The following is a 43,623-nucleotide window of genomic DNA, read 5'->3' on the forward strand; positions in this document are numbered from 1 at the left end:
GCACCGCTGTCATGAGGAAGGCGATCGCGACCCCGTACCCGGTCTGGAAGTCCTGGAACACGACGCGGTAGGCGAGAACCACGAGCGAGGTCGTCTCCCCGACGGGTCCACCTCCCGTGAGCAGGTAGATCGTCGGGAAATCGTTGACGCAGAAGATCGTCATCAGGATCCAGCTGATGTAGGTCGACGGGGCGATCAACGGGAGGGTGATGCGCGTGAACTGCTGGATCGAGGAGGCCCCGTCGACACGGGCGGCTTCGTACACCGTCGAGTCCACGCCCGTGAGGGCGGCACTCGACATGAGCATCATGAACGGGAAGCTGATCCACACCTTGAACACGCAGACGGTGATGGCGGCCATGGTGGGGTCGGCGAGGAAGAGCACGTTCTCGAAACCCAGGGCGGACGCCAGGACCGGGACGGGGCTGGACGAGGTCGCCACCAGCCAGTTCCACGAGGTGGACGAGACCACGACCGGGACGACCCAGGGGAGCAGCAACAGCACTTTGAAGACCCTCGCGCCCGGGACGCTGCCGCGCAGGAGGAGCGCGATGCCCAGGCCGATGGCCCAGCTGCCGAAGACGCCGACCGCTGTGAACAGCAGGGTGAACCGGGCGGCCCGCCAGAAAACCGGATCCTGGAACGCTCGCGCGAAGTTGTCCAGACCGACGTAGGGACCGGCCTGCAGGAGGTTGCCGTCCCGCAGGGACTGCACGGCGGCGTACACCAGGGGAAAGCCGTTCAGCAGCAGCAGCAGGACCACGGACGGGGCCACGAGTGCCACCATCGTGGACCGTCCCCGCGAGCGTGGTCGGCGGTTCAGGCTACCGGTGTCGCGTTCCCGTCGGGCTGCGCTGCGCACGGCCGGCGCGGGTTCGGGTGACGGTCGAGTCGTCATGGCGTTGGCCTTCCTGGGGTGCGGGCGCCTGCGCGGACGGACGTCACACGACCGATTCGATGGCCGCCTGCATGGCCTCGAGGTTGGCCCGGGGATCTGTCTGTCCCTGGATCGCCCTCTGGGCGAACGTGATGAGGTCCTGCCCGCCGTCCACGGCGTTCAACTCGGCGAAGACCTCCTCCCCACGGGCGGCGAGGGTCTTGCCCACCGGTTGCCACTCGTTCGCGGCCCTGACCTTGTTGGCGTCGCTCTGGTACTCGGGTGTGTCGACGATGCTCTGCCGGACCGGGATCGACTCGATCACCCCTTCCGTCCAGTACGTCGACATGTTGTCCAGGTACCACCGCAGGAACGCCTCCGACGCTTCTTCGGACGGCGTGTTCTGGTACATCATCAGGTTGTTGATGTAGTAGAGGGTTCCCTTGTCGCCGTTCGGGCTGGCCAGAGGGCTGATGACCTGCAGGTCGTCGCCGGACTCACCCAGACCGGACGCCAGGCTGGGGACGGTGATGCCCATGCCGACCCGCCGGTTCTGCCAGTCGTCGTCCAGGTTCCCGGTGGTGTAGGCGACCGCTCTGGGGTTGATGATGCCCTCGGCCGCCATCTGGTTGAAGAACTCCAGGCTCTCGATGTTCCGGTCGGTGACGCAATCGGGTTCCCCCTGCTCGTTGAAGAAGCCCCCACCGTTGTTGATCATGAAGCTGACGACGCCCTGACTGCCGATGTTGGCCCCGGCCCCGGTGGCGGTCCCGTAACCGGCCACCCCGATCCGCTGCAGTGCCCGGCCGGCTTCGAGGAAGCTCGCCCAGTCGGTGGGGACCTCCGTCCCGGCCTCTTCCAGGAGCGAGCGGCGGACGGTGAGCACCCGGATGTCGATCTGCCAGGGGACGGCGGCGTACCCGGAGCCGGTCTGCATCGCGTCCATCGTGCCCGGGAGGAAGTCGTCGTACGTCCCGTTCTCCCGCAGGGTGCCGATCAGGTCGTCGGCGTAGTGGATGGCTCCCTGCTGGGCGAACTGGAACGCCTGGAAACCTCCCCCCGAACTCACGGCGGGCCCGGTGTCGGACGCGATGGCCGACGAGAACGTCTGGTAGTAGTTCGCCCACTGGAGGCCCTGGTACTGCGCGCCGGCGAGGCCGGACGGCGCGGGGTAGCTGTTCACCAGGTCCTCGGCGGTCCGGGTGTACTGCGTGCCGCCCCACGGCATGTCCCAGAACGTGAGGTCCTCCGTCGAGCCGGCCTCCGAGCTGCTGGAGCTGCAGGCGGACAGGACGGGTACGGAGGCTGCGGCGGCGAGTCCGAAGACGTCACGACGACGGAGGCCGGGGCGGTGGTCGGTACGTGGGTTCACGGTGTTCTCCTCGATGTCGGGACCGGCGCGATCCGCTGGTGGCCGCCGCAGCGCGTGCTGGGCGCTCGCCCATCGAGAGCGGGCGACTCGAACGGCGGTGTTCGGAGTTCGGTGTTCTGGTGTCGGAGTTCAGGGTTCGTGTCGTGGGACCGTCACGGAGCCGGGGGACGAGGCGCGAATCCTCCGCGAAGCCGGCCAGGTCGGTCGACCTCCCACCGGTCCGGACGAGGTCGTGCAGGTGCCTCCACGCCGCGCGGTGGGACGTCTCGTAGCGGGTGGGCAGTCGCGTGGCCCCTGCTGGACCGGAGACGACCACCTCACCCGGTGCGGCGGTGGTGGGCCAGGGGAGTGCGAGGACGACGGCCGTGGTGCGTCCGAGGATCCTCAACCGGGTCCCGGGGCGGATCGAGCGCGTGGTGATGGCCGTCAGGGCCGCGTGCGCTCCGCTGACCAGGCGAGCAGTTCCATCGTATCCGTGGTCGTTCCACCTGACGACCCCCAGTTCGACCGCGGGGCCCACGGCTGCGCGCACCAGGGCCAGTTGTCCCAGCAGGACCTGGGCGAGGTCGACACCGACCGGCACGTCGACTCGTGCCTCCAGCAGGCTGTCCGCGTCGTCGTGGGTGGCGAACGCAGGTGCGGCGAGGGCGACCGCGGGGTTGTAGGTCCAGGTCGAGTCGAGCACGACGGGGACGCCGGTCGCGTCCGCCCGCCGGCGCAGGGACGAGACGTCGGCCGGTGCGGGGTCGACCACGAGGAGTCCACGTGCGCCGGACCCGACGGCCCGTTCGGCGTGCTCGGTCCAGCCCGGTCTCCCGGCGACAGCCACGAGGTCCCCCGCGTCCGGGACCCGGTGCAGCGACAGGGGCAGGGAGGCGACGACGTGGGCGATCTCTCCGGCGGTGTCGTCCGCGGGGGACCAGGACACGGTCAGCGGGCCGGTCACGCCGGTGCTCCGGCGCGCGATCCGGTCGATCCGTCGACGAGCGCCGCGGCGCGGTCCGCGATGTCGAGGGCGAAGGCGAGGTCGTCGATCAGACCCCTCACGTCCAGCGGGTCGGCAGTGCCGCGGACCAGGTCGGCCACGAAGCGCCACTCCGCTTCGTACCCGTTGGCGGGGTGGGGGCCCAGGACCTCGGAGCGGTCGGCGGACCGCAGGACGGCGGTGGCCGAACCGGCCGGGACGTATGAGGGGGTGAAGTCCACGCGCAAGGAGAGGTCGTCCCCGATGGCTTCGAAGGTCCACCCCGGTTCCCAGCTGTCGGTGTGGGAGCCGTGGAGCTGGATGTCGCGACCCCCGACCCGCAGGTCGATCAGGTACCCGTGCGGGGCCGGGACGTGGCAGGACAGGACCTCGACGTCCGCCTGGTCGGGGCAGAAGGCCCGGACCAGGGGCAGGTCGTGGACGGCCAGGCCCATGACCTCCCCGCGCACGATCTCCGCGGCGACCTCGGGGTCGTGGCGGTCGCGGGCGACCCGGGCCGGTCGGGAGGCCACCTCGGTGGAGAAGTCCTCGAAACGGGGGTTGGGCGGGAGCACGATGCTGCTGCGGATGGTGTGGGCCGTCTCGACGAGGTCCCCCCACCGGGCGGTGGCCGCCAGCCACCCCGGGTCGAAGGTGTGCATGGCGCCGACGACGATCGGGACCCCGGTCTCGGCCGATGCCGCCGTGATGTCCCCGGCCTGGCCCAGGTCCACGGCGAGGGGTTTCTCGCACAGCACGGCGCGCTTGCCCGCTCGGCAGGCGGCGACCACCTGCTCGGCGTGGAACCGGTGGGGACTGCAGACCAGGACCACCTCGGCGCGTTCGTCCGCCAGCACGGCCTCGACGCTGGTGGTCCACGCCGCGCCGACGCGGCGGGCGACGGACTCGGCGAGCCGGGCGTCGACGTCCATCACGTGGACGACCTCGAAGGTGTCGCCCAGCGCGGCCAGGGTCGGCAGGTGGATGGCCTGGGTCACGGGTCCGGCCCCCAGGATCCCCACGCCGTGGGTCGGTGGGCTCACGGGTTCCTCCCGGGGGGGCCGGTCGTCGCGCGGGGCCGGAGCGCCGGGTCCGCGAGGTCGGGTCGGTGTCGGGCCGTTGAGGTCTGCGGGGTGCTGAGCACTGGTGAACCTCCCGTTCCACTCGTGTTGCTTAACGGTGACACGTGTTGAAGAAACCGGCAACCCCCTTCCCCGACCGATCGGCCGGCGGCCGGGGTGAGACCACCGCTGTCGGGTCGACGCCCTCGCCCGAGAGCTCGGCCGGCCCTGTCCAGGCCACCGTCGGCGCGCAGTGGCATCATCGATCCGGCCCGGCCGTGGAACGCGGTGCGGCGCACGACGGACCAGCCCAGGGGGAGCGGAGCGGTGTGAGCGGTCACTCCTCTGTCGCACCGCTGGTCGTGGTCGGGGCCGTCCACCGGGAGTACGTGCTGACGGTGCCCACCGCACCCGCACCGGGGGAGACGGTCCTGGCGAACGGGATGCGTCAGCACCCCGGCGGTGGCGGGGTGCGCCAGGCGGTGGCGGCCTCCCGCGTGCTCGGGGGAGGCGTCGTCCTCCTTGGGTGCGTCGGGGACGACGCCTCCGGTGAGCTGCTGCTGCAGGAACTGCGCGCCGAAGGCGTCGACACCTCCGAGATCGAGATCGTTGGCTGGATGGCGACCGGGGTCGTCGTCGTGCAGGCCGTCGCCGGTGGTGGGAACGCGACCACCGTCGTCCCCGGAGCCAACTCCGAGGTGCCCGCCGCGCGGGTGGGGTCCGCCCTGGGGCGTCGTTGCGACGCCGCGTCCGTCGTCGTCGTGCAGGCCGACCTGCGTGCCGAGGTCGTGAGCGAGGCCCTGAGGGCCGCCGTGGCGGTGGGGGCGCGGTGCGTCCTGGACCTGGGGTCCCGGCTGCAGCTCGACCCGGACGAGCTGGCGTGCGGTGACCCACTGGTGGTGGACGAGGGAGGAGCCGCCTCGGTCCTCGGGCGCCCGGTCTCCGGGGTGGTCCAGGCGATGGACGCGGCCCGTGAGCTGCAGCGGTTCGCCCGGTCGTCGGTGGTGAGCGTCCAGGGGTACGGCGCCTGCTGGGCCGGCGGGGACGGCGAGGGGCGCGTGCCCGTCACCGGGGAACCGTCCACCCGGACCGGTGCGGGCACCGGCGCCTTGGCCGGAGTCCTGGCAGCGCGTCTGGCGGGCGGGGCCTCACTAGGATCAGCGGTCCAGGACGGGGTTCGAGCCGACGTCCTGCCGTCAGGGAGCACGGAGGAGCAGTCCCCCGTCCCGTGGCGGTCGAGGCGGGGGATGACGCGCCCGGAGGGGTGATCCTCCCCGGGTCCAGGTCTGATCGGAGTTCGAGGTGGCAGTCACCCGTGCTGACGTGGCACGACGGGCGGGGGTCTCACCGGCCGTCGTCAGCTACGTCGTCAACGGTGGACCGCGATCGGTGTCGGCCACGACCCGTTCCCGTGTCGAGGAAGCGATCGCGACCCTCGACTACCGGCCGAACGCGGTGGCCTCCGCCCTGCGGGGAGGCACGACGAAGTCGGTGGGCCTGCTCCTGCCCGGTCTGGTGAATCCGTACTTCACGGAACTGGCGCACGAGGTGGAGCGGGAGCTGTTCGTCCGCGGGAACACCTTGTCGATCGGGATGACCGACGACGACCCCGTCCGGGAGCGCGCCTACATCCGCTCGTTCGTCAGCCGGCGTTTCGACGGCCTGCTGGTGGTGTCCCCGCGGGGGGTCGGCGCGGTGACCGAGAGCCAGCTCGGGTCGACTCCGGTGGTCCTGCTGGACCCCAGCGCGGAGCAACCGGGGTGTTCGTCCGTGCACGTGAACCACACGGAGGGCACGGCGCGCGCCACCGAGCACCTGCAGGGTCACGGCCACACCTCGATCGGCGTCGTGGCCGGGCCGCCGGCGACGCAGGTGACGGACCAGCGCATCGCCGGCTGGCGCCGGCAGCAGCAGAGCGCGGGTCTGGAGCACGGCTTCGACCTCCTCGCCCACGCGGACTTCTCGTCCTGGGGAGGGCTGACGGCGGCCCGGAACCTGCTGGGACACCACGGACGGCGAGATTCCCGCGATCGTCGCCCACCGACCGCCCTGGTCGTCTCGTCGGACGTGCAGGCCATGGGTGTCCTGGAAGCGTGCCGGACGCTGGGGTTGGCGGTGCCCGGCGACGTCGCCCTCGTGTCGTTCGACGGGACCGACGCGGGCCGCTACGCCCAACCGTCGCTGACGTCGCTGCGCCAACCGATCCGGGACATCGCGAGCACCGCGGTCACGCACCTCCTGCAGCGCGTCGCCTCGGCGGACACCCCCGTCCGCCACACCACGTTGACGGGCCACCTGCGCATCGGTGGGAGTTGTGGCTGCGCCCCGGGGCCGGGCTGACGAGACCGTGCTGACCGCCGGCCGGGGAGTGGGTCGGGTGAGGGGTCTGGCAGGCTCGGCGGGTGCGCCTGCTCGTGATCACCGACGGTGTCCCGCCCGAGCACCGCGGCGGGGTCGCCAGCTCCGTGCTCGTCGAGGTCGACGAGCTGGCCCGGCGCGGGCACGAGGTGACCGTCCTCGTGCGCCGGCACGACCCCGGCGCCCCGCTCGTGGAGGACCGCGGCCACTACCGGCTGCTGCGCCACCCGGCCCCGGCCCGCGGCAGCCGCGGCTACTACGCCCACCCCGCGGCGACCCTCACCCGGGTGCCCGGCTGGCTGCGCTCGCTCGTCGCGCGCGAGGGCACCGACGCGCTCTACGTCCACTCCACCTTCCACGCCGCCGCCGCCGTGCGGGCCGGGCTCGGGGACCGCACGGTGTTCCGCTTCCACGCCCCCGCCTCCTTGGAGGTCGGCCTGGACTCCGCCGGCGGGAAGTACCCGCTGGCCCGGACGGCGGGCGGTCTGGCCGGTCGCGTCGTCGCCGACCTCACCCGGCGCGCCGAGCTGGCGGCCCTCGACGGAACGGCCCGCACCCTGACGACGAGCTGGTACGTCCGGCGGCTGCTGCGGCAGGTCCACCCCACGGCCTCCGCGCGCGTCGACGTCGTCCCGCTCGCCGTCGACCTGGACCGGTTCTCCCCGGGGCCGCCGGAGCGGGAACGCCTGGGGCTCACCGGGGACCCGCTGCTGGTGACCGTGCGCCGGCTCGTGCGGCGGATGGGGCTGGAGAACCTCCTCGACGCGTTCGGCGCCGTCGTCGAGCAGCACCCGGGGGCGCGGCTCGTCGTCGGCGGCACCGGCTACCTCGCCGGTGACCTGCGCGCCCGGGCCGACCGGCTCGGCCTGCCGGTGGACTTCGCCGGGTTCGTCGCCGAGGAGGACCTGCCCGCGCTGTACCGCTCGGCCGACCTGTTCGTCCTGCCGACCCTGGAGATGGAGGGTTTCGGGATCGTCGCCGTCGAGGCGTTCGCCAGCGGCCTGCCCGTCGTCGCGACACCGGTGGGGGCGAACCCCGAGGTCGCCGGAGCGCTCGACGCCCGCACGATCGCCGCGTCCACCGAGCCCGCCGACCTCGCCGCGGCCGTGCTGCGGGGGCTGGAGCTGCGCGGCGAACTGGCCGCCCGGGCCCGTGAGCACGTCGAGCAGCGGTCCTCCCCGGCCGCCGTCGTGGACCGCGTCGAGGCCGTGCTCGCGGAGGTGGCGGCCCGTCAGCAGCCCGGGGCGCCGGCCGCCAGGTCCTGAACCGTGCGCAGGTGCTCGGCGTCGGCCGGGGTGGTCCCCGCGGTCGCCGGGTCCGGCACCGCGACACCGGTCCGGACGAGTTCCTCGTTGACGTCGAGGCCGTCGTCGGTGCGGAACCAGCCCGCCCCGGCCACGTCGACGCGCTGCCCGGTCGGCAGGTAGGAGAACAGGTCCCGCAGGTAGGCGTCGCGGCACCCCTCGGCGGCGACGACCCCCGCGAGCGGGGTGGGGGTCGTGGCGCCGTCCGGGCCCGCGACGACGGGGGCGGGTCCCGCGGCCCACGCCACGACCGTCGCGGAGGCCGCCACCCGGGTCGTCGTGGCGGTCGGGGTCCGAGCCGGGGGCGGGCCGCTCGGGGCGGCGGTGCCGCGCACCCCCTCCTGCAGCGCCCGCTGCACGACCACCGGGTTCGGGGCGGTCCGCTGCTGCTCCCAGGTGGCCAGCACCCCCGCCACGACGAGGACGACGAGCCCGGCCACGGCGAGGCGTCGCCGCGACCCGCGCTGCTCGACGTGGGCGGCCCCGGGGGCGAGCAGTTCGTGGTGGCCGGTCTCCTCGACGTCCCGCTCCGGGGCCCACGGCGTCTCCCAGCGGGCGAGCTCCCCGCCCCCGGACAGCTCGACGCGCACGGCGGCGCCGCGCGCGGAGTAGCGCAGGTCCAGGGCCACCACCCGCCAGGGCGGGGACTGCTCGCGGTGGACGGCGACGACCACGGCCCGGCCGCCGGTGTGCAGGGGGTTGGCGTTCCCGCGGACCTTGACGAAGTCGCCGGGGCGCAGCGTCTCGAGGTCCGGTACCCGCACGAGCCCCCATCGGCCGCCGGCGGGGGTTCATGAGGCCCTGGGCCTGCCGCCTGCGGGTGTCACGGTGGCCGTGCGCGGCCCGGACCTCGGTTCGCCCTGATCGGGTGCAGTGCTGGTGCGCACCCCTGCGTCAAGCCCCCCACCGCCGACCGGGTGGTGCTGCTCCGCGGGGCTCCAGCGGCCGGTCCCGCGGGCCGATGCCCGGGTGACGGTCGCCGAGGTGGCGACCGTGCCGATCCCCCGGGAGTTGCCCGATGTCCCACCCCACCGACACCGCTGCGGACGCGGCCGCGCGCCCGAGCGGCGCGCAGACCGTGGCGCCGGTCCAGGCCTCCGCCCTCCTGCACGCCGCCTCGATCCTCGGTGAGGCCAGCTACACCCCCGAGCAGGAGCTCAAGGGGACGCTGACGGGCGCGCGCACCGAGGCGCAGCCCACCCGGCTCGAACCCGTCGTGGTGCCCGAACCCGTCGTGGTGCCCGAACCCGTCGTGGTGCCCGAACCCGTCGTGGTGCCCGAACCCGTCGCAGCACCCCGGCCCGTCGCAGCGCCCGAGCCCGTCGCGCCGCCCGCCGCACCGGCTCCCGAGCGCAAGGGGTTCTTCGCCCGCCTGCTCGACAAGCTCCTCGGCCGGGGCTGAGCTCAGGCGAGCGCGAAGTCGGCCAGCGCGCTGCGCGGCACCTCCTCGGCGGGCAGCAGCACGGCGCGCTCGCGACCGGAGCGGGGGGAGAACCGCCCCTGCAGGACGAGGCGGTCGCGCGCCGTCGGCCGCGCCGTGCGGTGCAGCCCCCGCGGATCGGTGAAGACCACCGTCCCGGCCCGACCCGTCGCGGTCGTCGTGCCGCCGGGCCCGAAGACGCGCTCGACGTCGCGGTCACCGACGTGCGCCCGGTCCAGCCGGCGCCGGTGGCGGTGCGACGTCCGCACGTAGCTCAGCGGGCCGACGCCGTCGTCCACGTCCGTCAGGAGCAGCTGCACCTGCAGCCCCGGGCCGTCGTCCGTGCGCGTCCAGCCCCCGTCGGCGACGGGGGCACCCGCGAGCGTCAGCACGCCGTTCATGTCCCAGATCCGCACGTCGCGGCGGCAGTGGGCGGCGGCGACGCCGCGGACGAGCGGGTGGCGCAGGAACCGCGCGTAGGGGTCCTCGGGGTCGACCGGGGGGCGGCTGCCGAGCAGGTCGACGTCGCGCGGGGTGGTGCTGCGCTGCTCGGGGTCGCCGACGAGCAGGCGGCGCCGGCGGACGATGTCCGCGCTCTGGTCGGCGATGAGGTCGTCCGTGCGGGACAGGACCTCGGCGAGCAGCTCGTCCGCCGCGGCGCCGAGCAGGGCCGCGAGGTCGACCGCGGCGATGCCGTCGCGCCGCAGGTCGGCCAGGAGCCGGTGGGCCTGCGGCGTCAGCCGGGCGCGTCGTCGCGGTCCGAGGGGCAGCCGCACGGACGGACTCCTCTCGTCGGTGTCCGTGCACCGTAGTCGCGCCGTTCCGTAGACCGCTAGTGACTCGCGGTGAGACCGGTGGGTTTCCAGGGCCCCGGCACGCGCCCTCCCGGCGGGGGCGCACCGGAGGACCCGGCCGAGGGGTCAGTCGCCCAGGACGCGGCCGGCGAGGTCGTCGAGCCCGCGGGCCGTCAGGGTCGGCGGTGCCGCGTGCCGCGGGTAGGCGCCGGTGCCGGCGCGGTCCAGGAACGCGGTCGCCATCCCGGTGCCGGCGGCCCCGTCGAGGTCCCAGGGGTGGACGGCGACGAACAGGACCTCCCCGGCGGGGACCGAGCACACGTCGAGGGCGTGGCCGTAGGCGGCGGCGTGGGGTTTCCAGGGCCCGACGGTCTCGACGGACAGGACGTGCACGACGTCCTCGCGGACCCCGCCGCGCTCCAGCAGGCCCTCGCACGCGGCGAGGCCGCCGTTGGTCAGGGCCACGGTGACGACGCCCTGCTCGCGCAACCGGCGCAGCCCCGGGGCCACGTCGGGGTGCAGGACGACCTCGTCGAAGGCGCCGAGCACGTGGGCGACGGCGTCCTCCAGCGGCCGGTCCAGGTCCGCGGCGCCGGCGAGCTCGGTGCGCAGGACGTCGGCGGCGACCTCGGCGAACGGCAGGGGGTCCTGGCGCAGCGTGCGGGCGAAGCCGTCGCGCAGCACGGCCGGCAGGAACCGGGCGGCCGTCCGCGGGCCGGCACCCACGGCGGCCAGCCGGGCGTCGAGCGCGCCGAGGTCGGACAGCGTCTCGTTGACGTCCAGGACGACGGCGCTCGGGCGGGGGAGGCGTTCTGCGGGGGACACGTCCGACCGTAGGAGCGCGCTCCGCCCGCGGCGACCCGGAGCGTCCGCCAGGGGCGGGAGGTCGTGGCACCGAGCCCCCCTGCCGTGGCAATCTGTCAGCGGATCACCACGCATCGTGTCTAACTGGAGGGACGGTGGGACGGGTGGGTCGAGACCCCCTGGCCGGGGCGAGCCCCCGACGCGCGCGGGGCGGCGACCACCCCTGGGTGCCGTCCCGGTGGCGACGCTGGGCCGTGCGCGTGCCCGCCCGCTGGCTCACCGGCGGCCCGGCCGTCGTCGCCGGCCGCGCCCTGCTCCTGGTCAGCGGCACGCTGGTCGCCCTGACGGCGTGGCTGCTCTCGCCCGGCCCGACCGACCAGCTCGTGCTGGCGGCCGCGGGGGTCGGCGCCCTCGCCCTGCTCGGCGTGAGCAGCGCGCTGCCGTGGGACCGCTGGTCACCGCGCGCGCCGCTCGTCTTCCCCCTCGCGGTCATGGGGGCGCTGGCGGCCGTCGGCACCGGCACCCGGGACGTGGCCGGGGCCTACGTGCCGTTCTTCGTCCTGTGCTTCGTGTACGTCGGCGTGTTCCTGCCCTCCCGCACGGCGTACGGCCTGCTGCCCGTCGCGGTGCCGCTGTACCTCCTGTCCTCGGAGGGCCACGACTCCACCGTGGTCGTGCGCACGGTGGTCACCGCGTGCGTGTGGCTGCTCGTGGCCGAGCTGCTCGCGCAGCTGGCGCAGCGGCAGCGGGCCGCGGCCGACGTCCTCGTCCGCGACGCCCGCACCGACCCGCTCACCACCATCGGCAACCGCCGCGACCTGGAGGACCGCATGACGCGCCTGCGGCCCGGGGACACCGTCGTCGTCTGCGACCTCGACCACTTCAAGCAGCTCAACGACTCCCGCGGCCACGCCTTCGGCGACCAGGTGCTGCGCGAGTTCGGGGCGGTGCTCGCCGCCGGTCTGCGCCGGGACGACTACGCCGCCCGGTTCGGCGGTGAGGAGTTCGTCCTCCTGCTGCACGGGAGCGGGACCGCAGCGGCCGTGGACGTCGTCGAACGCCTGCGGCAGACCTGGTGCGAGGCCGGCGGGGCGACGACGTTCTCCGCCGGGTGCGCCACGCTCGACGACGTCACGAGCGCGGAGCGGGCGCTCGTCGCCGCGGACGCCGCGCTCTACGCGGCCAAGCGGGACGGGCGCGACCGCACCCGCAGCGCGGAGGCGGCCGACGGGTGGGGACCTAGGGTGGGGGCCGACAGCGTGCGTGACCTGTCCCACGAGTTCTAGGGAGACCCCGTGCCCACCCCCGCCGTGCACATCGGACCGCAGGACGACCCGCAGCTGACCGAGGCGGTGGAGCGCGGCGGCGGCCGGGTCGTCCCGCTCGCCGACGCCGAGGCCGTGGTGGTGACCGGCGGTCACGGCGACCTGCCGGACCTGCACGACGGGATCCGCTGGGTGCAGCTGCCCTCGGCGGGTGTCGAGTCCTGGGTCGGGTCCGGCCTCCTGGACCGCGACCGGACGTGGACGTCGGCCACGGGGGCCTACTCGACGTCGGTGGCCGAGGGGGCCGTCGCGCTGCTGCTCGCGGGCGTCCGCGCCGTCGGCCGCGCCGCCCGCGCCACCACGTGGGACAACGAGGCCCTCGACGGGGAGCAGACGACGCTGCGCGGGGCGACCGTCGCGATCGTCGGCGCCGGCGGCATCGGCAAGGCCATGATCCCGGCGTTCCTCGGGCTCGGCGCCCGCGTCCTGGCCGTCACCCGCCGCGGGCTGCCCGTCGAGGGGGCGTACGAGACGTGGGCCGCCGACCGCGCCCGCGACGTGTTCGCCGTCGCCGACCACGTCGTCCTCGCCGCGCCCGCCACCGCCGACACGGCAGCGCTCGTGGGGGCCGACGAACTGCGCGCGCTCGGGTCGCGGGGCTGGCTGGTGAACATCGCCCGCGGGTCCCTCGTCGACACGGACGCCCTCGTCGCGGCCCTGCGCGACGGGATGATCGCGGGCGCCGCGCTCGACGTCACCGACCCCGAACCGCTGCCCGACGGGCACCCGCTGTGGAGCGAACCGCGCGCGATCGTCACCCCGCACTCGACGAACCCGTCGTCGTTGCGGGTGCCGCTGCTGGCCGAGCGGGTGGAAGAGAACGTCCGCCGCTTCGGCGCCGGTGACGAACTCCTCGGCCTCGTCGACCTCGACGCGGGGTACTGACCGCCCGCCTCTCCCTCGCCCCTGCCCCGGGCCCCGGTTCGGGGTGCGGCGGGGTGGGGGTCGGGCCACGGTGGGGCCGTGCAGACGTTCCTCCCGTACCCCGACTTCGCGCGGTCGGCGGCCGTCCTCGACGGGCCGCGGCTGGGCAAGCAACGGGTGGAGACGCTGCAGGTCCTGCGCGCCCTGGAGCTGCCCGACTACGGCTGGGTGAACCACCCCGCGGTGCGCATGTGGCGCGGGTGCACGCCCGCGCTCGTCGCGTACGGCCTGGCGTGCACGGACGCCTGGACGCGCGCGGGACGCGCGGACTCCACCGCCCGGCTCATCGCCGAGTTCGCCCCGCAGGTCGCGGGGCGCTCGCAGGCCGAGCTCGACGGCCTCCTGCCGCCGTGGCTGGGGGAGGAGGCGCTGCACCGCAGCCACCGGTCGGCGTTGCTGCGCAAGGACCCGGGGTTCTACCGGCCGGTGTTCGGGGACGAGGACCCCGACGACCTGCCGTACGTCTGGCCGGACCCGCCGTCCCCGGAACCGCCGGTGCGCTCCCCGGGGCGCCTCGTCTGGGTGGTCCGTCCGGAGTCGCCGCAGGCGCTGGGGGAGTTCCTCACCGACGGAGTCGCCGGGCTCGGGACGGCGTCGGGCATCGACGTCGACGTGCGGGGCGCGGCCGAGGGGGCCACGCTGCGGCAGCTGCTCAAGGAGGTCGCGCCGGGCAGGCGCCCGGGCAAGGACCTGCGCGTCCTGGACAGCTTCGTCCACGAACTCGCCCCCGGCGACGAGGTGGCCGTCCCCGTGGAGCGGGACGGGGCCCTGCTGCTCGGGGAGGTGGTGGGGGAGTACGGGTTCGCGTCCGGCAAGGGCGTGTCCGTGCGGCACCGCCGCGCGGTGCGCTGGGGCGGGCGCGCCGAACGGGCCGACGTCTGCCCACCCGCCCTGCTGCAGGACCCCCGCGACCTGTTCTGCGTCGACCTCGCCGTCTGAGCCCCCACCGTCCGAGCCCCCACCGTCCGACCCCCTGGAGGAGACCCCCGTGCCCGACACCGCCGTCCTCGACGTCGACGGGACCCTCGTCGACACCAACTACCAGCACGCCCTCGCGTGGTTCCGCGCGTTCCGGCGCTTCGACGTGACGCTGCCCGTGTGGCGGCTGCACCGGGCGATCGGGATGGGCGGGGACCAGCTGGTGCCCGCGGTGGCCGGGGACGGGTTCGAGGCCGCCCACGGGGACGCCGTCCGCGCGGCGTGGACGGAGGAGTTCGACCCGCTGCAGCCCGAGGTCCAGCCGTTCGAGGGGGCCCGGGACCTGATCGCCGAGCTGGACCGCCGCGGCTGGACGGTCGTGCTCGCCTCCTCCGGCAAGCAGCAGCACGTCGACGCCTACCTGGACCTCCTGGACGCCCGCGACCTCGTCGACGGGTGGACGACCTCGGACGACGCGGACGCGACGAAACCCGCCCCGGACCTGCTGCAGGTGGCCCTCGAACGGGTCTCGGGGCGTTCCGGGGTGCTGCTGGGGGACTCGGTCTGGGACTGCGAGGCGGCGAAGAACGCCGGGATGGGCAGCCTCGCGGTGCGCACCGGGGGTTTCTCCGCCGAGGAGCTCGCCGACGCCGGTGCGAGCGCCGTCTTCGACTCCCTGCCCGAACTCATCGAGTCCCTGGACCGCACGGGGTTCGCCCGCCCGTCCTGAGCGCCCTCAGGACCGGGTCGGGACCGGCACCGGGCGCAGCGCGCGGCGGGCGCGCGGCACCGCGGCCGGGGCGGGCGACGTCGGTGCGGTCGTCGGTGCGGTCGTCGGCGGGCTCGTGGGTGCGGCCGCGGGGGGTGCTGCGGGGGCAGGGGCCGCGGCGCGGGCGGCCCGGACGGCCGCGGCGACGTCGAGCATCCCGGCGCCGTACCCGTCGGGCCAGGTCTGCTCCGTCGCCGTGCCGGTGAGCCAGCCCGAGACCGTCGCGACGTCGGCCGTCGGGGCGACGGCGCGCAGGAGGGCCGCCGCGGCGGCCACCTGGGGGGCCGAGAACGACGTGCCCGACGCGGCGACCACGGCGTAGGACCCGTCGGACCTGCGGGGGGTGCCCACCGGGATCGCCTCCCCCGGTGCGCTGAGGTCGACGGAGGAGTTGTGCTGGGCCCAGGCGGCGGCCGCGCCGGACGTCGTGGACGCCGACACCGAGACGACGCCCGGGTACGCCGCGGGGTACTGGACGGCGTTGCCCGTGGCACCGGAGTTGCCCGCGGAGGCGACGACGACGACACCCCGCTCGACCGCCCACTGGATCGTGGCGGCGGTCGTGCTGTTGTAGTCCGGTCCCCCCAGGGACAGGTTGACGACGTTCGCGCCCGCCTTCACCGCGGCCGTGATCCCGGCGACGACGGCGTCGCTGGGGCAGCCGTCCTTGCGGCACACCTTGCCCGACAGGACGGTGACCTCCGGGGCGACCCCCGCGGCGCCCACCGCGTTGCCGTAGGCGCCGGCGACGACGGTCGCGACCTCGGTGCCGTGGTCGACGACGATCGCGTCGGACTCGCCGGTGAAGTTGCCGAGCGGTTGCACGCGCCCGACCAGGTCCGGCTGCGTGGGGTCGACGCCGGAGTCGAGGACGGCGACCTTGACCCCGGCGCCCTTCGTGGTGGGCCACGCGGCGTAGGCGTCGACCGCGGTGAGGTGGTAGGCGTACCGCAGGTAGGGGTCGGTGGCGAGCAGCCGGCGCGCGGGCAGGGCCGCGGACCCCGTGGGTGTCATCCGGTACGTCGTGCGCACCTGGGCGTCGCTGAGGGCGGGGTCGGCGTCGAGCGCGCGCACCAGCCGGGCGGCGGAGGCCGTGCCGGTGGCCGTCCGGGTCTCCAGCCGCGGCTGCCCGTCGACCCAGCGCAGGGCGTCGACGTGGACGGTCGCGCCGGTCGCGGGGGAGGTGGGGGTGGCGGCCTGCGCCGGCGCCGCCGCGAGGGTCGCGGCGAGCAGCGCGGCGCCCACCACGGCGGTCCGGGTGGTGGGGCGGGCGGGTGTGGGCACGGCTGCTCCCTGCGGTCGGACGGGACGACGGTGCATCGGCCCCCCAGGCGGCGTACTTGACGGACCACTTGTGCGGTTCGTCAGGTCAGGCTAGTTTTTCGATGCGCATCGACGATGCGCATCGACGACCGGTCGGCCCGCGCGAAGGGCGGATGCGGTGGTCCGGAGCTCTCAGAGGGGAGGGTCGGGTGTCCCACCCGCACCGGCGGACGTCCGCCGACGTCGCGACCCGCGGCCTCCTCCCCGCCGGCCCGGCCGGACCCGGCCGGGTGACGCCCGTCGGGTCCCGGTACCCCCGGCCGCCGGCGAGCCGAACGCACTGACCCCCCGTGGTGCCCTGCACGGCGCACCACACCCGTCGTCGATACGCATCGACGACCGATCCCCACGATGCCGTGGGAAGAGGAGAGGACACCAGATGGCACGACAGACGGCTCGACGCTCGGTCCGGCAGGCGGGACGGCGGGGCAGCACCCGCGCCGGGCTCGCCGCCCTGCTGGTGCTGCCGCTGGCCCTGGGGGCCTGCGGTGGCGGTGGTGGTGGCACCGCGGGCGGCAGCCCGGACACCCTGCGGGTGCTCGACTACTACAACTCCGACCCCAACAAGACGATCTGGGGCGACGCCATCGAGGCGTGCGGGCAGAGCGTGGGCATGGAGATCTCCCGCGAGTCCGTCCCGGGGGACACCCTCATCCAGAAGGTGCTGCAGCAGAGCTCCTCCAGGACGCTGCCCGACGTCCTCATGCTCGACAACCCCGACGTCCAGCAGATCGCCGCCTCCGGCGCCCTGGCCCCCCTGGGCGACCTCGGCGTCGACTCCTCCGGTGTCGCCGACGGCGTGCTCCAGGCCTCCACGTACGAGGGCGAGCTCTACGCCCTGCAGCCGGTGACGAACACGATCGCGCTGTTCTACAACCGGCAAGTCCTCGACGCCGCCGGGATCGCGCCCCCCACGACGTGGGACGAGCTGAAGACCGCCTCCGCCCAGCTCACGCAGGGCGACCAGTACGGGTTCGCGATGTCGAACATCAACACCTACGAGGGCACCTGGCAGTTCCTGCCGTTCATGTGGTCCAACGGTGGCGACGAGAAGGACATCGCCACCCCGCAGACGGCCGAGGCGCTGCAGCTCGTCAAGGACCTCATGACCTCCGGGTCGCTGTCGCAGTCGTCGGTCAACTGGTCGCAGGCCGACGTCGCCGACCAGTTCTCGGCGGGCAAGGCCGCCATGATGATCAACGGCCCGTGGAACTTCGGCGTCCTCGACGCGGTGGACGGTCTGGACTACGGCATCGTGCCCCTCCCCGTCCCGCAGGCCGGCGAGACGGCCGTCTCGCCCTTCGGCGGCGAGGCGTGGACCGTGCCGCAGACCGGCGACCAGGAGAAGCAGCAGAAGGCCGCCGAGCTCGTGCAGTGCCTCAACAGCGACGAGAACGAGGTGGAGATCTCCCTCGGGACCGGGACGGTGCCGACGAAGCCGGAGCTGTCCGACCAGGTCACCTCGCAGAACCCCAAGCTCGAGGCGTTCGCCGCCCAGGTCCCGGACCTGCGGGCCCGCACCGGTGAGCTCGGGCCGGACTGGCCCCAGGCCGCCACGAAGATCTACACCGCCGTCCAGAACGCCCTCGTCGGTGGGATGACGCCGGAGGACGCGCTGAAGCAGGCGCAGGATGGCTGACCCCGCCGTCGGCGTCCGTTCCCGCACCGCCCCGCCGGCCGGGGCGCCGGCGGGGCGCCGGGGGTCGCAGAAGACGCAGGCCCGGGTCGTCCAGGTCGCGTTCCTCGTCCCCGCCGTCGTCTACCTCGTGCTGTTCTTCGGCTACCCCGTGGTCAAGAACGTCCTCATGGGGTTCCAGGCGTACACGACCCGGACGTTCTACACCGGTGAGGCCCCCTGGGTCGGGCTGGCGAACTACTCCGCCGTCGTCGGCAACGCCATCTTCGACCGGACGCTGTGGAACACGCTGTTCTTCACGGTCGGCTCGATCGTCGGGCAGTTCGCCATCGGCCTGGCCATCGCGGTGTTCTTCCACAAGAAGTTCGCGCTGTCCGGCGTGCTGCGCTCCCTCATCCTGCTGCCCTGGCTCATCCCGATGATCGCCGGGACCGCGGTCTGGCGCTGGATCCTCGACACCGACAACGGGGCGCTGAACCGCCTGCTGTCGGCCGTGCCCGGACTGGACCTGCACCCGAACTGGCTGACGTCCCCGGAACTGGCGCTCCTCGCCGTCATCGGGGTCAACATCTGGCTGGGGATCCCGTTCAACATGACGATCCTCTACGGCGGGCTGCAGGAGATCCCGGAGGACCTCTACGAGGCCGGTGCCCTGGACGGCGCGACCGGGTGGCGCGCGTTCCGCCACATCACCTGGCCGATGCTGCGGCCGGTGGTGACGGTGGTGCTCGTGCTCGGCGTCGTCTACACGCTCAAGGTGATCGACGTGATCCTCGGTCTGACCAACGGTGGACCGGCGAACTCGACCCAGACCATCTCGACGTTCTCCTACGACATGTCGTTCCGGCAGTTCGACTTCGGTCAGGGCGCCGCGCTCGGCAACATCCTCATCCTCATCTCCCTCGTGTTCGCCGTGGTCTACCTGCGGATCAACCGGAAGGCGGTCGACGAATGAGCGCGGTCGTCACCCACCGGACCGAACCCGGCGCCCCGGTCCGGCCCTCGGGCCGGGCCCCCCGCCGGCCCGTCCACACGGTCGTCGGCATCCTCATCCTGGCGGTCATGCTGTTCCCGCTGTACTGGATGGTGAACGTCTCCCTGCAGCCGGCCGGGAACGCCGTCGCCACGCCCTGGTTCCCGGCGGACATCACCCTGCGCGGGTACTCCACGGCCATCAGCGAGCAGGGCGGCAACCTCGTCACCTCGCTGGTCATCAGCCTGGGCGCGGTCGTCTTCAGCCTGGTCATCGCCACCCCCGCGGCCTACGCGATGGCCCACTTCAAGCTCGGCCGGTGGGCGACGATCGTGCTGTTCGGCATCCTCGTCACCCAGATGGTGCCGGGCATCGTCGTGGCCAACGCCCTGTACTCGGCCTACAGCGACCTGGGGCTGCTCAACACGGTGCCGGGGCTGATCCTGGCCGACTCCGCGGCGGGCATCCCGTTCTCCATCATCCTCATGCGGGCGTTCATGGGGTCCATCCCCACCTCGATCGTCGAGGCCGCCTACGTGGACGGGGCCGGGCACGTGCGCGCGTTCTTCTCGATCGTGCTGCCCATGAGCCGCAACGCGCTCATCACGGCGGGGTTGTTCACGTTCCTCTTCGCCTGGGGCGACTTCCTCTTCGCCCTGACCCTGACCACCACCGCGGACCTGCGGCCCATCACCCTAGGCCTGTACACCTACGTCGGCAGCTTCGTCGCGGACTGGTCGCCCATCATGGCGACGGCCGTCCTGTCGTCGCTGCCCGCCATCGCCCTGCTCGTCCTGGCCCAGCGGTACGTCGCCGCCGGTGTCACGGGCGGCGCCGTCAAGTAGTCCCGAGACAGTCCCGAGACCTGGAGCACACTTCATGATCAACGTCACCGTGTGGGGCGAGAACCGCCACGAGCAACTGGAACCGGAGGTCGCGAAGCGCTACCCGAACGGCATGCACGGGGCGATCGCCGAGGGCATCGAGGCCAACCTCGGCGAGGCCGTCACGGTCCGCACCGCCACCCTCGACGACCCCGAGCACGGCTTGAGCGAGGAGGTCCTGCGGGGCACCGACGTCCTCACCTGGTGGGGTCACGCGGCCCACGCCGAGGTCTCCGACGAGGTCGTCGAGCGCGTGCAGCGGCACGTCCTGGCCGGGATGGGGCTCATCGTCCTGCACTCCGGGCACTGGTCGAAGGTGTTCACCCGCCTCATGGGGACCTCCTGCACGCTGCGCTGGCGCTCGGAGCACGACCGCGAACTGCTGTGGACGGTCGACCCGACCCACCCGATCGCCCAGGGCGTCCCGCACCCGATGGTGATCGAGGAGGACGAGATGTACGGGGAGTTCTTCGACATCCCCACCCCCGACGAGCTCGTCTTCCTCTCCAGCTTCTCCGGCGGGGAGGTGTTCCGCTCCGGCTGCACCTTCAAGCGCGGGTTCGGGAAGATCTTCTACTTCCGCCCCGGCGACCAGGACTTCCCGACGTACTTCCACCCCGGCGTCCGCAAGGTCCTCTCCAACGCGGTCGAGTGGGCCGTCACCGTCCGCCCCGAGCGGACCGGCCCCGTCCTGCTGCGCTACGACACCGAGGACTTCTACAACGGTCACGGGTACGAGGGGGCGCTGGACCCCGACAAGCAGCAGGAGGCGCAGCAGTGACCCGCCTCGTGCTCGTGGGGGCCGGCGGGATGGGCCGGGCCTGGCTCGGCGCGCTCCTGCGCGACCCCGGTGCCGAGCTCGCCGGGGTCGTCGACCTCGACCTCGACGTGGCCCGTGCGGCGCTGGCCGAGGTGGAGGGCGGGGCGGGCGCGGACGTGCCCGTCGGGCAGGACGTCGTGGAGGTCGCGCGCCGCGTCGGGGCCGACGCCGTCGTCAACGTGACGGTCCCGCAGGCCCACCACCCGGTGACCACCGCCGCGCTGTTCGCCGGGTTCCCCGTCCTCGGCGAGAAGCCCGTGGCCTCCACCGTCGCGCAGGCGCTGTCCCTGGCGGCCGCCTCCGAGGTCAGCGGGCAGCCGTTCCTCGTCTCCCAGTCGCGCCGGTACAACCCGCACGTGGAGGAGTTCCGGGCCCAGGCCGCCGTCCTGGGCGACCTGGGGTCGCTGTCGACGGAGTTCTTCAAGGCCCCGCACTTCGGGGGGTTCCGCGAGGAGATGGCCCAGCCGCTGCTGGTGGACATGGCCATCCACCAGTTCGACCTGGCGCGCCACCTGCTCGACGCCGAACCGGTGTCGGTCTACTGCGAGTCGTTCAACCCGCCGTGGTCCTGGTACTCCGGGGACGCCTCGGCCACCGCCGTGTTCGAGATGTCGTCCGGCGCCCGGTACACGTTCACCGGCTCGTGGTGCGCGCCGGGCGCGGAGACGTCCTGGAACGGGTCGTGGCGGCTCTCGGGTGCGAACGGGTCGGCCGTCTGGAACGGCGACGACCGTCCCGTGCTGGACGCCGCCGGCACGGCGGGGGAGTTCACCGACCCCGGCCAGGAGATCGCCGGCTCGCTGGCCGCCTTCGTCGCGTTCCTCACCCGCGGCACCCCCTTCTCCGGGGAGGTGCACGACAACGTCCTCAGCCTGGCGATGGTCGAGGCCGCGGTGGAGTCCGCAGGGTCGGGCACGCGGGTGCAGCTCGACGACGTCCTGGACCGCGCCTACGCGCGGGCCCTGGCCGACGAGCAGCGCGAGGACGTGGCCACGGCGCTCAAGGGCTGGTCGTCGGTGCGCTCGGCCCTGGCGGGCGGTCGCTGACCCGTCCGTCCCCGTGCCCGGTCCCGTGCGGACCGGGCGCGGGGAACGGGCGCGGGGCGCGGGCGTTGTCCCCCGACCCCGGCTCGGCTACGGTGCGGTCGATGCGCATCGACGACGAGGTGTCGGGTGCGGGCGGGAGAGGTGCGGTGGCCGGGAACCGGGGTGGGACGGGTCGCACCGTGACGAGCAAGGACGTCGCGCGGGTCGCCGGGGTCTCCCAGAGCACCGTCTCCTACGTCATGAGCGGCAAGCGGCCGATCTCCGCGCGCACCCGCCGCATCGTCGAGGACGCGATCGCCCAGCTCACCTACCACCCGAACGCCGGCGCCCGGGCGCTGGCCAGCCAGCGCACCCAGATCGTCGCGGTGGTCATGCCCTTCGACGTCGGGCTCGGCGCGGCCGGTCTCATGGCGTTCATCGAGGAGATCACCCTCGCGGCCCGCGCCCGCGACCACGACGTGCTCATCGTGACGGCCGAGGAGGGGGTCGACGGGCTGCGGCGCGTCGCCGGACGCGCCCTGTGCGACGCCGTGGTCGTCATGGAGGTCAGCACCGACGACCCGCGCGCCGCGATCGCGCGCGACCTGCGGGTGCCGACGCTGTTCATCGGCTTCCCCGACGACGCGGCCGGGCTGCACTGCATCGACTTCGACTTCGAGGACGGCGCCCGCCTCCTCGTCGGCGAACTCGCGGGCGCCGCCCGCGTCTCGGCCCTCGTCTGGGGGCCCGACACGGTGGACCGGGGCCTGAACTACGTCCCGCGGTTCCGGGCCGCCGCGCAGGAGGCGGCCGCGGCTGCCGGCGTGCAGCTGGACTGGGTCCCGCTCGAGCGCGACCGCGTGGAGGAGCAGGTGCGGACCGTCCTGGACGGCGGCGGCCAGGCCCTGCTCGTGACCTCCTTCCTGTCCCGCGTCGTGCACGCGGTCCAGGAGGCGGGGTTGCGCCCAGGGACCGACCTCGACCTCGTGGCCCTCGCCACCGACGCCGACGCGACCGGGTTCACGGTGCCCCTCACGGCGGTCTCCACGCACCCGCGCGACGTGTCCCGACAGGCCATGTCGTGGTTGTTCGACCTCCTCGAGCAGGGGGCGGGACCGGCCGGGGTGCGCCGGGTGCCGGCCTTCGTGACCCGCCGGTCCTCGGTGCGGGCGAGCCCCACCCCGCGCGTTCCGTGACCCTGGACCGGTCAGTAGCATCCCCAGCAGCACGACCCACAGTTCGACGACGACGTCCCGGGAGGACCAGCTCGCATGTCCGCTGACCAGTTCGCACTGCCGGAACTCGGGGTCGCCGTCGTCGGCCACTCCTTCATGGGCGCGGTGCACTCGCACGCGTGGCGCACCGTCGACCACGTCGGCACCCCGCGGTTCCGCACGAAGCGCCTCGCGCTCGCGGGCCGGGACCTCTCCCGCGCGCAGGCCGCCGCCGCGCAGTTCGGGTGGGACGAGGGCGTCGACGACTGGCGCGCGCTGATCGAGCGCGACGACGTCCAGGTCGTCGACGTCCTCACCCCCGGCGACACGCACGCCGAGATCGCGATCGCCGCGCTCGAGGCCGGCAAGCACGTCATCTGCGAGAAGCCCCTGGCCAAGACGGTCGAGGAGGCGCAGCGCATGGCGCAGGCCGCGCAGGCGGCGTCGGCCCGCGGGGTCCGCAGCATGGTGGCGTTCAACTACCGCAAGGTCCCCGCCATCGGGCTGGCCCGCCGGCTCGTCGAGCAGGGCCGCCTCGGCGACCTGCGCCAGGTGCGCGCCGTGTACCTGCAGGACTGGATCGTCGACCCCGAGTTCCCGCTCACCTGGCGTCTGCAGAAGGACCGCTCGGGCGCGGGTGCCCTGGGGGACATCGGGTCCCACATCATCGACGCCGCGCAGTTCATCACCGGCCAGCGCCTCACCGGCGTCTCCGGGACCGTCGAGACGTTCGTGAAGCAGCGTCCGCTGGAGGCCACCCGCACCGGTGCGAACACCGGCCTGGGGGCGCAGGCGTCGAGCGAGTACGGCGAGGTGACCGTCGACGACGCCGCGGTGTTCTTCGGCCGCGGCGACGGCGGGGCGCTCATGACGTTCGAGGCGACGCGCATGGCGCTGGGCCGCAAGAACGGCATGCGCATCGAGGTCAACGGCTCGAAGGGCTCGCTCGCGTTCGACTTCGAGTCCATGAACGAGCTGCACTTCTTCGACGGGACGCTGCCCGACGCCGAGAACGGCTTCCGCCGGATCCTGGCGACCGAACCCGAGCACCCCGGGGTGGAGAACTGGTGGCCCGCCGGTCACGGCCTCGGCTACGACCACCCCTTCGTCCACGAGCTGCAGGAGTTCCTCGGGGCCATCGCCGACGAGCGCGACCCCTCGCCGAGCTTCGCCGACGGCCTGCAGGTCCAGCAGGTCCTGGAAGCGGTGCAGCGCAGCGCCGAGAACGACTCGACGTACACGAGCGTCTGAGCTACCCGAGCATCTGAGGAGAGAGACCGTGGCTGAACCGCTGAAGACCCCCCGGCCCGTCACCCTGTTCACGGGGCAGTGGGCCGACCTGCCGTTCGAGGAGGTCTGCCGCCTCGCCTCCGAGTGGGGTTTCGACGGCCTCGAGATCGCGACGTGGGGCGACCACCTCGACTCCACGCGCGGGGCGAGGGACGACGACTACATCGCCGAGAAGAAGGCGACGCTGGAGAAGCACGGCCTGCAGGTCTGGACGATCTCGGCCCACCTGTCCGGCCAGGCCGTCTGCGACCTCATCGACGCCCGCCACCAGGACATCGTCTCGGTCGACGTCTGGGGCGACGGCGACCCCGAGGGCGTCCGGCAGCGCGCCGCCGAGTACGTCAAGGACACCGCCCGCACGGCCGCCAGGCTCGGCGTCAAGACCGTCACCGGGTTCACCGGCTCCTCGATCTGGCACACCGTCGCGATGTTCCCCCCCACCCCGGACGCCATGGTCGATGCCGGGTACCAGGACTTCGCCGACCGCTGGAACCCGATCCTGGACGTGTTCGACGAGGTCGGGGTGAAGTTCGCCCACGAGGTCCACCCGTCCGAGATCGCCTACGACTACTGGACGACGAAGCGGGCGCTGGAGGCCATCGGCCACCGCGAGGCGTTCGGCCTGAACTTCGACCCGTCGCACTTCGTCTGGCAGGACCTGGACCCGGTCGGGTTCCTGCGCGACTTCGCCGACCGGATCTACCACGTGCACTGCAAGGACTCGCGCAAGCAGCTCGACGGCCGCGCCGGCCGCCTGGGCTCGCACCTGGCGTGGGCGGACTCCCGCCGCGGCTGGGACTTCACGTCCGTCGGCCACGGCGACGTCCCGTGGGAGCTGATCTTCCGCGAGCTCAACAACATCTCCTACGGGGGCCCCACGAGCGTGGAGTGGGAGGACGCCGGCGTGGACCGCCTGCGCGGGGCGCCCGACGCCCTGGCCTTCGTCCGCCGTCTCGGCGAGCTGTTCCAGCCGCCGGCCGCCGCGTTCGACGCGGCGTTCAGCTCGAAGGGCTGATCCGGGGGCTCGTCCCGGGGACGGCTCAAGCCGGCCACCCTCCGGCCGATGAGGACCGTGGCGCGTCCAGCTCCGACGCGTCACGGTTCTCTGCAGCTGGAGGGGTGCTCCGCGTGTCGTCCGACCAGTCCGCCGGTCGGGGGCGTCTCGTCGAGGCCCCGGGCGAGCCCGCCGCGCTGAGCGGGGGCGTCTGGCGCCGTCGGCTCGTGTTCTGCGCCGTGTTCACCCTCGCCACCCTGCTCGGTCGCGGTGGTCAGGCCGACGGTGCCCACCTGGCGATCCTCTGGCCGGCCTCGGCCGTCGGCCTCCTGTGGCTCGCCGGGTCCCCGGGCCGCGCGGGGCGGGTGGTCGACGCGCTGCTGGTCCTGGTCCTCACCCTCGGCCTGCGCCGGGTGACCGGGATGCCTCTCGGGGAGTCCGCCGTCCTGTCCGTGGCCGCCGTGGTCCAGGCCCTGGCGGGGACGTGGACGTACCGGGTGCTGCAACCCAGCGGGTTCCGGCTCGCCCGGGTGCAGCACCTGCGCTCCCTGGCGCTGTCGTCGTCGTCCGGTGCGGTGCTGTCCAGCCCCGTCGCCGCGGTGGCCTTCGCGCTCGTCGACGACGTGCCGGCGCCGCTGGCGACGGCGCAGTGGGCCCTGCGGACCGCGGTGTCGACCTTCGTGGTCCTGGCCATCGTCCTGCGCTCGGCCGAGCGCGGCGCGCGCTCCCCCGGCAGCAGCACGCGCGCGCTGGAGCGCGCGGCGCAGGCCGTCGTCTTCCTCGCGGCCTACGGGATCGCCTTCGGCCTGCTGCGGGGGACGGCCGTGGCCTTCCTCGTCCTGCCGGTGGCGGTGTGGGTCGCGCTGCGGCGGACCACGACCGCGGCGACCGTGCACGTCGTGCAGGCGTCCGCCGTCGTCGTGGTCGTCACCTGGGCCGGTCGCGGCCCCTGGAGCGGGCTGGACCCGGACCTGCAGGCCGTGTGCGCCGAGGCGTTCATCGGCACGCTGGCCTTCCTCACCCTGGTCCTGGCCCTGTACCGCGACGAGAGCATCGAGAACGCCCGGCGTGCCGCGGAGCAGGCCGGGCTGCTCAACGCCGTCTTCGCCTCGATCTCCGACGCCGTGTGCGTCTTCGACCGCCAGGGGAACTCCCTGCTGCGCAACCCGGCCGCGGACGACCTGCTCGGCGGCCCGCGGGTCGACCGCCGCGAGTGGGGCCGGGCCGTGACCTTCCACCACCCCGACGGTGCGCCCTTCGCCGACGCCGAGCTGCCGGTCGTCCGGGCCCTGGCCGGGGAGGCGGTCGTGGGGGTGGACCTGCGACTGCACCGGTCGGGCGACCCGGAGGGCGTGCTCGTCAACGTCAGCGCGCAGCCGCTGCCGCGCGAGGACGGAGCCGTCTGGGGCGGTGGGGTCGTCGCCGCCTTCCACGACGTCACCGAGGTCCGGGCGGCGACCGCCCGGGTGGCGCAGGCCCACGAGCTGCTGGCCAACGTCCTGCGCGGGGCCACCGAGCACGCGATCGTGGCCGTGGACACCGCGGGCGTCGTCACCGTCTTCAGCGAGGGGGCGCAGCGGATGCTGGGCTGGACCGAGCAGGAGATGCTCGGCGGCGACGGGCTGGCGCTGCACGACCCGGCCGAGGTGCAGGCGGTGGCCGCCGCGCTCGGGCTGACCGACCCGCGGCAGATCTTCGCCGCGGCGGTCTCCGACGAGCCGACGACGGGCCGGTTCACCTACGTGCGCCGCGACGGCAGCACCCTGCCGGTGGTCCTGACCACCTCGCCCATGCGCGACCACGCCGGTGAGCTCGTGGGCTGGATCGGGATGGCCACGGACGTCTCGGAGCTGGAGAACTCCGAAGCCCTCTTCCGCGCCGCGCTGGAGACCGCGCCGGTCGGCATCGCCCTGGTCGCCGCGACGGGGGAGCGGGCCGGTCGCGTCCTGCGGGTCAACCGGTCGTTGTGCCGCTTCACCGGCCGCTGCGAGGAGGAGCTGCTGGGGGCCGAGTTCGCCGGGCTGGCGCTGGACGCGGCGCCGTTCGAGGAGCTGTTCGCCGACGTCCTGGGCCGGCGCCGGGAGCAGCGGGTCGTCCTGCGCTTCCGCGCCCCCGACGGCCGGCGGCTGGACGCGGAGGTGACCGGCACCCTCGTGCGGCCCGTCGGGGGCGAGGTCACGCTGCTGCTGCTGGTCGAGGACGTCACCGAACGCCTCGCCGCGGAGTCGGAGCTGCAGCACCGGGCGCTGCACGACGCGCTGACGGGACTGCCCAACCGGGTGCTGTTCCACGACCGCCTCGAGCACGCGGTGACCGCCGCCCGCCGCGGGACCGGGCACGTGGGGCTCCTGTACGTCGACCTCGACGGGTTCAAGGCGGTCAACGACGGCGCCGGGCACGACGCGGGGGACGACCTGCTCGTGCAGGTGGCGCAGCTGCTGACGTCCTGCGTCCGCCCGGGGGACACCGTGGCCCGTCTCGGCGGGGACGAGTTCGCGATCGTGTGCGCGGGGACGACGGCCGAGGAGGACCTCGTCGCCATCGGGGCCCGCGTGCTGGAGGCGCTGCGGGTGCCGTTCGACGTGCGCGGGCGCGACGGCCGGTCCGTGCGGGCCGTCGTGGGTGCCAGCATCGGGGTGCGCTGGTGCGACGGTGACGGCGACGTCCCGGCCGAGGAGCTGCTGCGGGACGCCGACGACGCGATGTACGCCGCGAAGCGGGCGGGGAAGGGGCGCGTCGTCGTGCACCGGGGGCGCGGGGGAACCGAGTGCGTCCCCGGCGCGTCCCACCTCTCCGTCGGGTGAGCACGTTCAGTGGTCGATCGACTACCCAACGTGTGGTTCATCTCACAGCGGCGACCGCGGCGCCCCACGGGACTGGTTGAGTGCGACGCATGACGACGACCTCCCCCCGGGTCCGCCGGCGGTCCTCCCGGCGCCCGCTGGCCGTGACCGCGCTGAGCACCACCACCGCCGCGCTCGCGGCGCTCGCGCTCGCCGCCCCCGCCTCGGCCGACCCCGTCGCCGAAGTGGACCCCGCGGCCCTGCACGTCCTGGACCGCACCAACGCCGCCCGCGCCGCCGCCGGGTGCGCCCCGCTGCTCCTGGACCCCGCCCTGCAGGTCGCCGCGCAGCAGCACACCACCGAGATGGCGGCCACCGGCACGATGTCGCACGCGGGGGCCGACGGCAGCTCGCCGCGGACCCGCCTGGCCGCCGCCGGCGCCTTCCCCGCGCTCACGGCCGAGAACGTGGCGCACGGCTACGACGCCGACGGCGTCGTGGACGCGTGGCTCGCCAGTCCCGGCCACCGGGCCAACGTCCTGGACTGCCGCCTGTCGGCCGTGGGCATCGCCGCGGCCCCGGGCGCCGAGGGCACGTGGTGGACGCAGGTCTTCGCCGGCTGGCGCTGACCCGGCCGGTGCTGACCCGGCCGGTGCTGACCCGGCCCGGCGAGACCGTCCGGCCCGCCCGCGGCATCCTGGGGTGAGGAACCCGGCCGGTGCCCCCGGCGTCGGACGGGGTGGGCGCGGGACGTGGGGCGAGGGTCGTCCCCGGGCGCCGGGAGGTCGTCGTGGCGGGTGCACCCTGGTGGGAGCAGTTCGACCCCGGCGAGTCTGTTGCGAGCGCCGCGAGCACGCGCAGCGCGGCCGGTCCCGGCGCGCCCACCGGTGCCGGCGGGGGACCGCGGCCCGGGACGGGGACCGCGGCCCCGCCCGAGCCGCAGGTCGTCGTGCACGAGCCCCGGCCCCCGCGCCCGCCGCGCGGGCTGCAGGCGGTGGCCGCGGTGCTGGCGCTCCTGCTCGTCGCCCTGCTCGGCGTCCTCGCCGCCCGGACCGTCGGCGCCTCGGACCGGTCACCGACCGGGCCCGCGACCGCGGACGGCCCGACCACGTCCCCGGTGCGCAGCGCCACCGGCGGGACGGCGGCCGCCGACGCGGCGGCCACGGCCGAGCTGGAGGACCTGCGCCGCCGCGGGCTGCAGGAGCACCCCCCGCAGGGGCAGTGGGTCGCCCAGCTCGCGGCCAAGAGCGTCGGGACGACCGACCCCGTGCAGACCGCCGCGAACGGCAGCAGCACCTTCTACGCCACCGACATCCTCGCCCAGAGCCGCGAGATCGCCTCCGGGATCGCCGGGGGCGACGTCTTCGTGCTGCGGACCACCGACTTCGGCGACGGTCTCGTCGACGCCCGCGGGAACCCGTACTGGGTGACGCTGGTCGCCGGGCCGTTCGGCGACGCCGACGACGTGCGGACCTGGTGCGACAGCGTGTTCGCCACCGTCCCGGCCGCCGACCGGTCGAACGCCTGCCTGCCCAAGCAGTTGACGCCACCGAGCTGACGGCTCGCGCCCGCCGGGGGCCTGCCCGCGGGAGCGCGCGTCAGTGCGAGGCGGTGAGGTGCCCCGCGAGCCGTTCGTGCATCGCGGCGCTGGCCTCGTTCAGCCCGACGATGGTGACGTCCTTGCCCTTGGCCGCGTACTTGGTGGTGACGGCGTCCAGGGCCGCCACCGTCGAGGCGTCCCAGACGTGGGAGTCGGACAGGTCGACGAGGACCCGCTCGGGGTCACCGGCGTAGTCGAACTGGGACACGAGGTCGTTGGAGGAGGCGAAGAACAGCGCCCCGTGGACGTGGTACGTCTTCAGGGACCCGTCCTCGGACAGGACGCCGTCGACCTCCACGAGGTGCGCCACCCGGCGGGCGAACAGCAGGGCGGCGACCAGGACGCCGACGACGACGCCGATGGCGAGGTTGTGGGTCGCGACCACGACGACGACCGTGGTGACCATGACGGTGGTCTCGCTGCGCGGCATCCGGCGCAGGGTGGCCGGCCGCACCGAGTGCCAGTCGAAGGTGCCGACGGCGACCATGACCATGACGGCGGCCAGCGCGGCCATCGGGATCGTGGCCACGACGTCGCCCAGGCCCACGACGAGGATCAGCAGGAACACCCCGGCCAGGAACGTCGACAGCCGGGTGCGGGCGCCGGAGCGGACGTTGATCATGGTCTGGCCGATCATGGCGCAGCCGCCCATGCCGCCGAAGAACCCGGTGATGACGTTGGCCGCGCCCTGGCCCCAGGCCTCGCGGGTCTTGGAGGAGCCGGTGTCGGTGACCTCGTCGACGAGCTTGGCCGTCATCAGCGACTCCATGAGCCCGACGAGGGCCAGGCCGACGGCGTAGGGGGCGATGATCCGCAGCGTCTCCAGGGTGAGGGGGACGTCCGGCAGGCCCAGCACGGGCAGGCTGTCGGGCAGGGCGCCCTCGTCCCCGACGTTCGGGACGGCCAGGTGCGCCACGACGGTCAGCGCGGTCAGGACGGCGATCGCGACCAGGGGGGCGGGCACGGCCCGGGTCACCTTCGGCAGGAAGACCATGATCGCCAGGGCGGCCGCGACCATCGGGTAGACCAGCCACGGGACGCCGACGAGGTGGGGGACCTGGGCCCAGAAGATGAGGATGGCCAGGGCGTTGACGAAGCCGACCATGACGCTGCGCGGGACGAAGCGCATGAGCCGCGGCACCCGCAGCAGCCCCAGGACGACCTGGATGAGCCCGCCGAGGATGACGGTGGCGATGAGGTAGTCCAGGCCGTGCTCGCGCACCACGGGGGCGATGACGAGTGCGATGGCGCCGGTGGCCGCCGAGATCATCGCGGGCCGGCCGCCGAGGACGGCGATGGAGACGGCCATCGTGAAGGAGGCGAAGAGGCCGACCCGGGGGTCCACCCCCGCGATGATCGAGAAGGAGATCGCCTCGGGGATGAGGGCGAGCGCCACGACGAGGCCGGCCAGCACCTCGGTCCGCAGCACGGTCGGGGTGAGCAGGGGCGGGCGTGGTCGCAGGGCGGGTGGCCGCAGGGCGGTGGAGGTCACGGACGTCCGTTCCGGGGGAGGGGTGGGGGGGTGCCCCCGAGCGCGGCGCGGTCGCGTGGGAGCTGACGGTGCAGAACTCTACCTTGACGTGAGAAGAAGGTTGAGGTGGCTCTCGGCGAACGTGTGGACCGAGCGTCACAAGCCGTGACGATCTGTCGAGCGGTCGGTGCGGACGGGTGATCCCGCCTCGTTCGGTGGCCGCTGCACCGCGCGGTGGCGGATCGGCCGGTCGGCAACGGGTCGGCGGTCCGCGCCGGACGACGGCGGAGCGCCGCCCCCGCTGTCGCCCGCTCGGCACCCCTTGCGAGGAGCTTCGGGCGAATCTACCTTCACGTAACGGTAGGGTCGGCGGTGCCGGCCCACCTCGGGGGGAGGTGCAGGTGAGCGTCGTGCGTCCGTTCCCGCCTGCCCCGGACCCGCCCCGTCGACCTCACCGACCACGTCGACCTGCGCGGCCACCGTGCCGTCCAGCGGCCGACCCGCCCACCTGGAACGAGGTCCCGTGACCACGCGCACCACCCCGAAGACCCCCGGCCGCCCGGACGTCGGCCGCCGGGCCGACGACCTGCGCCCCCGCGTGCCGGCCGCCTGGTCCGGCGCCGGGACGCGGGCGCGGACCCTGGCCACGGCCTTCGACCCCCGCCGCAACGCCCTCGACGTCCTGCGCCTGGGTCTGGCGCTGACCGTGGCGCTGGTCCACACGATGCTCCTGGGCCTCGGCCACCAGCCCCAGGCCGGTTCCACCGACGTCGGCAGCCTCGCGGTGGACGGCTTCTTCGTCCTCAGCGGTTTCCTCGTCACCGCCAGCTTCCTGCGCCTGAGGTCGCTGCGGCGCTACCTGTGGCACCGGGCGCTGCGCATCCTGCCCGGCTTCTACGTCAGCCTGGTCCTGACGGCCGCGCTCGCGGCCCCGGTGCTCGCGCTCCTGTCGGGCCGGTCCGCGACGTCGGTCTTCTCCGGCCCGGACTCGGCCGTGGACTACGTCGTGGCCAACGGGGCCCTGCTGATGCGGCAGTTCGAGATCGCCGGGCTCGGTCCCGACCCCTCGGGCACCGTCGTCAACGGCTCCCTGTGGACGCTGTTCTTCGAGGCCGCCTGCTACGGGATCGTCGCGGCCCTCGGCGTGGTCGGCGTCCTGGCCCGCCGCCGGTGGGTCGTCCTCGTCCTGCTGGGGCTGCTGTGGGCGACGACCGTCTCGGCGACGGCCGGGTTCAACCCGTTCGGGTCCGAGCTGATGCTGCGGTTCACGTTCATCTTCCTGCTCGGCGCCGCCGGTCACCTGTACGCCGACCGGGTGCCCCTGTCCCTGCCGCTGGCGGTGGCCTCGGTCGTCCTGGTGGTCGTCGGGTTGCAGCTGCTGCCGGACTACCGGGCCCTGGCCGGCCCCGCCTTCGCCTACGCCCTCCTCTACGCCGTGGTGCGCCTGCCGCTGCGGTGGCGGCCCCGGTGGGACCTGTCCTACGGCATCTACGTCTGGCACTGGCCGATCGCCCTGGTCCTGTCGACGGCCGGGCTCGCGGACGTCGCGGGGGCCGGTTTCGTCCCGGTGTCCCTGGCCTGCGCCGCCGCGGTCGCCGCGCTGTCGTGGAGGTTCGTCGAGGCCCCGGCGCTGTCCTTCAAGGACGCGGCCTGGGTGACGCGGGGTCGGCGCCGGGCCGGGGTGCGGCCGTAGGGTGAGGCTCGTGAGCGCGCTGCGACCAGGGGAGCCCGGGGAGCTGCCCGCGCCGGACAAGGCCGTGTACCAGGTGGGCGAGGTCGCCGAACGCGTCCGGCTCTCGCACCGGACCGTGCGCTACTACGACGACCAGGGCCTGCTGAGCGCGGCCCGCAGCGCGGGCAACTACCGCCTCTACAGCGAGTCCGACATCGAGCGCATGCTGACGATCCGCCGGATGAAGCCCCTCGGGTTCAGCCTCGACGAGATGCGGCACGTGCTGGGGGTGCTGGACCGCGTCGACCGCGAGAGCGCGCGGGCCCCGGAGCTGGAGCTGGAGCTGCGCCGCGCCATCGACGACGTCCGCGAGCGCCGCGACGAGCTGGCCGAGAAGGTGGCGGGCGCGGACGACTTCCTCGCCGCCCTGCGCGCCCGCCTGCCCTGACCCCGGCCGGGCCCGTCAGTCGTCCAGGTCCCCGCGCCGGTCCCCGACGGCGGAGCGTTCGCGCAGCGGGCGGGCCTGCGGCAACCGCGTGCCGATGACCTGGTCGATGACCCGGTGCGCGATGGACTGCGCGTCCAGGCCGGCGTCGCGCAGGATCTGGGCGCGCGAGGCGTGGTCGAGGAACCGGTCGGGCAGCCCGAGCTCGGTGACCCCGGTGTCGACGTCCGCCGCGCGCAGGTCCTGGCGCAGCCGGGTGCCGATCCCGCCGACGCGCACGCCGTCCTCGATCGTGACGACGAGGCGGTGCTCTCGGCACAGCTCCACGAGCGAGGACGCGACCGGCACGACCCAGCGCGGGTCGACGACGGTCGCGCCGATGCCCTGCGCGGCGAGCAGCGAGGCCGTCTCCAGCGCCGTCGTGGCCATCGAGCCGACCGCGACGAGCAGGACGTCGCGGGAACCGTCCGGGGCCTCGGCGAGCACGTCGACCCCGTCGGGGAGGCGGAACAACCGCGGCACGTCCGGGCCGACCGCGCCCTTGGGGTAGCGCAGGACGGTCGGGGCGTCCTCGACCGCGATCGCCTCGGCCAGCTCCTCGCGCAGCGTCGCGCCGTCGCGGGGGGCGGCGATGCGGATGCCCGGGACCACCTGCAGCAGGGCGAGGTCCCACATGCCGTGGTGGCTGGGGCCGTCCGGTCCGGTCACCCCGGACCGGTCGAGCACGAACGTCACCCCCGCCCGGTGCAGGGCCACGTCCATGAGGACCTGGTCGAACGCGCGGTTGACGAACGTGGCGTAGAGCGCGACGACGGGGTGCAGGCCCCCGTAGGCCAGACCGGCGGCCGTGGTGACGGCGTGCTGCTCGGCGATCCCGACGTCGAACACGCGCTCGGGGTGGCGTTCGGCGAACGTGTGCAACCCGGTGGGGCGCAGCATGGCCGCGGTGATCGCGACGATCCGGGGGTCCTGCTCGCCCAGGTCGGCGAGCTCGCGGGAGAACACCGACGTCCAGGAGGTCCCGCCGGCGACCTCGAGGGACTCGCCGGTCGTGGGGTCGATCCTGCCGACGGCGTGGAACTGGTCGGCCTGGTCGCGCAGGGCCGGTTCGAACCCGTGGCCCTTCTCCGTGATGGCGTGGACGATGACCGGTGTCCCGTAGTCGCGCGCCTGCCGCAGCGCCTGCTCCAGCGCCTCCTGGTCGTGGCCGTCGACCGGGCCGACGTACTTGACGTCCAGGTTGGAGTACAGCGCCTCGTTGCCGGTGAACCGGGCGAGGAAACCGCGCGTCCCGCCGCGCACCCCGCGGTAGAACGCCCGTCCGGGCGAGCCGAAGCGGTCGGCCGCGGCCTGGCTCTTCTCGTGCAGCCGGCGGTACTCGCTGCGGGTGCGGACCGTGCTGAGGAACCGCGCCATCCCGCCGATCGTGGCGCCGTAGGACCGTCCGTTGTCGTTGACGACGATCACCAGGCGGCGGTCGTTGTCGTGGGACACGTTGTTGAGCGCCTCCCACGTCATCCCGCCGGTGAGCGCACCGTCGCCGACGACCGCGACGACCGTGCGGTCGGTCTGGCCGGACAGCTCGAAGGCGCGGGAGATGCCGTCGGCCCACGACAGCGACGCCGAGGCGTGGGAGGACTCGACGATGTCGTGCTCGGACTCGCTGCGCTGCGGGTAGCCCGCCAGGCCCCCGCGCTCGCGCAGGTGCGAGAAGTCCTGGCGCCCGGTGAGCAGCTTGTGCACGTACGACTGGTGGCCCGTGTCGAAGATGATCGGGTCCTTGGGGGAGTCGAAGACGCGGTGCAGGGCCAGCGTCAGCTCCACCACCCCCAGGTTCGGCCCCAGGTGACCGCCGGTCTTGGCGACGGACGCGACGAGGAAGCGACGGATCTCGGCCGCCAGCTCGTCCAGTTGCGCCGGGGTCAGGTCGTCGAGGTCTCGGGGAGACCGGATCGATCCGAGCAGGTCCACAGGTGCTCCTCTCGTCTGCGCAGGCAGCTTAGGCAGCTTAGGCGGCTGCGAACGCCTCGCCAGTCCGTGCCGGCCCGCGGATCCCTCAGGCCGTGGGGGAGCGGGGGTGGGCCAGCGTGCTCTCGACCTGCCCCGAGGCCTTCCGCAGCCGTTCCAGGTCCAGCTCGTGCAGGTCGGCCTGCGCCACGGCCGCGCGCAGCCGGCCGAGCTGGGTGCGGACGGCGGTGCGCACCTCGGCCCGGGACGTGGACCAGGCGACCTCCTCCAGCATCTGCGCGACGCGGAGCAGGACCGCGGGGTCGGTCCCGTACCGCACCGGCTGCGCCACGGCCAGGTCCAGCAGCTCCGGCATCCCCGGCCGGCGCACGACCAGCCGCAGCGTGCCGTCCTCGTCGCGGGCGACCTGGTCGCCCAGGGGGCGGTCGGCCACCGCGCACAGGAACGCCGAGGTGTGGCCGATGGCGCGCACCGCCGTCGTGGGGTCGTTGATCCCCGGGGACAGCGCCTTGTCGGCCACGTCGACGAGCTGGCGCAGCCCGAAGGCCAGGTCCTGCGCCTGGGTGGGTTCCGGCCCGATGTCCACGGCCTCGTCCAGGCCCTCCTGGACCCGGCGGTGCACCTCCGCGTCCAGGGGCCTGCCCCCGCTGGACCAGCACCAGCCGATCGGGGTGCCGCGCACCACCGAACCGCCCGGGGCGCGGTCGACCACGACCACCACGTCCGCGTCCTGCGCGAGCTCCAGCAGGGGGCCCTCGTCGACGAGGCAGAGGAACCCCGACCCCGCCGCCACGAGCTGGGCGGCCCCGCCGGGGACGGTGACCGGCGTGCCCCGCTCCGCGGTCACCGTCCCGTCCGTCGGGTACAGCAGGTCGGCGGTGCGGCAGGCTTCGACCTGCACCCGCTCGAGCACCGTCTCCACGCGGATCTCCCGCGCCAGGTGGGCCAGGAACAGCACGAGGCAGACCACGCTGACCACCGCCAGCAGGAACGCCACCGTCACCGAGATGCGCGGCACCACGGCCGACACGACCGCCCCGCCGTCGTCGTCGCTCGGGCTGCGGACGGTCCGCAGCACCGTCAGCGCGTAGGTGAACGTCGACAGGAAGACCGCCAGCGTGACGTGCACGAAGCGGTCCTGGGTGAACGTGCGCAGCAGCCGCGGCGAGAACTGGCTGCTCGCCAGCTGCAACGTGACGACGGTCAGGGAGAAGGTGAGGGACGTCACCGTGATGAGGGAGCTGGCCACCGCGTCCAGGACGGTCCGCGCGGCGCCGGCGCCGCCGCCGAAGACGAGGTTGCGCACGCTGTCCGGCAACTTCTCGTCGACGGCCCCGTCCAGCAGGGGCAGCAGGACGCCCGCGATGACGGCCAGGGTGACCCCGATGACGGGCAGGGGCCACAGGCGGGTGCGGACCGCCTCCTGCAGGGCTGCGAAGCGGACGCCGACGTGGTGGGGCACCGTCGAACTCTCGCAGCACCTCGGGGCCCCCACCCGTCCGGAGGCGGGCCGGGCGAGAGCGCGGTCGCCGTCAGAGCGAGAGCGAGGGGTGCAGCTTCGCGACCGTCCAGGTGCGGCGGCGGTGGCAGGCGAGCACGGTGAGGCCCATCGCCAGCACCCCGAAGGCGGCCAGGACGCCCGCGTCGAGCAGGACGGGACCCGCGGCGGCACCGGCGACGAGGTGGCGCAGGCCGTCGGCCGCGTAGGACATCGGCAGGAACGGGTGGATGGCCTCGAAGAACGCCGGGGACGTGCCCACGGGGTAGGTGCCCCCGGCCGACGTGAGCTGCAGGACGAGCAGGACGAGGGCCACGAGGCGGCCCACCCCGCCCAGCAGGGCGTTCAGGCTCTGGTGGATCGCGGTGAACACCACGGCGACGAGGGCCGCGAAGGCCACGGTCGCGACGGGGTGCGGGGAGGCGATCCCGACGGCCAGCAGCAGCACGAGCCACAGCACGACGGCCTGCGCCACCCCCAGCAGGGCGCCCGGCACCCAGCCGGCGACGGCGGCGCGGTAGGACGAGGCCGTCGAGGCCAGCGCCCGCGGGGACACGGCCCGCAGCACCATGTACGTCACCATCCCGCCCACCCACAGCGCGACCGGCACGAACAGCGGCGCCAGGCCGTCGCTGTAGCGGGACACGGCGTGGTCCTTGACGCGGTCGGCGGCCACGGGGGCCGCGACGACGCCGGCCCGGTCGGCGGCCGCGTCGCCGGAGTAGACCGGCACCTCCCCCTGGCCGTCGGCGAGCCGGCCCTGCAGCGAGCCGGCGCCCTCGGCGAGCTGCCGGGTGCCGTCGGCGAGCCGGCCGGCCCCGTCCCTGGCCCGGGTCGTGCCGTTGAACAGGGCGGTGGCGCCGTCGTCGACGCGGGCGGCGCCGGCCGAGAGCGCGGTGGCGCCGTCGGCGGCGCTGCGGGCACCGGTGGCGAGCCGGCGGGTGCCCGCAGCGAGGGCGTCGGCCCCGTCGGCGGCCTGCGCCACCCCCTGCTGCAGCGCCGGGGCCGCCGCGGCGAGCTGCCCGGCGCCGGTGGAGACGGCGGACGCGCCGTCGGACAGCTGCCGCGCGCCGGTGGTGAGCGCGTTGACCTGCGTCCGCACCTGCCGGCCGATCCCGGTCACGGACCCGTCGGCGAGCGCCTGCTGGGCCTGTTCGAGGCTGCGGACGGTGGCGGCGAGGTTCTCGTCCTCGGGGTTCGCGGCGGACAGCTGCCGGGCCTGGACGAGCAGCTGGTCCACGAGCGGGGACAGCTTCCCGGCCTCCTCCAGCGCGGGCAGCGCGCGGTCGGCCGCGGCGGCCACGGCGTCGGCCCCGTCGGCGACCCGTCCCGCGCCGGCGGCCACCCGGGAGGCGCCGTCGGACAGCTGCGCGGTCTGGGCGGGCAGGTCCCGCGTCGCCGTGCGGAGCCGGTCGAGGCCGGTGGCGAGCTGCCCGGCGCCGCCGGCGGCACCGTCGGCGCCGGTGGCGACCTGGGCGGTCCCGTCGGCGAGCTGGGCGGACCCGCTGCGCAGCTGCCCGGTGCCGTCGACGAGCTGGGCGGCGCCGGCGTCGAGGTCGCCGAGGCCGACGACGAGCGCGCCGGCGCCCTCGTCGGCCTGCCGGGCGCCGTCGGCGAGCTGGCCGGCCCCGTCGGCCGCCCGGCCGAGGGAGTCGTGGATCGAGGAGAACGCGACGTAGACGTTCTCGAGGTAGTCCGTCGTGGCGCCGGTGGCGACCTTCGCGCGGATCGTCGTGGCGATGGTGTTCGTGACCTGGCCGAGGATGTAGTTCTCGGCGTCGTCGGTCGTGACGGACAACCTCCCCTGCTGCGGGTCCGCGCCGCCGGTGGAGGCCAGGGCGGCGGAGAACCCGGACGGGATGCGCAGCACGGCCGCGTAGTCGCCGTCGCGCAGGCCCTGCGCGGCCTGCGCCTCGGTGGCGGTGCGCCAGTGGAACCCGGCGGCGGCGTCGGGGCCGGTGAGCTCGTCGACGAGTCCCTGCCCGGCGTCGACGGTGCGCGGGGACCCGTCGAGGCCGGTGACGGTCGCGGGGACGTCGGAGTTCACGACGGCGGCCTGCAGGTTCGACAGCCGGCCCACGGGGTCGGTGTTCGACCACAGGTACAGCCCGCCGTAGATCAGCGGGACGAGCACGACCGCGACGAGCGCGAGCCTGGTGATGGTGGCCCGCCGGAACCGGGCGAGTTCGAGGCCGGGGAGGGTGAGCTTCACTGTTCGTCCTGGAGGTCGAGGAGGGTGCGGCCGTCGTCGGTGCGCCACGGGATGTCGGAGCTGTCGGAGCAGCCGGCGAGGACGGTCAGGCCCGTCTCCTGCAGGCTCGCCAGCCAGGCCCAGGCGCGGCGGCGGTCCTGGCTGCGGCGCAACGAGTCCACGTCGTCGACGACGAGGACGTCGGGGCGGCCCACGAGCGCGAGCACGACGCCGAGCGTCAGGCGTTCCAGGGGTTGCAGGTCGCTGACGAACTCCCGCCCCCGCAGCGGCGGGTCCGCCCCGGCGCCGGTGCGGGGGAGGGCGTCGCGCACCCGCTCCAGCTGGTCGGCGACCTCGCGGCGGGAGACCCACGGCCGGTGCCAGGGCCGGTGCAGGACGAGGCGCTCGGCGACGTGCTGCTCGACGGTGAGGGCGTCGTCGAGCTCGTTGACGCCGCGGACCTCGGCCAGGGCCACCCGGCGACGGACGGCCGCGGCCTTCTCCGGGAGGGGTTCGCCGAGGACGGTCAGGGTGCCGCCGGTGGGTCTCATCCGCCCGGCCAGCGTGAGCAGCAGGGACGTCTTGCCCGAGGAGGCGGGCCCGCGGACGACGAGGGCGGCTCCGGCGGGCACGTCGAGGTCGAGGCCGGAGAACACGGTGCGGCCGCCGGCGCACAGCTCCAGCCCCTGCGCCCGCACGACGGGGACCGGCTGGACGTCGTCCACCTCGGCGGGGCTCACCGGGGCACCTCCTCGGTGAACGTGGCGAGCGCGACGCCCAGCAGCCGGGGGCCGACCCCGGCCGGTTCGCCGAGCAGGTGCGAGGCCACCAGGCCCTCGTGCGCGGTGACCAGGGCGCGGACGAGGTCGTCGGCCGGGACGGTCGGGCGGCGGCCGATGCGGTGCAGGGCCTCGACGAGGACGGGGGCCAGCCGGGCGCGCAGCTCGGAGCGCTGCCGCGTCAGCGCCGCGGCGGCCTCGGTGCTGCGCAGGGCCTGGGCCGTGAACTCGGTGCGCACCGCGTGCCACTGCCGGTCCAGGGGCAGGACCTCCAGGACGTGCCCCACGAGCTGGTCGAGGTCGGTGCCGGGCAGGCCACCCGCGAGCCGCTGCTCGACGCGCTCGACGAGGGCGCCGGCCTGGTCGGCGTAGAGGGCGGCGACGACGTCGTCCATCGTCGCGAAGTTGGAGTAGAAGGCGCCCCGGGTGTACCCGGCGCGTTCGCAGACGTTCTCGACGCTGCTGCGGGCCAGCCCCTGCTCGCCGAGCACCTCGAGCGCGGCGGCCAGCAGGCGGGCGCGGGTCTGCTCGCGGCGCCGGGTGGTGCGCGCGTCGGTCGTAGTGGTCACACCACCAGGGTAAGCACTCGATACATAATGCATCAAGTGCACCTCGTATCGGATGCGGACCGCATCGTGATGCAGTCGTGCCCCGCAGGACCCCGCGACGGGCCCGGCGAGCCCCGGGGAACTCCTAGGCTGTGCCCGCGCGGGCACGTCCCGTGGTCCGCGCACGGGGGATCGAGCGGGGGAACGACGCAGTGCCGAACACCGACAAGCCCGCGCAGCAGGAGACCGGACGGCCGGCGGGCGGCCGTGCGCCACGGCCGTGGACGCGGCGACCCACCACCTGGGTCGGGCTCGGCGTCGTCGTCCTCGCGGGCGGGTACTGCGCCGCCGCGCTCGCCCTGGGCGGCCAGGCCCCGCGCGGGACGACCGTGCTCGGCGCCGACGTGGGCGGGCAGGACCGCGCGGCCGTCGAGCAGACCCTGGGCGAGCGCGCGCAGCAGCTGGCGACCACGCCCGTGGCCCTCCAGGTCACCGGTGCCGGGGCGTCGGCGACCGGGGAGGTCGTCCCCGCCGAGGCCGGGCTCGACCTCGACGTCGCCGGCACCGCCGAACGCCTCACCGGCCCCGCGTGGGCCCCCGCCGACCTGTGGCGCCACGTCGCCGGCGGCGCGGCCGAGGCCCCGGAGGTCGACGTCGACCGCGACGCCCTGCGGTCCGCGCTGCAGCCGCTGGCCGACTCCGTGGCCGTCGCCCCCGTGGAGGGGGCCGTCACGTTCGACGTGCGCGAGGACGGTGCCGTCGAACCGGCGCTCACCGCCCCCGAGGAGGGGCGGGCTCTCGACGTGGACGCCGCGGCGGACACGGTCGTGCGCGGCTGGCTCGACGGCGGTCCTCTCACGCTCGAGGCGGCCGTGGCCGAGCCCTCGGTCGACGCCGACGGCATCTCGGCCGCCGTCGACGCGATCGCCCGGCCCGCCGTGGCCGGGGACCTCGTCGTGGCCGGCGGTGGCCGGGAGGTGACCCTGCCCCCCGCGGCGTTCGCCCGCTCGCTGGCCGTCCGGCCCGTCGAGGGCGAGGCGGCCCTCGTCGCCGACGGGGCCGGGCTGCAGACCGCGCTCACCGCTGCCGACCCGCAGTTCGAGACGGCCCCGCAGGACGCCCGCATCGACATCGTCGGCGAGACCCCCCAGGTGGTGCCCGCGGTGGCGGGCCGTGCCGTGCCGCCGCAGGACCTCGCCCGCGCCGTCACCGGTGCGCTCACGGGGGCACCGCCGACCCGCCGCGCCGAGGTCGAGCTCGTCGAGTCCGCGCCGCAGCTGTCCACGGAGGAGCTGCAGCAGCTGGGGATCGTCGAGCGCATCTCGACGTTCGCCACCAACCTCACGGCGAACAGGGCCCGCACCGAGAACATCCGCATCGCGGCCGGGCACGTCGACGGCACGATCCTGCGCCCGGGGGAGGAGTTCTCCCTCAACGACACCGTCGGCGAGCGCACGCCCGAACGCGGGTTCAACCGCGCCCCCGTCATCTCCGGCGGCCGGCTCGTCGACGACTACGGCGGCGGGGTCTCCCAGCTGTCCACCACGCTGTTCAACGCGGTGTTCTTCGCCGGTCTGGACGAGATCGAGCACCGGCCGCACTCGTTCTACATCTCCCGCTACCCCGAGGGCCGGGAGGCCACGATCGACTGGCGCACCATCGACAACCGCTTCCGCAACGACTCCGGCCACGGCGTCTACGTCCAGGCCGGCATCGTCGGCAACCAGGTCGTCGTGTCGATGTACGGGACGAGGTTCATGGACGTCGAGGCGCGCAAGTCCGCGCGCCGCAACGTCAAGCCGCCGCGGACGATCTACGACACCTCTCGCGGCTGCACGCCCAGCTCGGCCACGGCCACGGGGTTCACCGTCGACGTCACGCGGGTCATGACGCCCGTCGGCGGCGGGGAGCAGCAGCGCGAGACGTGGACGACGGTCTACAACCCCGAGAACCGCGTCGTCTGCGGGCCCGACCCCGCGACCGTGCGGCCGAGCACCCCGGCACCCTCACCCAGCACCCCGGCCGAGACCCCGGCGCAGTAGCCGGGGCCCGGCCCGGGCGCGCCGGGGTCAGAGGGGCAGGACGTCCAGGTCGACGGCGCGCACGGGCCACAGGTCGAGGTCGAACTGGACCCCGGGCAGCGCGTGCTGGAGCTCGGACTGCAGCCGGAACCCCTCGCTGGCGTAGGTGGTGCAGGACGAGGGGGAGTCCCAGCCGCACAGCTCGACGGGGTGGTGCTCGTCGAAGTAGGCCTGCCAGGACAGCAGACCGGTGCGCAGGTGCTCGTCCAGGCCGAGGTCGTCCAGGTGCGTGGGGCTGAGGACGAAGCCCCCGAGGTCGGCCGGCGCCCACACGGGCGTCGGGGCCAGGTAGTCGCTCATGAGGCGCAATCGCTCAAGTCGCTCAAACGGCACCCGACGAGGGTAGGCCCTGCGCGGGAGTGCTCCGGACCACCGCGCCGGGGTCTGCACGCCTTGCGCCGCAACGTTTGCAACGACGCACCGTCGTAGTCGAGGGGGTGGCGGGGCGCCTCCTCGTCGCCACGGTGCCGCCGCGCTCGTGCAGGCGCCCCACGGCCTGCTGGACGGCACGACCGGCGACGCGCGGCGGTGAACCCGGCGCCCGGCCGGTCCGTGTCCCCGGTGACACGACGCCCCGACCCGGGGGCGTCCCGACCCGGGGGTCCCCGATGAGCAGCAGCACCACCGACCGACGACCCCGCCCCACCGGTCCCGGCCGACCGCGCCGCCGTCGCCGGCTGTGGATCGGGCTGGCGGTCCTCGTCGTCGTCCTCCTCGTCGCGGCCGTCGCGGGGCCGCGGATCTACGCGCAGGTCGAGGGCGGCAGGGCCGCGGCACCGCTGGCCACCGCCGGCTCGGCACCGACCGCGACCGGGCCCGCCACCGACGCCACGCTCGACGGCTCGTGGACCGTCGCCGACGGCGGCACCGCCGGGTACCGCGTCGAGGAGGTCCTCAACGGCCAGGACGTCACCGTGACGGGACGCACCGACCAGGTCACCGGCGACCTCACCGTCGACGGCGGCCGCCTCACCGCCGGGACGGTCTCGGTGGACCTGGCGAGCGTGACGACCGACTCCGGCGCCCGCGACGGGCGGTTCCGGTCCAGCTCGATCATGGACGTCGAGCGCTACCCGACCGCCGACTTCACCGTGACGTCCCCCGTCCCGCTCGGCGGGCTCGACGTCGGGTCCACGATCGCGGTCCAGCTCACCGGGACCCTCACCCTCAAGGGCACCACCCGCGACGTCACCGCGCCGGCCACCGTCGAGCGCACGGCCGAGCGGGCCGTCACCGTCACGGGGTCGCTGCCCGTGACCTGGTCCGACTACGGCGTCCAGGCCCCCGACCTCGGGTTCGTGTCCGTCCAGGACGCGGGGACCGTCGAGTTCTCGGTGCCCGCCGTCCCCGCCTGAGCCCCACCCGACGGTGGTCCGGGCGAACCGGTGGATGCGCCGGATCGCCTGCGGGACAGGCCCGCTGATCACTAGCCTGGCGGCATGTCGTCCGCGGGAGCGGTGGACCCGCTGCTCCTTCGCGCGTGGCAGGAGGTCTCCGAGGGAACCGTCGTGGGGGGGGGGGCGGGGCGGGGTTCGGTG

38 protein-coding genes (1 of these 38 cut by a window edge) are annotated in these 43,623 nt (G+C 74.5%); 23 read left to right on the forward strand and 15 right to left on the reverse strand.

The window, feature by feature from the left end; genetic code table 11:
- The 4 genes from AB2L28_RS19995 to AB2L28_RS20010 form a co-directional block, all read right to left on the reverse strand.
- Positions 1–787, reverse strand: partial view of a carbohydrate ABC transporter permease gene (locus AB2L28_RS19995; RefSeq protein ID WP_442490339.1) — the 5' portion only. Its footprint begins 53 nt before the window's first position; the window shows 787 of its 840 coding nt (coding positions 1–787); its start codon is at positions 785–787; the stop codon falls past the left edge of the window.
- A gap of 154 nt (positions 788–941) precedes the next feature.
- Entirely contained in the window at positions 942–2,249 is a 1,308-nt protein-coding gene (locus AB2L28_RS20000) for an ABC transporter substrate-binding protein (protein WP_370720758.1), read from the reverse strand.
- Complete coding sequence (locus AB2L28_RS20005; protein ID WP_370720759.1) at positions 2,206–3,195, reverse strand: hypothetical protein; 990 nt, start codon at positions 3,193–3,195, stop codon at positions 2,206–2,208. The genes AB2L28_RS20000 and AB2L28_RS20005 overlap by 44 nt, the downstream gene beginning before the upstream one ends.
- Positions 3,192–4,256 (reverse strand): Gfo/Idh/MocA family protein, encoded by a 1,065-nt coding sequence (locus AB2L28_RS20010; RefSeq protein ID WP_370720760.1) that lies wholly within the window; start codon positions 4,254–4,256, stop codon positions 3,192–3,194. Before AB2L28_RS20010 ends, AB2L28_RS20005 begins: the two co-directional genes overlap by 4 nt.
- Positions 4,257–4,603: 347 nt before the next feature.
- Here AB2L28_RS20010 and AB2L28_RS20015 point away from each other — a divergent pair, with 347 nt between their 5' ends.
- The 3 genes from AB2L28_RS20015 to AB2L28_RS20025 all read left to right on the forward strand — a co-directional run bounded on the left by AB2L28_RS20015 (position 4,604) and on the right by AB2L28_RS20025 (position 7,897).
- Positions 4,604–5,542, forward strand: a complete 939-nt coding sequence (locus AB2L28_RS20015; protein WP_370720761.1) for a PfkB family carbohydrate kinase — start codon at positions 4,604–4,606, stop codon at positions 5,540–5,542.
- Between the two features lie 34 nt (positions 5,543–5,576).
- Positions 5,577–6,614 (forward strand): LacI family DNA-binding transcriptional regulator, encoded by a 1,038-nt coding sequence (locus AB2L28_RS20020; RefSeq protein WP_370720762.1) that lies wholly within the window; start codon positions 5,577–5,579, stop codon positions 6,612–6,614.
- Between the two features lie 62 nt (positions 6,615–6,676).
- Positions 6,677–7,897, forward strand: a complete 1,221-nt coding sequence (locus tag AB2L28_RS20025) for a glycosyltransferase family 4 protein (protein ID WP_370720763.1) — start codon at positions 6,677–6,679, stop codon at positions 7,895–7,897.
- Here AB2L28_RS20025 and AB2L28_RS20030 read toward each other — a convergent pair.
- Positions 7,864–8,700 (reverse strand): hypothetical protein, encoded by an 837-nt coding sequence (locus tag AB2L28_RS20030; protein ID WP_370720764.1) that lies wholly within the window; start codon positions 8,698–8,700, stop codon positions 7,864–7,866. The two genes, AB2L28_RS20025 and AB2L28_RS20030, sit on opposite strands and share 34 nt — an antisense overlap.
- A 254-nt stretch (positions 8,701–8,954) precedes the next feature.
- On the opposite strand from AB2L28_RS20030, the gene AB2L28_RS20035 reads away from it, so the two are divergent.
- Entirely contained in the window at positions 8,955–9,338 is a 384-nt protein-coding gene (locus AB2L28_RS20035; RefSeq protein ID WP_370720765.1) for a hypothetical protein, read from the forward strand.
- A 2-nt stretch (positions 9,339–9,340) separates the two neighbouring features.
- Here the strand turns inward: AB2L28_RS20035 and AB2L28_RS20040 are convergent, their stop codons facing one another.
- Complete coding sequence (locus tag AB2L28_RS20040; RefSeq protein ID WP_370720766.1) at positions 9,341–10,132, reverse strand: phytanoyl-CoA dioxygenase family protein; 792 nt, start codon at positions 10,130–10,132, stop codon at positions 9,341–9,343.
- 144 nt (positions 10,133–10,276) lie between these two features.
- A complete protein-coding gene (locus AB2L28_RS20045) occupies positions 10,277–10,975 on the reverse strand; it encodes an HAD family hydrolase (protein WP_370720767.1) in 699 nt (232 codons plus the stop codon).
- A gap of 233 nt (positions 10,976–11,208) precedes the next feature.
- On the opposite strand from AB2L28_RS20045, the gene AB2L28_RS20050 reads away from it, so the two are divergent.
- The 4 genes from AB2L28_RS20050 to AB2L28_RS20065 all read left to right on the forward strand — a co-directional run bounded on the left by AB2L28_RS20050 (position 11,209) and on the right by AB2L28_RS20065 (position 14,851).
- Positions 11,209–12,240 (forward strand): GGDEF domain-containing protein, encoded by a 1,032-nt coding sequence (locus tag AB2L28_RS20050; protein ID WP_370720768.1) that lies wholly within the window; start codon positions 11,209–11,211, stop codon positions 12,238–12,240.
- Positions 12,241–12,249: 9 nt separating this feature from the next.
- On the forward strand, positions 12,250–13,164 hold the full coding sequence (locus AB2L28_RS20055; RefSeq protein WP_370720769.1) for a D-isomer specific 2-hydroxyacid dehydrogenase family protein: 915 nt from the start codon (positions 12,250–12,252) through the stop codon (positions 13,162–13,164).
- A gap of 78 nt (positions 13,165–13,242) precedes the next feature.
- Positions 13,243–14,142, forward strand: a complete 900-nt coding sequence (locus AB2L28_RS20060; protein WP_370720770.1) for an MSMEG_6728 family protein — start codon at positions 13,243–13,245, stop codon at positions 14,140–14,142.
- Between the two features lie 49 nt (positions 14,143–14,191).
- Entirely contained in the window at positions 14,192–14,851 is a 660-nt protein-coding gene (locus tag AB2L28_RS20065; RefSeq protein WP_370720771.1) for an HAD family hydrolase, read from the forward strand.
- A 6-nt stretch (positions 14,852–14,857) separates the two neighbouring features.
- On the opposite strand, the gene AB2L28_RS20070 is transcribed toward AB2L28_RS20065, so the two are convergent.
- Positions 14,858–16,174: a S8 family serine peptidase gene (locus AB2L28_RS20070; RefSeq protein WP_370720772.1), complete on the reverse strand. Its 1,317-nt coding sequence runs from the start codon at positions 16,172–16,174 to the stop codon at positions 14,858–14,860.
- Between the two features lie 418 nt (positions 16,175–16,592).
- Between AB2L28_RS20070 and AB2L28_RS20075 the strand changes: the two genes are divergently transcribed.
- The 11 genes from AB2L28_RS20075 (at position 16,593) to AB2L28_RS20125 (ending at position 29,390) form a co-directional block, all read left to right on the forward strand.
- Positions 16,593–17,852 carry a sugar ABC transporter substrate-binding protein gene (locus AB2L28_RS20075; RefSeq protein ID WP_370720773.1) on the forward strand — a complete coding sequence of 420 codons (1,260 nt, stop codon included), beginning with the start codon at positions 16,593–16,595 and terminating at the stop codon, positions 17,850–17,852.
- Positions 17,845–18,804 carry a carbohydrate ABC transporter permease gene (locus AB2L28_RS20080; protein ID WP_370720774.1) on the forward strand — a complete coding sequence of 320 codons (960 nt, stop codon included), beginning with the start codon at positions 17,845–17,847 and terminating at the stop codon, positions 18,802–18,804. The genes AB2L28_RS20075 and AB2L28_RS20080 overlap by 8 nt, the downstream gene beginning before the upstream one ends.
- Entirely contained in the window at positions 18,801–19,667 is an 867-nt protein-coding gene (locus AB2L28_RS20085) for a carbohydrate ABC transporter permease (RefSeq protein ID WP_370720775.1), read from the forward strand. The genes AB2L28_RS20080 and AB2L28_RS20085 overlap by 4 nt, the downstream gene beginning before the upstream one ends.
- A gap of 34 nt (positions 19,668–19,701) precedes the next feature.
- Positions 19,702–20,487 carry a ThuA domain-containing protein gene (locus AB2L28_RS20090; protein ID WP_370720776.1) on the forward strand — a complete coding sequence of 262 codons (786 nt, stop codon included), beginning with the start codon at positions 19,702–19,704 and terminating at the stop codon, positions 20,485–20,487.
- Positions 20,484–21,572: a Gfo/Idh/MocA family protein gene (locus AB2L28_RS20095; protein WP_370720777.1), complete on the forward strand. Its 1,089-nt coding sequence runs from the start codon at positions 20,484–20,486 to the stop codon at positions 21,570–21,572. The genes AB2L28_RS20090 and AB2L28_RS20095 overlap by 4 nt, the downstream gene beginning before the upstream one ends.
- Before the next feature lie 101 nt (positions 21,573–21,673).
- Entirely contained in the window at positions 21,674–22,747 is a 1,074-nt protein-coding gene (locus AB2L28_RS20100) for a LacI family DNA-binding transcriptional regulator (protein ID WP_370720778.1), read from the forward strand.
- A 75-nt stretch (positions 22,748–22,822) separates the two neighbouring features.
- Positions 22,823–24,016, forward strand: a complete 1,194-nt coding sequence (locus AB2L28_RS20105; protein WP_370720779.1) for a Gfo/Idh/MocA family protein — start codon at positions 22,823–22,825, stop codon at positions 24,014–24,016.
- Positions 24,017–24,044: 28 nt separating this feature from the next.
- The gene (locus tag AB2L28_RS20110) at positions 24,045–25,070 is read left to right on the forward strand and encodes a sugar phosphate isomerase/epimerase family protein (protein WP_370720780.1); all 1,026 of its coding nucleotides are present in this window, start codon (positions 24,045–24,047) and stop codon (positions 25,068–25,070) included.
- A 113-nt stretch (positions 25,071–25,183) separates the two neighbouring features.
- Positions 25,184–27,853 carry a diguanylate cyclase domain-containing protein gene (locus AB2L28_RS20115; protein WP_370720781.1) on the forward strand — a complete coding sequence of 890 codons (2,670 nt, stop codon included), beginning with the start codon at positions 25,184–25,186 and terminating at the stop codon, positions 27,851–27,853.
- A gap of 89 nt (positions 27,854–27,942) precedes the next feature.
- Complete coding sequence (locus AB2L28_RS20120; RefSeq protein ID WP_370720782.1) at positions 27,943–28,461, forward strand: CAP domain-containing protein; 519 nt, start codon at positions 27,943–27,945, stop codon at positions 28,459–28,461.
- Positions 28,462–28,622: 161 nt separating this feature from the next.
- Complete coding sequence (locus tag AB2L28_RS20125; RefSeq protein WP_370720783.1) at positions 28,623–29,390, forward strand: hypothetical protein; 768 nt, start codon at positions 28,623–28,625, stop codon at positions 29,388–29,390.
- Positions 29,391–29,430: 40 nt separating this feature from the next.
- Here AB2L28_RS20125 and AB2L28_RS20130 read toward each other — a convergent pair whose 3' ends face one another.
- Positions 29,431–30,924, reverse strand: coding sequence for a SulP family inorganic anion transporter (locus AB2L28_RS20130; RefSeq protein WP_370720784.1), 1,494 nt, complete (start codon positions 30,922–30,924; stop codon positions 29,431–29,433).
- Positions 30,925–31,426: 502 nt separating this feature from the next.
- Between AB2L28_RS20130 and AB2L28_RS20135 the strand changes: the two genes are divergently transcribed.
- Both AB2L28_RS20135 and AB2L28_RS20140 read left to right on the forward strand, forming a co-directional pair.
- Complete coding sequence (locus tag AB2L28_RS20135; RefSeq protein ID WP_370720785.1) at positions 31,427–32,596, forward strand: acyltransferase family protein; 1,170 nt, start codon at positions 31,427–31,429, stop codon at positions 32,594–32,596.
- 10 nt (positions 32,597–32,606) lie between these two features.
- Positions 32,607–33,023 (forward strand): MerR family transcriptional regulator, encoded by a 417-nt coding sequence (locus tag AB2L28_RS20140; protein ID WP_370720786.1) that lies wholly within the window; start codon positions 32,607–32,609, stop codon positions 33,021–33,023.
- A 15-nt stretch (positions 33,024–33,038) separates the two neighbouring features.
- Here the strand turns inward: AB2L28_RS20140 and dxs are convergent, their stop codons facing one another.
- The 5 genes from dxs to AB2L28_RS20165 form a co-directional block, all read right to left on the reverse strand.
- Positions 33,039–34,991 carry a 1-deoxy-D-xylulose-5-phosphate synthase gene (gene dxs / locus AB2L28_RS20145; RefSeq protein ID WP_370720787.1) on the reverse strand — a complete coding sequence of 651 codons (1,953 nt, stop codon included), beginning with the start codon at positions 34,989–34,991 and terminating at the stop codon, positions 33,039–33,041.
- Between the two features lie 85 nt (positions 34,992–35,076).
- Complete coding sequence (locus AB2L28_RS20150) at positions 35,077–36,450, reverse strand: DUF2254 domain-containing protein (protein WP_370720788.1); 1,374 nt, start codon at positions 36,448–36,450, stop codon at positions 35,077–35,079.
- Positions 36,451–36,520: 70 nt separating this feature from the next.
- A complete protein-coding gene (locus AB2L28_RS20155; protein WP_370720789.1) occupies positions 36,521–38,698 on the reverse strand; it encodes a YhgE/Pip domain-containing protein in 2,178 nt (725 codons plus the stop codon).
- On the reverse strand, positions 38,695–39,417 hold the full coding sequence (locus AB2L28_RS20160) for an ABC transporter ATP-binding protein (RefSeq protein ID WP_370720790.1): 723 nt from the start codon (positions 39,415–39,417) through the stop codon (positions 38,695–38,697). The genes AB2L28_RS20155 and AB2L28_RS20160 overlap by 4 nt, the downstream gene beginning before the upstream one ends.
- The gene (locus AB2L28_RS20165; protein WP_370720791.1) at positions 39,414–40,025 is read right to left on the reverse strand and encodes a TetR/AcrR family transcriptional regulator; all 612 of its coding nucleotides are present in this window, start codon (positions 40,023–40,025) and stop codon (positions 39,414–39,416) included. Before AB2L28_RS20165 ends, AB2L28_RS20160 begins: the two co-directional genes overlap by 4 nt.
- Before the next feature lie 191 nt (positions 40,026–40,216).
- Between AB2L28_RS20165 and AB2L28_RS20170 the strand changes: the two genes are divergently transcribed.
- Positions 40,217–42,046 carry a VanW family protein gene (locus AB2L28_RS20170; RefSeq protein ID WP_370720792.1) on the forward strand — a complete coding sequence of 610 codons (1,830 nt, stop codon included), beginning with the start codon at positions 40,217–40,219 and terminating at the stop codon, positions 42,044–42,046.
- Between the two features lie 27 nt (positions 42,047–42,073).
- Here the strand turns inward: AB2L28_RS20170 and AB2L28_RS20175 are convergent, their stop codons facing one another.
- Entirely contained in the window at positions 42,074–42,385 is a 312-nt protein-coding gene (locus AB2L28_RS20175; protein WP_370720793.1) for a hypothetical protein, read from the reverse strand.
- Positions 42,386–42,693: 308 nt separating this feature from the next.
- On the opposite strand from AB2L28_RS20175, the gene AB2L28_RS20180 reads away from it, so the two are divergent.
- Positions 42,694–43,440, forward strand: coding sequence for a YceI family protein (locus tag AB2L28_RS20180; RefSeq protein ID WP_370720794.1), 747 nt, complete (start codon positions 42,694–42,696; stop codon positions 43,438–43,440).
- Positions 43,441–43,623 lie beyond the last annotated feature (183 nt).

The organism is Kineococcus mangrovi (assembly GCF_041320705.1).
GTDB classification, from domain to species: domain Bacteria; phylum Actinomycetota; class Actinomycetes; order Actinomycetales; family Kineococcaceae; genus Kineococcus; species Kineococcus mangrovi.

Excerpts from the sequence above, each read along its gene's own strand:
- AB2L28_RS20035 (WP_370720765.1), top strand. The coding sequence starts at position 8,955 with ATGTCCCACCCCACCGACACCGCTGCGGACGCGGCCGCGCGCCCGAGC.
- AB2L28_RS20075 (WP_370720773.1), top strand. The coding sequence starts at position 16,593 with ATGGCACGACAGACGGCTCGACGCTCGGTCCGGCAGGCGGGACGGCGG.
- AB2L28_RS20080 (WP_370720774.1), top strand. The coding sequence starts at position 17,845 with ATGGCTGACCCCGCCGTCGGCGTCCGTTCCCGCACCGCCCCGCCGGCC.
- AB2L28_RS20085 (WP_370720775.1), top strand. The coding sequence starts at position 18,801 with ATGAGCGCGGTCGTCACCCACCGGACCGAACCCGGCGCCCCGGTCCGG.
- AB2L28_RS20090 (WP_370720776.1), top strand. The coding sequence starts at position 19,702 with ATGATCAACGTCACCGTGTGGGGCGAGAACCGCCACGAGCAACTGGAA.
- AB2L28_RS20100 (WP_370720778.1), top strand. The coding sequence starts at position 21,674 with ATGCGCATCGACGACGAGGTGTCGGGTGCGGGCGGGAGAGGTGCGGTG.
- AB2L28_RS20105 (WP_370720779.1), top strand. The coding sequence starts at position 22,823 with ATGTCCGCTGACCAGTTCGCACTGCCGGAACTCGGGGTCGCCGTCGTC.
- AB2L28_RS20120 (WP_370720782.1), top strand. The coding sequence starts at position 27,943 with ATGACGACGACCTCCCCCCGGGTCCGCCGGCGGTCCTCCCGGCGCCCG.
- AB2L28_RS20175 (WP_370720793.1), bottom strand. The coding sequence starts at position 42,385 with ATGAGCGACTACCTGGCCCCGACGCCCGTGTGGGCGCCGGCCGACCTC.
- AB2L28_RS20180 (WP_370720794.1), top strand. The coding sequence starts at position 42,694 with ATGAGCAGCAGCACCACCGACCGACGACCCCGCCCCACCGGTCCCGGC.